The following is a 56,153-nucleotide window of genomic DNA, read 5'->3' on the forward strand; positions in this document are numbered from 1 at the left end:
GGGCGGCCCCCTTGCCTGTCCCCGTCCGCACCACGGCCTGAAGATCGGGGATCTCGCGAGCCATTGGTTCTCTCCTAATGTTCGTCCGCCATCCTCCAAGGGTGCATGGCGCGACCCGCGGCCTATAGCGGGGAATCTGCGGCAGGGAAAGCCCGAAATCCGGCTGATCCGCAGGAAAAGCAGGCAGTCCGGCCCCTGTTCCGCAAGGCCCGCGCCGTTTCGCGCGCTTTCGGTGTCGCGCGCAGGATGGACGGGCGGGGGCGCGGCGGGCAAGGTCGCGGTTCCTGAAAGACCCGGAGTCCGTGATGCCCCTTGCCCGAACCCTGATCGCCGCGCGGCCGGCGGTGGCGGCCTTCGCCGCCATGGGCGTGCTGTGGGGCACCTTCGCCGCCGTTCTGCCCGATCTGAAAACCATGCTGGGCGTTGATGAGGCGCGGCTGGGGTTCCTGCTGCTGTTCACGCCGCTGGCGGCGGTGACGGCCATGCTGCTGGCCCCCGTCATCGGGGCCGGTCTGGGCCGGATTGCGCTGCCGCTGTCCGCCGGGGCCATGGCGCTGGCCTTTGCGCTGCCGGGGCAGGTGCCCGTGGTCTGGCTGTTTCCGGTGGCCATGATGTGCTGCGGCGCAGCCACCGGGCTGACCGATGTGTTGATGAACGCCCGCACCGCCCAGATCGAGACAGAGCGCGGCCTGCACCTGATGAACCTGACCCATGCCGCCTATTCCTTCGGCTATGCCGCCGGGGCGATCGGCACCGGCTTCATGCGCGGCTGGGGCTGGGGGCCGGGCTGGGTCATGGGGGTGATGGCGGCCTTCGGGCTGGTCTGCGCGCTGCTGACATGGGAACGGGATGGCACCATCCATGGCCTGCGCAAGCCGCAGGATGGATCGGGCGGCGGGCTTGGCCTGTTGCCGGTGATCGGCGGCGGCATGGTGCTGATCGCCTTCCTGACCGAGAATGCGGCCGAGAACTGGTCGGCGCTGCATATCGAAAAGACGCTGGGCGGCAGCCCTTCCGAAGGGGCGCTTGGCCCGGCGGCGCTGGCGCTGACCATGGGGTTTGCGCGGCTGGCGGGGCAGGGCATTGCCGGCCGGATCAGCCCGACCGCACTGCTGAAGGGGGGCGCGGTCATTTCCGCGACGGGGGCGCTGATCGCGTCGCAGGCCATTTCGCCCGCCATGGCCTATGCGGGCTTCATCGTGATGGGAATCGGCTCTTCGGTGATTGCCCCAACGGCCTTTTCGCTGGTGGGCCGCCTTGGCCCGCCTGAAGCGCGGGCGCGGGCCGTCGCGCGGGCCACCCTGTTGGGCTACTTCGGCTATTTCTTCGGCCCGCCGATGCTGGGTTTCGTCGCCGGGGCCTTCGGGTTGCGGGCGGCCTTCATCTTTACCGCCTGCGCGCTGCTCTGCATCTTCCCGCTGGCCGCGCTGATGCTGCGGGCCAGCGGCCGGGTTCAGCGGGCCTGAACCTCGATCAGCCGGGGGCCGGGCGCGGGTGTCCGCAGCGCTTGGGCCAGCGCCTCCGGTTCCTGCGGGACGCGGGCATAGGGCAGGCTGCAGGCGGCCGCGAAATGCGCCATGTCAAACGGGCTGGGGCTGCAGCCGATCACCTTTGTCTGGGCGGTGATCATTGCCTCGGCGATTTCGCGATAGGCGGCATTGTTCCAGACCACGAAGGTGACGGGCAGGGTTTCATCGACCGCCACCCGAAGCTGGGCCGGGTCAAAGCCAAGGCCGCCGTCGCCGATCAGGCAGACCACCGGGGCACCCGGCGCCGCGACCGCCGCGCCGATGGCCGCGCCGGGGCCGAAGCCAAGCGCGCCATAGCCGGTGGCGGCGTTGAACCAGCCGCGCGGGCGGTCATGGTCATAGAACAGGTTGGCGGCATAGACCGGCTGGGTGCTGTCGCCCACGATCAGCGCGCCCGGCATGGCATCGCGGATGGCCTCGACCATCGCCAACTGGTCGGACATCCCCGGATGCAGCCCCGCCAGTTCGGCGCGGGCGGCGCTGCGCGCGGTTGCGGCACGGGCGGCACCGTCGCCCTGCCGGGGCGGCAGCCTTGCGGCCAGCGCGGCGGCAAAGGCGCCCGCTTCGGCCTGCACCGCCAACCGGGCCGGATGGCGGGCCAGTTGGGCGGCGCATAGATCGACCCGGATCATGGATGACAGGTCAGGCAGGCGACCGTTGACATACATGTCATAGTCGGTCGGCCCCAGTTCAGTGCCAAGCGCCAGAATTGCATCGGCGCCCCGGATCAGGTCGCGCGTCGCCTCAAGGCTGGGCGAGGCGGCAACGGCCAGCGGGTGCCCGTGCAGCAGGCCGCGGGCGTTGGCGGTCTGGATGACGGGGGCATCCAGCGTTTCGGCAAGTGATTGCAGCGCGGCTTCGGCAAAACGGGCGCCGCCGCCGGTCAGGATCACCGGGCGTCGCGCGGCCGACAGCAGGGCCGTGGCCGCCTCAAGATCTTGGGTGGTTGCCTGCGGCGGGGCCGGCAGCGCGGCGGGGGCCTCCAGTTCGGGGCAGGGCAGGCCCATCACATCGGTCGGAATCTCGATATGGGCCGGGCCCGGGCGGCCGCCCAGCATGGCGGCAAAGGCGCGGTCCAGCACGGCGCCCAGATCGGCGGGGTCGGTCAGGGTTTCTGTGGGGCACAGGGCGCGGACCATCGCCGCCTGATCGGGCAGTTCATGGAGCAGGCCCAGGCCCTTGCCCAGCGACGCGCGGCGGTTGACGCCCGAGATTACCAGCATCGGCACGGAATCGGCCTTTGCCTGCGCCATGGCCGTCAGCGTGTTGGTCAGCCCCGGCCCGGTGATGACGAAGGCCACCCCCGGCTTGCCGGTCACCCGGGCGTAGCCATCGGCCATGAAACCCGCGCCCTGTTCGTGGCGTGGCGTGACATGGCGGATCAGCCCCTGCGCAAGCCCGCGATAAAGCTCGATCGTATGCACGCCCGGGATGCCGAACACCACCTCGACCCCGCGCGCGGCCAGACCCTGAACCAGCCGTTCGCCAACCGTCGTCATGCCGCGTGTCCTTGCAGGCGGGCGGCATGGGCCGCGATGCGCCGGATCGCCTCGGCCACGCGGGCGTCGTCCTGCGTCAGCGAAATGCGCAGCCAGCCGCCCAGGCTGCTGCCGAAACTTTCGCCCGGCATGGCGGCGACCGACTGTTCTTCCAGCAGGCTGCGGGCGAAGGCTTCGCCCGACAGGCCGGTGGCCCGCACATCCAGCAGCGTGAACATGCCGGCCTCGGGGCGATGCACCCGCAGCCCGGCCACACCATCCAGCCCTTTAAAGAACATCGCGGCGCGGCGGGCAAAGCGTTCCGTCATGCCGGCCGCAACCGGAGAAGGTTCGGATACTGCAAGCGCCGTCATGTCTGCGATGAAGGGTTGCGCCCCGAAAAGCATGGTTTCTGAAAGCGGCAACATGCGCGAAATGAACTCGGACGGCCCGATGACCCAGCCCGAACGGAAGCCGGGCGCCGCGTGCGACTTGGAGATCGAGGCGGCGATCACCGTGCGTTCGGCCAGGTCCGGCAGATCCAGCGGCGAGGTGAAGGCGACCCCGGGGAAGACCAGATCCTCATAAACCTCATCGGACAGGATCCAGAGATCATGCTTGCGGGCCACCTCGCCCAAGGCGGCAATCTCTTCGCGGCGCAGCACCGCGCCGGTGGGGTTGTGCGGCGTGTTCAGGAACAGCACGCGGGTGCGCGGGGTGATCCGCGCCTCGACATCGGCGGCCTGCATTCGGAAGCCGTGTTCGGGCCGCAGCGGCACGGGCACCATGGTCGCGCCGGTCTGTGCGATCAGCCCTTCATAGGTGGCATAAAGCGGATCGCCCAACAGCACCTCGTCCCCGGTTTCGACCAGCGTCCGCAGGATGCCGTAAAGCGCCGTCTGCGTGCCGGTGATGCAGATCACCTGATCGGTGCCGATCGGCCGGCCCCGGCGGGCCGCATAGCGGCGGGCGATGGCGGCCACCGTCTCGGGTTCGCCCCGGCCGTTGGAATAGCCGGTCCGCCCGGCCTGCATCGCCCGGGTTGCCGCCTGGATCAGGCTGTCGGGCGTGGGCACGTCGGGTTCGCCGATTGTGAATTCCAGAATGTCCCGGCCCGCCGCAGCCAGCGCGCGGGCGCGGAAATGCAGATCCCATTTGGCCGAGCCAAGGTGTTTCAGCCGTTCGGTCACGCTGGCGTATTTCATGCTTGGGCCTTTCCGGGTGTCGTGTGCAGTTCGGGAATGAAGGTGGTGTGGCGGGTCAGGTCGGCGCCAAGGATGGCGCTGATCGAGCGCAGGCCGATGCGGACCAGTTCGCCGGGCTCAAATCCGCGCGGCAGGACCGAGCCTTCCAGCCACAGCCCGTCCAGCACGGCATTGCAGGCGATGGCCTCTTGCCGCAGTTGCGCCGTGGTCACGTCTGGCCGGTCCAGATCGGCGATCAGCGCCTGCAACTGATCGCGGTAGCGCAGGTAGCTGCGTTCATGCTGGGCCAGCAGGGCCGCATCCTGCTGGACCTGGTGCAGATAGCCCGCCCAAAGGCCAACCGCGCGGGCGTCCACCACCGGCGGGCGCAGCGAGGCGGCAACAAAGGCCGCAAGCCGTTCGCCGGGATCGGCGCCCACGCCGGCCAGCGCATCGGCGCCCTTGTCGGTCATCCCGTCGACCAGCGCGGTATAGGCGGCGCGGGTCAGTTCGTCCTTGGACCCGAAGTAGTGCCGGATCAGCCCCGGGGTCACCCCGGCCCGCGCCGCAATGGCGCGCACGGTTGCCGCCTGCGGCCCACCCTCGGCCACCAGTGCCTGCGTGGCGGCGATCAGCGCCTCGCGGCGGTTCTCTTCGGTGTCGCGAATGAAGCTGCGGCGTTCTGGTTGCATGGGTAATCGGACCGGGGCAGATTGTTATACATCTGCATAATCTCCGGTCGGGGCGGCCTATGCAAGCCTGTTTGCGGCATGTCGCCGGTCTTTTCAGGTGCCCGGCTGGCCGTCGCGCGCCGCAACATCCTTGTGGATGATGACATCGGTCTGCGGATAGGTGGTCAGGATCGCGCGCCGCAGGCTGGCGCCAATCGCATGGGCCTCCCGCAGGGTCTGCTCGCCGTCCAGCTCGATATGAAGGTGAACAAACACCCGGCTGCCTGCGGTGCGGGTCTTCAGATCATGATAGCCATGAACGCCCGGCCAGCCCTTGGCGATGGCGGCGATGCCGGCAATCAGGGCGGGGTCGGCGCGTCGGTCCATCAGCGCATCCCAGGCGCCGCTGCCGATCCTGATCGCGCCCAGGATCATGAAGCCTGCCGCCGCCAGCGCGATCACCGCATCCACCTGCGGCAGCGCGAACCGGGACGAGGCGATCAGCGCCACGATGGCGCCGATGTTCGGCAGCAGGTCGCCAATGTAATGCAGCCGGTCTGCCGCCACCACACGGCTGCCGGTGCGCCGCGCCACCCGGCCCTGCCACCAGACCAGCGCCAGCGTCAGCACGACGGAAACCGTCATGGCGATGATGCCGCGCCCTTCGGCCTGAAGCTGGGTCGCCTCTCCGGCCAGCAGGCGCAGCACGGCCGAAACGGCAATGATCACCGCCGATACCAGGATGAACACCGATTGCCCCAGCGCCGCCAGATCCTCGGCCGAGGTGTGGCCGAAGGCGTGGTCTTCGTCCGCCGGGCGCGCGGCGTACAGAATCGCGGCCGCCGCGGCCAGCGACATCACCAGATCCAGCGCGCTGTCGGCCAGCGAGGCGGCCACCGACAGCGCGCCCGTTTCCGAAAGCGCCCACAGCTTCAGCGCCACCAGCACGCCGGCGACGCTGACCGAGGCAAGCCCGGCGGAAAGGGTAAGGCGTGAGTCGTGGTTCGGGAGTGTCATGCGCCACCCCTAACCGGCAGAGGCGCGCCGTGCAATTAGGGGTTTATTCGATGATCTCGCCGGGCAGCACACCCCAAAGCGCGGTCTTTTCGACCCAGCCTTTTTGCCCGTCGGCGGAAATCCGGCACCAGTCGGGCTGACATTCGATGACCTTGGCGATCACGCCCATCTCGGCCTGCGCCTCGACCGGGGCGCGGAGGTCGGGCTTGCTGCGCAACTCGGCCATGTCCAGCGTGATCAGCACGGTGCGCACACCTGACAGCAGGGCATAATGCACCCATCCGCCGGCGCCGTCCTGATCTTCGACCCGGCGCCAGTGTTCGAATTCGGCGGTGATCATCAAGGGCATCCCGGGCCGGGTGAACACCCAGTCGATCCGGTGCGTCAGCCCCGGGCCCCGGCGGGCGTTGCCCTCATCGCCCTTGAGGCTGACAAAGCGCGGCAGGGGAAGGTTTGTCACGCAGCCGAAGCCCGGTTTGCAGTCCTTTCCCGTCTTGGCCCCAGCGGCATCTTCCGACGGCATCGCCGCATCGGTTTCAACCCCGGCGGTCTCTTGCGCCGCAAGGGGCAGCGCCACCGCGCCGAACATCAGGAAAACCAGGAACGCCAATCGCCCACGAAACATGTCACTTGCCCGTCTTCGCCGCCCGGCCGGGAATTCGCAGCCGCGGCGATGTTGCCTCGTCTCGGGGCTTGTGATCCGCCCCGCTTCGCCCCACTCTGCCCCAGCAAGACGCCCAAGGGAAGTGTTGAGGGAGAGACCATGCCTACGCCGCGACTGAGTGTTGTTGTCACGCGACGCCTTCCCGAGGCCGTCGAGACGCGGATGAAAGAGCTGTTCGATGTCGAATTGCGCGATCCCGATACCGCGATGAGCCGTGACGAACTGGCCGCCGCCATGCGGCGAGCCGATGTTCTGGTGCCGACCATCACCGATACGATCGACGCGGGCCTGATCGCGCAGGCGGGCGACAAGCTGAAACTGATCGCCAACTATGGCGCGGGGTTCGATCACATCGACGTGGCGACCGCCCGGCAGCGCGGGATTCTGGTGTCGAACACGCCCGGCGTGGTGACCGAGGATACCGCCGACATGGTGATGGCGCTGATCCTGGGGGTGACGCGGCGTATTCCCGAAGGTCTGGCCAAGATGCAGTCGGGCGAATGGGAAGGCTGGTCGCCCATGGCCAACCTGGGCGGGCGGCTGGCGGGGCGCCGGCTGGGAATTCTGGGCATGGGGCGCATCGGCACGGCGGTGGCGCGGCGGGCGCGGGTGTTCGGGTGTCAGGTGCATTACCACAACCGCCGCCGTCTGCGCCCCGAGGCGGAGGCCGAGGTTGAGGCGACCTGGTGGGAAAGCCTGGACCAGATGATCGCGCGGATGGACATCCTGTCGATCAACTGCCCGCACACGCCGTCCACCTTCCATCTGATCAACGCGCGCCGGCTCAAGCTGATGAAGCCGTCGGCGGTGATCGTGAACACCTCGCGCGGCGAGGTGGTGGATGAAAATGCCCTGACCCGCGCGCTGCGCGCGAACGAGATCGCCGGGGCCGGTCTGGATGTCTATGAGCGCGGCGCCGACATCAACCCGCGTCTGCGCGAACTGCCGAATGTCGTGCTGCTGCCCCATATGGGCAGCGCCACGCTGGAAGGCCGGATCGAGATGGGCGAGAAAGTCATCATCAATATCAAGACCTTCGCCGATGGCCACCGCCCGCCGGATCAGGTGGTGCCGGGGATGCTCTGAGCCCAGGGCAGCAAGGTCAGATCGGCCACCAGCGGCAGGTGGTCCGAGGCGCGGCGCGTCAGGGCGGTGTGCAGGGCGGTTGTCGATTGCGCCTGAAAGCCGGGGCTGATGGCGATGCGGTCCAGCGCGAAGAGCGGGTGGCGGCTGTGCCAGGTTGGCCCGCCCGACAGGATGTGGAACCGCGGCGACAGCCGGCCCAGACCCACCCGCAGCGATCTTTCGTTGAAATCCCCGGCGATCAGCGTGGGCATGTCCATGGCAGGCGGGATCAGATCGTTCAGCGCGCTGAGCTGCAACCGACGGCTGGCACGCAGCAGACCCAGGTGCACGCCGAGTATGCGAAAGGTATGACTGTTCGTGGCCACCACCGCCTCGATCATGCCGCGCGGTTCCAGACCGGGCAGGTCATGCAGGGCGGTGCGGACCAGATCGAGACCCGGCCGCAGCAGCAGGGCATTGCCGTGCCAGCCCAGACTTTCGCGGCCATGGTCGAAGCGCACCGCGCGCAGGCCGGTGACTTCGGCCAGTCGGTCGGCCGCCAGCACCGGCGGGCGGGGGGGAAGGCGGAAGTCGGCCTCTTGCAGCAGCATGACATCGGCGCCGATTCCGGCGATTACCCGCATCACCCGCTCGGGGTCGCGGCGGCGGTCGGTGCCAAGGGCCTTGCGGATGTTCCAGGTGGCGATGCGCAGCGGCGCGGGATCGGTGTCGGTCACAGGATCGGGGCCCCCAGACGGAAGATGCCCTCGACCAGACGCCGCGACCGGGTGGCGGGGCGCAGGCCTTCGGCGCAATCGGGGGCCAGGCCAAGGAACCAGCCTTCCAGCGCGGCCACGGTTTCGGCGTCATAGATCATCAGCGCGGTTTCAAAGTTCAGCAGCATCGAGCGCACGTCGAAATTGGCGGACCCCACCCAGCCATAGCCGTCAATCAGCCCGGCTTTGGCGTGCATCATGCCGGGCAGGTAACGCTGGATGCGCACCCCGGCGGCGGCGGCTTCGCGCAGATAGGCGCCGCGGGCCAGATCGGCGGTTGGCTGGTTCGATTTGTCGGGCAGGCACAGCCGCACATCGCGCCCGGCCCGGGCCGCGGTGGCCAGCGCCAGCGCAAGGGGTTCGGTCGGCACGAAATAGGGTGTCGCCAGCCAGACCCGGCGGTCGGCGCGCTGAATGGCGGCGACCAGCCCGTCATGCAGCACATCATGCGCCTCGTCCGGCCCGGCGGGCACCAGTTGCACCCGCGACGCGCCGGCCAGGGCGCATGGGGCCGGCAGCGGAACGGCTTGCCCGCCGGCAACGTGCCAGTCCGAGGCGAAAACCTCGGCATAGGCCAGCACAGCGGGGCCGGTCAGGGTGAAGCTGAGATCGGTCCAGCGGCCCGGGGGCGAGGCCAGATAGTCATCGCCCACATTGCGGCCACCGGCCCAGACCGAGGTGCCGTCGGCGATCACCAGCTTGCGGTGATTGCGCAGGTTCAGGTTGCCGGCCTTGCGCAGTTGCAGGATCGGCAGCAAGAGCCGCACTTCGCCCCCGGCTTCGACCAGCCGGTGCAGCGCCGCGCGAGGGCGGCACAGCGATCCCAGCCGGTCCACCCCCAGCCGGACCTTGACCCCGGCCCGCGCCCGTTCTGTCAGGTGTTCGACGAAGCGGCGGCCGCTGTCATCATCGGCCACGATGTAAAGCAGGGCGTCGATCCGGGCTGAGGCGTTGCCGACCAGCGTTTCCAGTGCCACGCGGGCCGCTTCGGGCGTGGCGTGCAGGTCAAGGCGGTTGCCCGACTGGGCCGGCGCAGCGCCCAGCCGGTGAAACAGCGTTGCCATGCCGGCCGGATCGCCGGGGTCCGCTGAAGCGGGGGCGTCGGCGGACATGCGCAGCGGCGTCTTGCCCCGGCGTTCCTTGCGGAACCCCAGCAGAAGGAACAGCGGCACCGCCACATAGGGCAGGGCGATGATGAACAGAATCCAGGCGGCCGCCGACTGGGGCGACCGCCGCGCCTGCAGGGCCAGAATCATCGACAGCGCCACAAGGAAGACGCCCAGGACGACGGCAAGATGTTCCAGCACAAGGATCATGCGGCCATGCTAGCCGCGCTTTCGCCCCGCCGCCAAGCCCGGCTCTGCGCAGAGGGGCGCTTTTCCCGAAGCGAACCTCGGGTTCATCTTGAAGAGACCAGCGTCATTCCTTACCAGTCTGCACAAAAGATATGGGAACCGGGACATCATGGAAATCTTCACCTACGATGGCTTTCTTATCCTGCTTCAGGTCATCGGGATCGACCTGGTGCTGGCGGGCGACAATGCCATCGTGATCGGGCTGGCTGCGGCCGGCCTGCCGAAAGAACAGCGCGGCAAGGCCATTCTGGTTGGCATCATTGCCGCAACGATCATGCGCATCGGATTTGCGCTGATCACCACGCAGCTTCTGGCGATCATCGGCCTTCTGCTGGTGGGCGGCCTTCTGCTGCTGTGGGTCTGCTGGAAGATGTGGCGCGAGCTGCGCGAAGGCGGCCACGAGGCGCAGCAGGATGCAACCGAGGCGCTGGCCGACGAAGACCTGAACAAGGACGGAAGCATCGCCGGGGGCGCACCGCGCAAGACCTTTGCGCAGGCGGCGACGCAGATCGTGATCGCCGACGTGTCGATGTCACTGGACAACGTTCTGGCGGTGGCTGGTGCGGCACATGCACATCCGACGGTGCTGATCATCGGTCTGGCCCTGTCGGTGGCCCTGATGGGCTTTGCCGCAACCTTCATCGCGCGGCTGTTGAACAAGCACCGCTGGATCGCCTTCATCGGCCTTGCGATCATTCTCTATGTCGCGCTGAAGATGATGTATGACGGCGCGCTGGAAATCATCCATGGCCGCAAGGAACCGCCTGCGGTCGAGCAGATCGAGGCGGCCCCGGCCACGGGGGCGCCTGCGGGCACCACCACCGCGCCTGCGCCTGCGGCGACCTCATCGCCCTGAGGGGCGCGACAGACCGCACGGAATCAGGAACCCGCCCCTCTGGCCCGAGGGGCGGGTTCTTTCGTTCCGGGGTTCAGAACCGGGCGGGGCTGACCGAGGCCAGCCGTGGATCAGCCCCCCGGCCAAGGATCAGGTCAGCCACCAGCCGGGCGGTGACGGGGGCCAGCGTGACACCCAGATGACCGTGGCCGAAGGCATGAACCACCTCGGCCCCGCCGGCAGAGGGGCCGATCACCGGCAGGCTGTCGGGCAGGCTGGGGCGGAACCCCATCCAGTCGCGGTCGGGCGTGGCGGGCAGGTCGGGGAAGATGGAACGCGCGCCTTCCACCAGTTTCGCGATGCGGTGGGGGGATGGCGGCAGCTTCAGCCCGCCCAGTTCCACGGTGCCCACGGCGCGCAGGCGGCCCTCCATCGGGCAGAGGTAGAAACCGCGCGCAGTGGGGCAGCAGGGGCGGTTCAGCCGCGGCGCGGGCATGTCCCATTCGACGTGATAGCCGCGCTCGGTATCCAGCGGAACCCGGTCGCCGGCCATGGCGGCCAGCGGGCGCGAATGGGCCCCGGCGGCCACCACCACGCGGCGGGCGTGCAGGTGCAGGCCAGGGCCGGTCAGTGTGATGCCGTCGGGCCGCCGGGCCATGGCCGCCACCGGGGCGCGGATGTGATCGGCCCGGGCGGTGACATGGGAGGCAAGGGCGCGCATCATCCGGCCGGGGTCGTTCAGGAGGATCGCCTGCGGGAAATAGGCGGCCCCCGCCATGGGCGGAAGCGCGGGTTCCAGCCGGGCCAGATCGTCGCCGGACACCAGATCGACCGTCACCCCAAGTGCACGGCGGGCGGCCATGTCGGCCTCGGCCGCCTGCCGCTGGGGGGCGGTCTGGTACAGGTACAGCGCGCCGCGCTTTTGCAGGATGTCGCCGGCGCCGATCCGGTCGGACAGATCCAGCCACAGGGGGCCTGCGCCCTGCAACAGCGCGGCGATGGCGGCGGCGTTGCGGCGGGCGGGGCCGGGCAGGGACTGGAAGGCGAAGCGCAAGAGCCAGGGCATCAGCGCGGGCAGCGCCTCGCGCCGAAGCGCCAGCGGCGAGTCGCGGTCGAACAGCAGTGCGGGCAGGCCGCGCAGCACATCGGGTGTGCCGACCGGGTTCACCGCGTAATCGGCGATGGTGCCGGCATTGCCGTAGGACGTGCCCATTCCCGGCTCGCCCGGATCGACCAGCGTCACCTCGCGGCCTTCGGCCAGCAGCCGTTCGGCAATGGCCAGACCCACGACGCCGGCGCCGAGGATCGCGATATCGGTGGTCAGGTGGTGGGTCATGGTGCTGCGGGCGGACCTGCGCACCCCGCGTCTCCCACCGCGCCTTGGGCGACGGGAAGCGGGGCGCGCAGGACGCGCGGCCCTGTCAGAGGCAGGCTTCGAACAGCGCGCGGGTGTTCTTGCGCGTCATCTTCACCGGGTTGCCGCCGCAGGACGGATCTTCCAGCGCCATCTCGGTCAGCATGTCGAGATCGGGGTTGGTCACGCCCAGTTTCGTCAGGTTTTCCGGGATGTTCAGTTCCGCGCGCAGGTCCATGATCCGCGACCGGAAGCCCTTGTAACCGCCCTTGATGCCGCAATAGGCCGCCGCCGCCGCCAGCCGGTCCTTCACGGCCTTGCGGTTGAAGTCCAGCACCATGGGCATGACCACGGCGTTGGTGGTGCCGTGATGGGTGTTGTAGACGGCGCCGATCGGGTGCGACAGCGAGTGGATCGCGCCAAGCCCCTTCTGGAAGGCGACCGCGCCCATGGCGGCGGCGCTCATCATGTGGCCGCGGGCCATCAGGTCATCGGGGTGCTTGTAGACCTTGGGCAGGTTTTCGAACACCAGCCGCATCCCTTCCAGCGCGATGCCCTGAGACATCGGATGGTAGAAGGGGCTGCAATAGGCCTCAAGGCAATGCGCCAGCGCATCCATGCCGGTGCCGGCGGTGATGAACTTGGGCATCCCCACGGTCAGCGCCGGGTCGCAGATCGTGACCTTGGGCATCAGGGCGGGGTGGAAGATGATCTTCTTCTTGTGGGTTTCGCTGTTGGTCAGCACACCGGCGCGGCCGACCTCGGACCCGGTGCCCGCCGTGGTGGGCACGGCGATGATCGGGGCGATCTTCTTTGCATCGGCGCGGGTCCACCAGTCGTCGATGTCTTCCAGTTCCCAGACCGAGAGCTTGGGTTTCTGGCCCGCCATCAGGGCGATCATCTTGCCCAGATCCAGCGCCGAGCCGCCACCGAAGCAGATCACGCCGTCATGCTTGCCTTCATTATAGACGGCGATGCCGGCGGCCATGTTCTTTTCGTTCGGGTTCGGGTCCACGTCGGAAAACACCGCGCGGCCAAGCCCGGCCTTTTCCAGCACGTCCAGCGCGGCGGCGGTGATCGGCAGGCTGGCCAGCGCCTTGTCGGTGACCAGAAGCGGCTTTTTCAGCCCGGCTTCCTTGGCGTGATCGGCCAGTTCGCCGATGCGGCCCACGCCGAACTTGATGGCGGTGGGGTAGGACCAGTTCCGGTTCGGAACGTCGTGAGACATGTCACACCTTCTTGAGATGATAGGATTTCGGGCGGGTCACCGAATGGAAACCCAGATAGGAAAGGCTGCCGCCGCGGCCGGTGTCCTTGCAGCCGGTCCAGCACAGGGCGGGGTCAAGATAGTCGGCCCGGTTCATGAAGACGGTGCCGGTCTCGATCCGGGCGCCGATGGCGGCGGCGGTGTCATAGTCCTGCGTCCAGACCGATGCCGTCAGCCCGTAGGGGCTGTCGTTCATCAGGGCGATGGCTTCCTCATCGTCCTTGACCTTCATGATGCCGACGACGGGGCCGAAGCTTTCTTCCATCATCACTCGCATCGAGTGATCGACGTTCACCAGAATCTGCGGGGCCAGATAGGCGCCGCCGTCATCGGCGGGGAAATTCGCCGGGTCGATCAGCGCCTTGGCGCCCTGTGCCACGGCTTCAGCGATCTGGTCGCGCACCACCTGGGCAAACCGCTTGTTGGCCATCGGGCCAAGGGTGCTGGAGGCGTCGAAGGGGTTGCCCAGTTTCAGCGTGTTGACCCAGGCGACGGCCTTTTCGACAAAGGCGTCATACAGGCTTTCGTGGACATAGATCCGTTCGATCCCGCAGCAGCACTGGCCGGCGTTGAACATGGCGCCGTCCATCAGCGTATCGACGGCGGCGTCCAGATTGGCATCGGCGCGGACATAGCCCGGGTCCTTGCCGCCCAGTTCCAGCCCCAGCGGCGTGAAGGTGCCGGCCGCCGCGCGTTCCATCGCGGCCCCGCCGCCGACGCTGCCGGTGAAGTTGACGAAGTTGAACGCCCGCGCCTTGATCAGCGTCTCGGTCGTGGCGTGGTCCAGCACGACGTTCTGGAACACATCCGCCGGCACGCCCGCCTCATGGAAGGCCTGCGCCAGACGTTCGCCCACCAGCATGGTCTGGCTGGCGTGTTTCAGCACCACCGTATTGCCCGCGATCAGCGCCGGAACCAGCGTGTTGATCGTGGTCAGGTAGGGATAGTTCCACGGCGCCACGATGAAGACAACGCCAAGGGCTTCGCGCGCCAGGTAGCGGCGGAAGCTGTCGCTGTCTTCGATCACCAGCGGCGCCAGCGTCTTGGCGGCGATTTCCGACATGTAGTCGGTGCGGGCATTCACGCCGCCGTATTCGCCGCCAAAGCGGGTGGGGCGGCCCATCTGCCAGGCCAGCTCCTCGACCACCACGTCCTTCATCTCGTTCAGGCGGGCGACGCCGGCCTTGACCAGCGCGATCCGGTCTTCCAGCGACCGGGCCGCCCAGCCCTTTTGCGCCGCCCTGGCGCGGGCCGCGGCCGCCTGCGCGGCCTCAAGCGTGAGCGGGGTCCGCTCAGCATAGACCCGGCCATCGACCGGGGAAATCAGTTGGATGGGTTTCATCGTCTCACCTCACAGGGCAGGGCCTTGCCCGCCGCACATCTGGTGGCCGGGGTGAACCCCGGCCGCTGTTTCGTCAAGCCCGTTCCAGCAGGCGTTGCAGTTCGAAATCCGTCACCACGCGGTCGGTCTCGGAAATCTCCCATTCGGCGGCGTGGTGGTAGTGGTCCACCACATCGTCACCGAAGGCGCGGCGCAGCATGGCGCTGCCGTGCAACGCCTCTGCCGCCGCGCGCAGGGTCTTGGGAATTTCGCGCACGCCGCCCGCGGCATACATGTCACCCTTCATCTCGGGTTCCAGTTCCAGCCGGTTCTCGATCCCGTCCAGACCGGCGGCCAGCAGGGCCGCGCAGGCGAGATAGGGGTTCACGTCGCTGCCGGGGATGCGGCATTCGACCCGGATCGCCTTGGAGTGCAGGCCGCAGATGCGGAAGCCGGCGGTGCGGTTGTCCGCGCTCCACACGGCCTTGGTGGGGGCGAAAAGGCCGATGCAGAACCGCTTGTAGCTGTTCACATAGGGCGCCAGGAAGGCGGTGATCTCGGTCGCATGGGCCAGTTGGCCGGCCAGGAAGTGCTTCATCGTGGCCGACATGCCGTGATGATCGGCCTTGTCTTCAAAGGCGGGCTTGCCGTCCAGTGTCCACAGGCTTTGGTGGATATGGGAAGACGACCCGGCCTTGCGGTGATCGTATTTCGCCATGAAGGTCACGGCCTTGCCGGCGGCGTGGGCGATTTCCTTCACCGCCTGCTTGACGATCACATGATTGTCGGCGGTGTCCAGCGCGTCGGAATACTTGTAGTTCACCTCGTGCTGGCCGGCGTCGGCCTCGCCCTTGGTGTTTTCGACCGGGATGCCCGCGCCGTAAAGCCCGTTGCGGACAGCGCGCATCAGCCCTTCTTCCTTGGTGGTCTGGAAGATGTGGTAATCCTCGTTATAGCCGCTGATCGGGCGCAGCCCGCCGAAGCCTTCGTCGCGCAGCGCCTCGTAGCTGTTCTCGAAGATGTAGAATTCCAGTTCGGTCGCCATCATGGCGTCGAAGCCCATGGCCCTGGCGCGGGCGATCTGGGCCTTCAGGATGGCGCGCGGGCTGACGCGCACCTCGGCGTGGGTGTCATGTTCCAGCAGGTCGGCCAGACACAGCGCGGTGCCCGGCAGCCAGGGCAGCGGGCGCAGGGTGGCCAGGTCGGGCTTCATCACATAGTCGCCGTAGCCCTGTTCCCAACTGCTGGTCTTGTAGCCGGGGACGGTGTTCATCTCCATGTCCACGGCCAGCAGGTAGTTGCAGCAATGGGTTTCCTTGTAGCCGCCGTTCACGAAGAAGGCGGCGTGGAAGCGCTTGCCCATCAGGCGGCCCTGCATGTCGGGGGCGGCCACCAGAACGGTGTCGATCTCGCCGCGCGCGACGGCTTCCTTCAGCTCTTCGAATGTCATGTTACCGGGCATCTCTGGCCTCATCTTGCGGGTTGTGGGGCCCCTTTCCCAAGGGGCGATCGGCGGGGGCTGACAAGGGTCAGCCGCGCCCGCCTGCGCCACCGAATTCGGGTTTTCTGGGCCAGCAGTCGCCGCCGGCGTGTCGCGTGGTCATCCTGTTCCCCCCTCGGGACAGGCCGGGCACGTCTGGCGTGCCCGGCCCGGTTTGCATCAGCCGTAGCGGTAGGGCCGGCCGGCCTTGGACATCACATCGTTGTACTTCTTGATGATCTCGACGACCTTGGCCTTCACTTCGGATTCCGCGGCGATCTCGTCCCAGAACTTGGCCGCGGCGGTTTCGACGGTGGCCCATTCCGCATCGGGGATCGAGGTCAGTTGCAGCTTGGGGCCGTTGACGCGCAGGTCGGCCTCGCCGCCCCAATACCACCATTGGCGGTAGTAGTGCGACTGCTCGAAACAGACCTGCATCAGGGTCTTCAGATGGTCGGGCACTTCGTTCCAGCGTTCGGCATTGGCGAAGAAATGGCCGATCCAGGCGCCCGAGATGTTGTTGGTGAGGAAATACTTGGTCACGTCGGCCCAGCCGACGGTGTAATCCTCGGTGATGCCGGACCAGGCGATCCCGTCCAGTTCGCCGGTCTGCAGGGCAACCTGGATGTCTTCCCACGGCAGTTGCACCGGCACCACGCCGAATTGCGCCAGGAAGCGGCCGGCGGTCGGGAAGGTGAAGACGCGCTTGCCTTGCAGATCGGCCAGCGAGTTGATCGGATCCTTGGTCGCGAAATGGCAGGGGTCCCACGACCCGGCCGAGATGTGCTGCACGCCGACCTTGGCGTATTCTTCCTTCCAGATCGCATCCAGGCCGTACTGGTTGAACAGCACCGGCACATCAAGGCTGTAGCGCAGCGCCAGCGGGAAGTAACCGCCGAACACCGTCACCTCGGTGGGCGACTGCATCGAGTCGTCATCCGACTGCACGGCGTCGATGGTGCCCGACTGCATCGCGCGGAACAGTTCCGACGTGGGGACAAGCTGGTCGGCGTAGTAAAGCTCAATCTCCATCTGACCGGCGGCGATCTTGTTGAAGGCGTCGATGGCGGGCTTCACCACATGTTCGCCAAGGGCAGCGCCGGCATAGGTCTGCATCCGCCATTTGATCGGCGCGGCCTGCGCCTTGACGGCGGGGGCGGCAAGGGCGGCGGCACCGGCCAGCGCGCCGGTGCTGAGGAATTTCCGTCTGGTCGTCGTCATCTTTACCTCCGTTGGGTTGGGCGGGGACGGTTCGGCCGCCCCTCTGGATGGGTCTCTATTGTCCGTAAACCTGATGGGGCAACCACAGGGCGATTTCGGGGAAGACCATCACGATCACCAGCGTCAGCAGCATCAGCCCGACGATGGGAACGATGGAGCGGTAGATGTCGGCCAGCGACACATGGTCAGGCGCCATGGCGCGCATCAGGAACAGGTTATAGCCGAAGGGCGGGGTGATATAGGCGATCTGGCAGGTGATCGTGTAAAGCACGCCATACCAGATCAGCACATCCTGCGGCGGCATCCCCAGATCCAGCTTGGCCACCAGCGGCACATAAAGCGGGGCCACGATCACCAGCATGGCGGTATCGTCCAGGAACATGCCCATGATCAGGAAGGACACCTGCATCAGGATCAGGATCGTCCAGGGCGACAGGCCCATGTCCTGCAGGAACAGCGTCTCGATTGCCTTCACCGCGCCCAGCCCGTCGAACACCGCGCCGAAGGCAAGGGCGGCCAGGATGATCCACATGAACATGCAGCTTACGCCAAGCGTCTGCACCATGCAGGATTCGAACACCTTTTTCGTCATGCGGCCACGGACCAGCGCCACCAGCGTGGCGATGGTCGCCCCGATGACCGAGGATTCCACAAGGCTGGCCCAGCCATAGAGGAACGGCCCCATCATCGCGGCGAAGATCGCGAAGGGCAGGATGCCCGCGCGCAGCAGCCGGTATTTCTCGGCCTGGCCGGCGGCGCGTTCCTCGCCGGTCAGCGGCGGGCCGAGGGCGGGGTTCCGGGCGCAGCGGATGATGATGTAGACAAGGAAGACGCCGGCCATCAGCAGGCCCGGGAACACGCCCGCCAGCCACAACTGACCCACGGGCTGCCGCGCGATCATCGCATACAGCACCAGAACCACCGAGGGCGGGATCAGGATGCCCAGGCTGGAACCGCCCTGGATCACCCCGGTGATCATCACCTTGTCGTAGCCGCGTTTCAGCATCTCGGGCAGGGCGATGGTGGCGCCGATGGCCAGACCCGCCACCGAAAGCCCGTTCATCGCCGAGATCAGCACCATCAGGAAGATGGTGCCGATGGCCAGCCCGCCCGGAATGGCGCCGAACCAGACATGGAACATCCGATACAGGTCGTCCGCCATGCGGGTTTCCGACATGACGTAGCCCATCCAGACGAACATCGGCAGGGTCAGCATCGGATACCAGTTCATCAGCTTGATCGTGCTGGTGAAGGGAATGGCCGATCCGCCGGTGCCCCACAGCGCCAGCGCGGCCACGGCGCCGACAAAGCCGATCACGGCAAAGACCCGCTGCCCGGTCAGCAGCATGATGACCATGCCGCCGAACATGACGATGGCGATATATTCGTTCGGCATCAGATTTCTTCTCCGCGCAGCCGCGCGATGTCGCGGATCAGGTAGGCAATGCTTTGCAGGATCATCAGAACGGTGCCGAGGCAGATGATGATCTTGATCGGCGCCAGATAGGGCCGCCAGACGGTGCGTGACCGTTCCCCGATTTCAAGCGCGTAGATCGTGCTGTCGATGCCGCCATAGAGCACGACGCCCAGAAAGAAGATCATCGCGAAGACGGTGACGGCATCGACCGCCGCCTGACGGCGCGGCGACCAGCGGCCATACAGCAGGTCCATCCGCACGTTCGCGCCCAGTTGCAGCGAATAGGCGCCGCCCAGAACGAAATAGGCGACCATGGTGAATTGCGCCATTTCCTGCGTCCAGAGCGGCGGCTGCCAGAAGGCCTTGGCCACGATAGACCACAACAGAACCCCGGCCAGCAGGAACAGCAGATACATGGCCATGCGGCCGATGCGGTAATTCATCGCCTCGACGATCCGCACGAACAGGATTGCGGCGCGTGGCATCAGCGCCGCCCCCGAAGGAAAGCGGTCGTGCAGGTTGCACCAAAGGGTGCCGCAGCGTTGCGGGCCATGGACGAGTCGACTCCCTGTTTTTTGATCAGCGTTCCCCGTCGCCCCCCGTCCTGTCAAGAATATTCCTGTCAAGAATTTTCCAGAGGACGAATCGCTGTTACAAATGTTTCTGTTTCCGGGAAGGAGCCTGCGATGGATCAGCCGCCCACCATCGAAAACCGGATGCGTGCCGCCCTGGGCGAGCTGACGCGCGCAGAACGGCAGGCGGCCACGCATATCCTGTCACATTTCCCGATGTCGGCGCTGGGGTCGATCACCACGCTGGCGCGGGCGGCGGATGTGTCTTCGCCCACGGTGATGCGGCTGGTGCAGAAGCTGGGGTTCAAGGGCTATTCCGATTATCAGGCCGCCCTGCGGGCCGAGGTCGAGCGGTTGCTGGTGGCGCCGCTGAGCCTGCCGGGCAACGGACGCGACCCGCAGCCCCATCCGTTGCAGGATTTCGCGGTGCGGGTGGTGGCGAACATCGACGCCACGCTGTCGCAGATTCCGGCCGAGGCGTTTCTGGGGGCGTCGGACCTGCTGGCCGATCCGGCGCGGCGGGTGGCGATCATGGGGGGGCGGCTGACCCATGCCCACGCAGATTATCTGGCCACGCTGTTGCGGGTGATCCGGCCCGAGGTGACCTATCTGGACGACCACCTGACCGACTGGCAGCAGGCGCTTCTGGACCTGCGGGCGGGCGATGTGGCGGTGATCTTCGACATCCGCCGCTACGAAGGCAATGCGGTGCATTTTGCGGAACTGGCCGCCGGGCAGGGGGCCGAGGTGGTGCTGATCACCGACCGCTGGCTGTCGCCCGCCGCCGCCCATGCCCGTCACACGCTGGCCTGCCATATCGAGGTGCCCGCCGCCTGGGACAGCACCGCCGCGATCCTTGTGGTGGTCGAGGCGCTTCTGGCGCAGGTGCAGGGGCGGCTGGCCGATCAGGTGCAGGCGCGGCTGAACCGGCTTGAGGATTACTTTGCCCGCACCCGCGTGTTCCGCGCACCCAGGGTGGGTGGCCGGGGATAGCGGCGCGATCAGTAGCCGCGCCGGCGATCCACCAGATGCAGGAACGGCTCGCCCGCCTCGCCCCGGCGGATGTTTTCCACGATCACCCGCGCGGCCGACCAGGGCCGGGTGTCTGCGGCGATATGCGGGGTGACGGTAACGCGCGGATGCGCCCAATAGGGGTGGTCGGGCGGCAGCGGTTCGGTGCGGAACACATCCAGCGTGGCATGGCCGACCTGGCCGGCCTCCAGCGCCGCCAGCAGCGCCGTATCGTCGATCAGCGCGCCCCGGCCGGGGTTCAGGATCGCCGCGCCGCGCGGCAGCAGCGCCAGACGGCGCGCGTCAAGCAGGTTCTCGGTCTCGGGCGTTTTCGGCAAGAGTGTCACCACGATCTGCGCCGCTTGCAGCACCCGGTCCAGCCCTTCGGGGCCGTGGTCGGTGGGCAGGCCGGCAATGGCCTTGGGGCTGCGGCTCCAGCCGGTGACGGGGAAGTTCAGCGCCTGCAGGGCGCGGGCGGCGGCCAGCCCCAGCGCGCCCAGCCCCAGCATTGCCACCGGCCGTTCGCGGGCCAGCGGCGGGCAGGTCGCGTCCCAGACATGGCCGGGGTTCACGATATGGCGGTCCATGCCCAGATGGTGGCGCAGCGTGTGGCCCACCACCCATTCCACCATGCCCTCGGTCAGCCAGGGATCGACCATCCGGCACAGCGGCTGGGTCAGCGAGGCATTGCCCACGATCCGTTCCACCCCGGCCCAAAGCGACAGCACCGCCTTTGTGCGGGTATAGGGGGCGAAATCCTGCAAGGGGGCCGAAGGGGCATAGATGATGTAATCGACCGCCGCCGGATCGGGGGCCTCGGTCACGATCCGGGCCGCGATGCCGGCTTCGGCCAGGGCCGCGGGCAGGATCGTTTCATACTCGGGCCAGACCGCGGGGGCGGCGAACAGGATCAGGGTCATCGGGGCGGCCTTTCCTTCGTCGGATCACCCCCGAGGGATAGGGGCGTGGGCGGGGCAAGTCCAGCCGCTGCGCCGGGTGCTTCAGGACCGAACGAAGCGGAAGGCGGCCGAGGCGGCCCAGCCGGCCACGGCGGCCAGCGCCAGCGCGAACAGCCCGTAAAGCAGCGGCTGTTCGCGCGACATGTTGAAGATCAGCCGTTCCAGCCCCGCCTTGCGCACGCCGATGAAGCGTTCCTGCGTGGCGACCACGCGGCCATCGCGCAGCACGAACATGCGCACCTTGTAGGTGCCTTCGGTCAGGTTGGCAGGCAGCGCCACATCGGTGCGGAACAGCGTGCCTTCGGTCAACTGCACCCGGTTTTCCAGCAGCGGATAGCTGCCTTCGGCCCGGCGCACGCGGACCAGCGCGCGCAGGAATTCGTCTGACCCGTCGGCTTCGGCCGAAATGCCGATGGCGCGGATCAGCCGGTCGATGGTGATGTTATGGCGGATGTTCTCGGTCGCGCCCAGCACGTCATGCAGGCGGCCGGTGGTGGCGACGGCATAGAAGGTGGGCGCGCTGTCCACCCGGACCGCCGCGTCGTTGATCCAGATCCCGGCCACCCGGTCCTTGCGGCGGACGGTGACCGGCGTCGGCGGGCCTTCGACGGTGACAATCACGTCCATGCGGCCTTCGGGGGCGGGGGAGTCGCGCTTGACCGCGCCGTAGATCAGGATTTCGGACCCGTCGAAATCGGCGGTGATCGACACCCGGTTCTGGCTGAGGCCGGACACGATGGTTTCCTGCGCCGCAGCGGGCAGGGCAAGGGCCAGCAGAAGAAGCAGCGCGCGGATCACGGCAAGACCCCCGGCGCCACGCTGTAAAGCTCGGCCGGGCGGATCAGCAGATCCACCCCGATGCGCAGCGCCACGCCCAGCACCAGCAGCGACAGCAGCACCCGCAACTGTTCGGCCTTGAGCCGCAGCCCGACGATGGCGCCGATCTGCGCCCCGATCACGCCGCCCAGGATCAGCACCAGCGCCAGCAGCATATCAACCGTCTGGCTGTTGACGGCGTGCATGACGGTGGTGAAGGCGGTGACGAAGATGATCTGGAAGAGCGAGGTGCCGATCACGACCTTGGTCGGCATCCCCAGCAGGTAGATCATGGCGGGCACCAGGATGAACCCGCCGCCAACCCCCATGATCGCGGCCAGAAAGCCGACGAAGGCCCCGATCAGGGCCGGGGGAATGACGCTGATGTAAAGCCCGCTGGCGCGGAACTTCATCTTCAGCGGCAGGCGGTGCACCCAGCTATGGGTATGCGCCCGCCGCACCGGCGCGCGGGCATTGGCCGACCGCAGCAGGGCCCGCAGCGATTCCTGGAACATCGCGGCGCCGATGAAGCCAAGGAAGACGACGTAGGACAGTTGCACGAACAGATCGAGCTGCCCCAGCGCCTGCATCACCGAAAACACCTTGATGCCGATGGCCGATCCCACCACGCCCGAGACAAGCAGCACAAAGCCCATGCGGAAATCCACCGCCTTGCGCTTGAGCTGGGCCAGAACGCCCGAGATCGACGAGGCGACGACCTGGTTCGCCCCGGTTGCCACCGCCACGGCGGGCGGCACGCCGATGAAGAACAGAAGCGGCGTGATCAGGAAACCGCCGCCCACGCCGAACATGCCCGACAGAAAGCCGACGATGCCGCCGATCCCGAGAAGCAGGAAGGCATCGACCGAGACCTCGGCAATGGGAAGGTAGAGCTGCATCGGGGCGGTGGGGCTGAAAGGAACGGGTTGTCCAAAGGGTTGCGCCCCTTTGGCGGCAAAGTCAAAGGCCGGATTCCCCTAGCGCAGGTTGCGCAGGAATTGCCTCAGGATGCGTTCCAGTTTTGCCGCACCTAAGGGGGCCATGGCCTTGGTGTGTTCATGGCTGATGGATTCGCTGCTCATCCCGGCGGCCATGTTGGTGATGGTCGAGATGGCCGCGACATTCAGGCCCAGAAAGCGCGCAAGGATCACCTCGGGCACGGTGGACATGCCAACGGCATCGCCGCCCAGCATCTTCAGCATACGGATTTCGGCCGGGGTTTCGAACGAAGGGCCGGAATACCAGCAGTAAACGCCTTCGGGCAGCGGCAGGCCTTCGGCCTGGGCGGCGGCGCGCAGGCCGGCACGCAGGGCGGGGGAGTGGGCTTCGGTCATCGGCACGAAGCGCGCGTCGGTCTTTTCGCCGATCAGCGGGTTCAGGCCGTTGTAGTTGATGTGGTCTGACAGCAGCATCAGGTCGCCGGGCGGAATGTCGGGGCGCAGGCTGCCGGCGGCATTGGTGGCGATCAGGTCGGTCGCGCCAAGCGCCTTGAGCGTTTCCAGCGCCGTCCGCATCGCGGCGGGGTTGCCGTTTTCGTAGTAATGTTCGCGCGCCCCGAACACGGCGACGCGGACGCCTTCCAGCAGGCCGACATGCAGGTTCGGATTGTGGCCCGACACGCCGACATGCGGAAAGCCGGTCAGATCGCCATAGGGGATGGCCGGGCCATCCACTGCCTGGGCCAGATGGCCAAGGCCGGAGCCGAGGATCAGACCCAGGCGCACCGGGGCATCGCCGGTGCGGGCGCGGATCAGGGCGGCGGCTTCGGTCATCGGTCTGGCCTTTCTGCTGTGGCAGGCCCCGGGGGCGCTTCGCCCCCCGGACCCCCCGAGGATATTTCTGGACAGATGAAGGCGGGCAGGCGGCAGGGCCTGCCCCGCGTCAGCGTTCCTTCACATAGGGCTCGCCGCCCGCGCGCGGCGGGATCGCCTTGCCGACAAAGCCGGCAAGCACGAAGACCGTCAGCACATAGGGCAGCGCTTCAAGGAAGGAGCCGGGGATGCGGAACGGCACGATGCTGCCAACCACATCCGAGCGCAGCGCCAGCGCCTGGAAGAAGCCGAACAGCAGGCAGGCCCACATGGCCGCCACCGGGCGCCATTTGGCGAAGATCAGCGCCGCCAGCGCGATATAGCCGCGACCGGCGGTCATTTCCTTGCCGAAGCCGGCTTGCAGCGCGGTGGCCATATAGGCCCCAGCCAGCCCGCAGAGGATGCCGGTGATCATCACCGCCGAGAAGCGCAGCCCCGTGACCGAGACGCCGGCCGTATCGACCGCCGCCGGGTTTTCCCCCACGGCGCGCAGCCGCAGGCCGAAGCGGGTGCGATACATCACCCACCAGGTCAGCGCGACCACGCCGAAGGCGGCATAGACCAGCACCGAATGGCCCGAGATCACCTCGTAATAAAGCGGGCCGATCAGTGGCACGTCCTTCATCGCCTCGGCCCCGGGCAGGGTGATCGGGTTGAAGCGCGCGTCGCCCGTCAGCGGCGGCGTGCGGCCACCCTGGCGGAACAGCGCCTGCGCCACCAGAACGGTCAGCCCCGAGGCAAGGAAGTTCAGCGCCACCCCGGCAATCAACTGGTTGCCGCGGAAGGTGATCGAGGTCAGCCCGTGGATCAGCGCAAAGGCCATGGAGCCAAGGATGCCCGCCCCCAGCCCGGCCCAGACCGAACCTGTGTAGAAGGCCACGGCGCCCGAACACATGGCGGCGACCAGCATCTTGCCCTCCAGACCGATGTCGAAGACGCCGGAGCGTTCCGAATAAAGCCCGGCGATGCAGGCGAACATCAACGGCGTGGCCAGCCGGATGGTGGTGTCAAGCAGTTGCAGGATCGTTGCGTAATCCATCACGCAGCCCCCACCGGCCTTGGGTTGCGGAAAAGGGCGAAGATCCGGGTCAGCATCATGCGCACCATCATGTCCAGCGCGCCGGTGAACAGGATCACCAGACCCTGCACCACGATCCGCATCTCGATGGGGATCTTGGTCCACATGCCCAGTTCCGCCCCGCCCTGAAACAGGAAGCCGAACAAGAGCGCCGCCAGCACCACCCCGATCGGGTGGTTGCGGCCCATCAGCGCCACGGCGATGCCGATGAAGCCCGCGCCGCTGGCCGAATTGCCGACCAGACGCTCGGCCTCGCCCATGACGTTGTTGATGGCCATCATCCCGGCCAGCGCGCCCGACAGCATCAGCGCGATCATGGTGATCTTGGTGGCGCTGATCCCGGCATAGCGCGCGCCCGCCTCGGACTTTCCGAAGGCGCGGATCTGGTAGCCCAGCCGTGTGTGCCACAGCAGCACCCAGACCCCCGCCGCCACCGCCAGCGCGATCAGCAGCGAGATATTGGCCGGCACCGGCTTGGTGAAGATCAGGTTGAACAGCGGCAGTTCATCCAGCGAGGGGATATGCGTGACCGCCGGGAAGTTGGCGGTCGAGGGGTCTTGCTGGCCCGGCGGGCGCAGCACATCGACCAGCATGAAGATCATCAGGCTGGAGGCGATGTAGTTGAACATGATCGTGGTGATCACGATATGGCTGCCGCGCCGGGCCTGCAGCCAGGCTGGAATGGCGATCCAGGCCGCGCCGAAGGCCGCCGCCGCCAGCGAGGCGCCGATCAGCGCCAGCGACCAGTGCGGCCAGGGAATGAACAGGCAGGCCAGCGCCACGCCCAGGCCACCCAGTTGCGCCTGCCCTTCACCGCCGATGTTGAACAGGCCGGCGTGGAAGGCGATGGTGACGCAAAGGCCGGTGAAGATGAAGCTGGTGGTGTAATACAGCGTATAGCCCCAGCCATAGGCCGACATCAGCGACCCCTGCACCATGACGGTGATGGCTTCCCACGGGTCCTGGCCGATGGCCAGAATGACAAGGGCCGAGATGATCGCGGCGAGAAGAAGCGAAATGAGCGGCACAAGGGCCAGATCGGCCCAACGCGGCAGGCGGTCCATCAGGCGGCTTCTCCCTTCTGGTCGGTGATGCCGGCCATCAAGAGGCCCAGCTCGCGTTCATTGGTGGTGGCGGGGTCGCGGTAGCCCATGATCTGGCCGTCGAACATCACGGCGATCCGGTCGGAAAGCGACATGATCTCGTCCAGCTCGACGCTGACCAGCAGCACGGCCACGCCCTTGTCGCGCAGCGCGATGATCTGCTTGTGGATGAACTCGATGGCGCCGATGTCGACGCCGCGCGTGGGCTGGCCGACCAGCAGCAGCACCGGGTCTTGTTCGAATTCCCGCGCGACGACGATCTTCTGCTGGTTCCCGCCCGAGAAATTCTTGGCCGCCAGCGCCGGGATCGGCGGGCGCACGTCATAGGTTTCCATCTTGCGCGCCGTGTCGGCCTTCAGCGCGGCGTTGTCCATGATCAGGGCGTTCTTCTGGTAATCGGGATCGTTGTGATAACCGAAGGCGATGTTTTCCCAGGCGGCGAAATCAAGGATCAGGCCGTAATGCTGGCGGTCTTCGGGCACATGGGCGATGCCGGCGCGGCGGCGGCTTTGCCCGTCTGACCCGGCGCCCGACAGCGGCAGCGCAGCGCCTTTCAGCGTGGCGCGGCCGGTGGCGCGCATCATGCCGCCAAGGGCGGCCAGCAGTTCCGACTGGCCGTTGCCCGCGACGCCGGCAATGCCCAGAATCTCGCCCGCGCGGATTTCCAGGCTGATGCCTTTCAGGCGTTCGACGCCGTGTTCATCCCGGATGCGCAGGTCTTCCAGTTTCAGCACCGTCTCGCCGGGGGTGGCGGGGCCTTTTTCCACTTCCAGCAGCACCTTGCGGCCCACCATCAGCTCGGCCAGTGCCTCGGGGCTGGTTTCGGCGGTTTTCACCGTGGCAACCATGGTGCCGCGCCGCATGACGCTGACATTGTCGGTTGATTCCATGATCTCGCGCAGCTTGTGGGTGATCAGGATGATGGTCTTGCCCTGCTCCTTCAGCCCTTTCAGGATGCGGAACAGGTGGTCGGCCTCGGCCGGGGTCAGCACGCCGGTGGGTTCGTCAAGGATCAGGATGTCGGCCTGACGATACAGTGCCTTGAGGATTTCCACCCGCTGCTGGTGGCCGACCGAAAGATCCTCGATCAGCGCATCCGGGTCGACATCCAGTTCGTAATCATCGGCCAGTTGCTTCAACGTCTTGCGCGCCCGGGCCAGCGAGGTGTTGAGCATCGCCCCTTCTTCGGCGCCAAGGATGATGTTTTCCAGCACGGTGAAATTCTGCACCAGCTTGAAATGCTGGAACACCATGCCGATGCCGGCGCGGATGGCGCTTTGGCTGTCGGGGATGGGGGTCGGCTTGCCGCTGATGAAGATCTGGCCGGAATCGGCCTTGTAGAAGCCGTAAAGGATCGACATCAGCGTCGACTTCCCGGCGCCGTTTTCGCCGATGATGCCGTGGATCGTGCCCTTGGGCACCGCGATGTTGATGTCCTTGTTGGCCTGGACCGGACCGAAGGCCTTGGAAATGCCCTTCAGCTCGATCGCAAAGGAAGTGTCGCTCATCCCCTGTCCCTTCCCCGGTGGCATCTGGCGGTTGTGGCCCGCCTTGTCTGCCGTGCAGCCGGGCCTGCGCGCCGCGCGGCCCTTCTGCGACAAGGGCCGCGCCAGATGTGGCGCGGCCCCGGTTCAAACTGGCCTGGGCCCGATCAGAACGTCGCCGCCGGGCAGGTGTTGTCGGTGCGGTAGTCGTGCACCTTCAGCTCGCCCGAGATGATCTTGGCGGCGGCCGCGTCCACCGCGGCCTTCATTTCCGGCGTGATCAGCGCGGCGTTGTTGTCGTCCAGCGCATAGCCGACGCCATCTTCCTTGAGACCCAGCGTCTGCGGCTTGGTGTCCAGCGCCTCACCGGCGGTGAAGGCGTTGAACACGGCCACATCGACGCGCTTCATCATCGAGGTCAGAACCTTGCCGGGGTGCAGGTGGTTCTGGTTGCTGTCCACGCCGATCGACAGGATGCCTTCGTCGGCGGCGGCTTGCAGCACGCCGATGCCGGTGCCGCCGGCGGCGGCATAGATCACGTCGGCGCCCTGCGCCTTTTGCGCCTTGGCCAGCTCGGCGCCCTTCACCGGGTCATTCCAGGCGGCCGGGGTGGTGCCGGTCATGGCCGAGATGAACTTGATGTCGGGGTTCACCGCCTTGGCGCCCTGGGCATAGCCGCAGGCGAAGTTGCGGATCAGCGGAATGTCCATGCCGCCGATGAAGCCCACGGTGCCGGTCTTGGAGGCCTGCGCCGCCAGCATCCCGACCAGATACGACCCTTCATGTTCCGAGAAGCCGATCGACAGCACGTTCGGGTTGGTCGCCGGATCGACCCAGCCGTCGATGGTGACGAACTTGGTGTTCGGGAAGTCGGGGGCGACCTTGGTGATCGGGTCCGACATGGCGAAGCCGGTGGTCACGATGGGGTTGGCGCCCGACTCGGCCAGACGACGCAGCGCCTGTTCGCGCTGGGCCTCGTCCTGCATTTCCAGTTCCTTGTAGGTGCCGCCGGTTTCCTTGGCCCATTTCTCGGCTCCGCCGAAGGCGGCTTCGTTGAAGGATTTGTCGAACTTGCCGCCAAGGTCAAAGATGACCGCCGGCTCGGCGGTGGCGACGCCGGCCATGAGGGCCAGGGCGGCGGTTGCCCCCGCAAGGGATTTCATCAGGGTCATGGGTGCTCTCCCGGTTGATAGACCACAACGCCGCCCTGTCCGCCGGAGACCCGGTCGCTGGCAGCTTACGGCGCAGATTAGGCGGGAGTCGCCCTTGGGGGTCAAGTCGGATTCGCGTGAACGGCGGCGGGAACCTGACCCTTTGGTCAGGCTATGCGGGATGACCTCGCGTCTGGCGCGGGTGTCAGGGGTTACAGGTCGCGCGCAAGGACCAGTGCGTCGATCCGGCGACCGTCCGCATCGTGGTAGTAACCGCGCCGCCGGCCGGCCTGGGCGAAGCCTGCCGAATCGTAAAGCGCGATGGCGGCGGCGTTTTCGGCGCTGACCTCAAGGAAGGCGCGCGTCGCGCCGCGCAGCCGGGCCTGATAGACGAAGCGTTCCACCAGCCGCCGCCCCAGCCCGCGCCGGCGGGCCTGTGGCGACACCGCCAGCGTCAGCAGTTCGGCTTCGCCGGCCACGGCGCGCCCGGTCAGGAAGCCAGCATCGCCTTCGACCAGGGTGAAGGCCAGCGGATCGCTGTCGAACAGGGCGAACTCGGCCTCGGACCAGGGGCGGGGCGTGCGGAAGCACAGGCGGTGCAGGGCGGCGCGGTCGGCCGGGGTCACGGCAGGATCACCGGGGGCGGATCGGCGGGCGGGGCGGCATCGGCCGCGCGCAGGTAGAACGGGGCGGGGCGCGGGGTGCCATCTCGGGTGGCGGCGATGCGGGCAATCGCCTCGGCCAGCGGCAGGGCAGGGGGCAGGGCATGGGGGCCGGCGGCGCTGCCGGTGACAGGTCTTCCGGGGGCGGCGGGCAGATCGGCCAGCGCCACCAGATGCGCCGCGCCCTCGGGGAAATCCTGCACATAGGCCAGCCCTTGCCGCGCATCCTCGACCACGCGCAGGGGGCGGGGCAGGGCATGGGCCAGCGCCTCAAGCGTTGTCACCCCGACCGCCGGGATGCCCAGCCCCAGCGCCAGCCCGCGCGCGGCGGCCACCGCAATGCGGACGCCGGTGAAATTGCCCGGGCCGGTGCCGACGCCGATCCGCGTCAGATCGGCCCAGCCGATGCCGCCTTCGGCCAGCAGTCCCTCAAGCAGCGGGATCAGCCGTTCGGCCTGGCCCTTCTGCATGGCTTCCTGCCGCAGCAGGCAGCGGCCATCGGGCAAAAGCAAAGCGGCGGCGCAATGCGCCGCCGATGTGTCGAAGGCCAGAACCGTTTCAGGCGGCGACAGGGCGCACCTCAAGCACTTCGGGAATGTAGTGCCGCAGCAGGTTTTCGATGCCCATCTTCAGCGTCAGCGTGCTGGAGGGGCAGCCCGCGCAGGCGCCCTGCATGTGCAGATAGACCACGCCGCGGTCAAAACCGTGGAAGGTGATGTCGCCCCCGTCCTGCGCCACGGCGGGGCGGACGCGGGTATCCAGCAGTTCCTTGATCTGACGCACGATGTCGGCATCGGCGCCGCTGTGTTCGGCATGGCCGCCGGCCGCCTTGGCCTCGCCCTCCATCACAGCCGCGCCCGACTGGAAATGCTCCATGATCGCGCCCAGGATCTGCGGCTTGATATGCTGCCATTCCACATCGTCGGCCTTGGTGACCGTCACGAAGTCTGACCCGAAGAAGACGCCGGTCACGCCGCCGGCCGCGAAGATGCGCCGGGCCAAGGGCGATTTCTCCGCCGCCGCCGCATCGGGGAAATCGGCCGTGCCGATTTCAAGCACCGTCTGCCCCGGCAGGAACTTCAGCGTGGCGGGGTTCGGGGTGGATTCCGTCTGGATGAACATGGGGTATCTCCAACCATTCCAGTCGGGATATGCGCCCCGCTGGGGCAATAGTCAACCTGCCCGGGCCGGAATGGCCCCGGGCGCAGTTGTCGCACAGGGGCCTCAGGCCCGGTCCGAGCCCCAGTAGGCGTACATTTCATCCAGCGCGGACAACGACTGCAGTTGAACGGCCCGCAGCAACGCGCGTTCCTCGGCGTGATAGGCCACGGCAGCATTCACTGCGGGCTTGCCCGAACGCGGGGCGGATTTGACAGCCGACATCATACACTTCCTTTGCAAACACTCTTCCCCGGGCAGGAATGTAGGCCGTGCTGCGGTGCAGCGCCACGCCCGATGCGGTATGGCAGCGATGCGCTTGCGGCATGGCTTGGCGCGCGGCGGCAAAGGGCGCGCGCGCCGTTCTGTCAGGCCAGGATCACCCACAGAAGATAGGCGCCGATGGCGGTTATCGTCATCGCCACGGCCAGCGATCCCAGATCCTTGGCCTCCTTGGCGAAGCGTGCCCATTCCTTGGGCGCCAGATGATCGACCACCACCTCGATCGCGGTGTTCAGTGCCTCGACCGCGATCAGCAGGCAGAGCAGGGCGAAGAAGCCCAGCATTTCCCCGACCGAGGCGCCCAGAACCGCCATGGCCAGCAGGATGGCAAGGCCCGCCAGCGCCTCTTGCCGGAAGGCGCTTTCCTGCGCCAGCCGTTTCAGCCCGGCCGCGGAATAGCTGGCCGCCGCCGCGAAATGGGCAAGCCCAGTCTTGCGCGGCGGAATCCCGTCGCCGGTCATCTCAGCTCTCCTGCCCCTTGCAGCCTGCGGTCAGATCCAGCGCATCGTCGCGCACCTCGGTCTTGATGTCCATCAGGCCAAGGATGGTGGCGAACATGTTGTCATGGCTGGCAGGCTGGTCCTTGCGCGCCCCGATGCAGGCCTGATCCAGACCCATCGCATTGCGGAAAGCCGGCGGTGTCCAGATCACCATGGGCACATGCGTCTGGAAATCGGGCGCCATGAACCAGGGGGCACCGTGCAGATAAAGCCCCCCTTCGCCCAGCGATTCCCCGTGGTCCGAGACATAGAACATGGCCGGGATCACCCGATCCTGCCCGGCAAGCATGTCGATCACCTGCGACAGGAAGCGGTCGGTGTAGCGGATGGTGTTGTCATAGGCGTTGACGATTTCCTCGGGCGCGCAGGTGGCAAGCTCCGGCGAATGGCAAGCGGGTTTGAACACCTCCTGATCCTTGGGATAGCGCAGCCAGTAGCTGGGGCCGTGGCTGCCGATCTGGTGCAGCACGATCACGGTGTCTTCGGTCATCGTTTCGGCCACCTTGGCCAGCCGGGGCAGGAACACGGCGTCGATGCACTCGCCTTCCGCGCAGGCGGCGGCGTCATCCTCTTTCGTCATCATGTGGCTGGTGACGCGGTTGGCGATGTCCTTGTCGCCGGTGTTGTTGTCCCACCATTCGACATGCACCCCGGCATGGGACAGCACGTCCAGCAGGTTTTCATACGAAAGGCCGGCCTCATAGCTGTAGTCTTCCCGCGTCAGGTGCGAAAACATGCAGGGAAGCGAGGTGGCGGTGGCCGTTCCACAGCTTGTGACATTCGAAAAATACAGGATGTCGCGCTTGGCAAGTTCGGGGTTGGTGTCGCGGCCATAGCCGCCCAGGGCCCAGTTCTGCGCGCGCCCCGTCTCGCCGGCAACGATGACCATCAGCACCGGCTTGCCGGCCGCCGCCAGACGCGGGCCCTTGGTGGCGTCACGGCCGAAGGGCTGGGTCACGATCTTGGCCGATTTCTGCAACATGCGGGCATAGCGGATGGCGCCGCCCAGCGGGGCCAGCGGCTGCGTGCTGCCGATCAGATCCTTGCGCCCGCGCAGCGAGGTGGAAAATCCCTTGAGGTCGGTGAACAGCAGCCCCACCACCATGGCCGCGGCCGCGCTGCAGGTCAGCACCCAGGCCAGCGTGCCGCGCAGGAAGCTGCGCCGCCGCACCCGCGGCCAGAACACCAGAACCAGCCCCGGCACCGCCCGCAGCAGCACATGCAGCAGGAAGTTCGGGGTGATCAGGTGCTTGCCTTCGTTGACCGTGGTGGTCAGCGCGTTCTGGATCATCTCGCGGTCGATGATCACGCCCAGCTTGTCCTGATAGAACGAGGTGACGGCGGCCAGAACGACCAGAAAGGCCAGCATCGGCTTTTGCAGCCAGCCCACGGCCAGCAGCGAAACCACCAGCATGAACAGCGCCCAGACAGCCAGCGCCAGCGTGACCATGGCAACCGGCCGGTCGCCGAAGATTTCCACCAGCTTGCCCCAGTAGGTGGCATTGCAGGTGGCCAGCAGATAGGTGGCGATCAGAAGGTTCAGCAGTTGGGCGGAAAATTCCGGGCGACGCAGGCCAAACCAGCCTGTCCGCGCACCGTGATCGGGGGCGGCTGTAACTTGCATGATGGGTCCGAATTCTGTTTGCGCGGATAAGCTGCGCAACTCGGCACTTCGTCAACGGCCGCACTGTCAGCACCCGCTTATGCGGCCTGACCGGCAATCGGCTTAGTCGGATCGCCCCGACAGGGGCGATACCGGCTTATTGATAGCAATGCAGCGGGATCACCGCTTTCGCAACGCCGTCGGGCACTTCACCCGACATTTCGGCGCCGGTGCCGTCGCCTTGGGGGCGGCTGATCCGGTTTTGCGCAAGGAAGGTCAGCAGCGGCCCCGAGGGCACCGCGAAGTTCATGTTCTGCGGCAGGCTGCCGGTTTCTTCCAGCACCGCCAGATCGTCGATCCGGCTGACCACCACGCCGATCACCGCGCCCTTCTTGTTCAGAAGCGGCCCGCCCGAATTGCCGGGCTGCACCGGGGCCGTGATCATGACGCGGTTGGAAGACCCGTCCGCCCCGCGCAGCGCGCTGACATTGCCGCTGGTGACGGTCAGGCCCTGATCGAGGCTGGTGTAATAGGGGTATCCCAGGGCTGTCACCGCCTCGCCCAGCTTGGGCACCTCAAGCGCCGACAGCTTCAGCCAGACACCCGCATCGGCAGCCCCGGACAACACGGCAATATCCAGCGAACTGTCCGAGGCCATGATGTCCAGCGGGGTGCCGTCGATCATGGCCACCGCGCCGCAGCCTTCGATCACATGCGCGGCCGTTACCAGCATGGTGGGCGCGATGTAGAACCCGGTGCCCGAGCTTTTCAGCGTGCCGGTCACCTTGGCCTTGGGCGGTTCGGGTTCGGGGGCGGGCGTGCCCAGGGCGGGCAGCGACGGGGCCGCGCCGGTGCCGGGGGCCATCACCGGGGCCGGGCCGGGATTGCCCACGCCAATGACCGAAGGCGACGGGCCGGGGGTGCCGCCAGGCGTGGGGGTGGGGATCGGGGTCGCGCCGCCGGGGGCGGGCGTTCCAAGGGCCGGGGGCTTGGGCGTGGGGTCAACCGGGCTGGCGCCGGCCACATCCACCGTTGCCGGCCCCGGATCGGGCGTCGCGGCGGGGGGGGATGCCTCTACGCCGGGCGGCATCGGGCGCAGCACCTGATCCTTGGGGTCGTTCGAGGCGATCCGGGGCGTCGGATCGGGGGCCGCGCCGCCCCCGCCGCCGTTGATCAACTGGTCGATCACCCCGCCCTTGGTCCAGATCAGCGAGGCCGGGCTGCCGCCCACCGTCATGCTGGCCGCCATCAGGTTCAGTTGCGGGAAGTAGGACGGCGTCAGCACGATGGAAATGGTTGACCAGTTGCTGCCGTTCCGGTCGGACCGCACATAGGCGATGTAATCGCCCTCGATCGTGGTCGAGGTGATCGAAAGGTTGTCGTCGGCAAACTGGTAGGGGTCGGCGGATTTCAGCGATTTCGACATGAACCAGTCATGGATGTCCTTCATCCCCGGCTGATCGGTGAAGCGGACATACATGCTGAACCCTTCATCCGCGGACAGGAATTCCACGGCATCGGGGTTGTCCACCTCTTTCAGCATCTCGAACGGATGCAGGTAAGAGGTGTTGGTGCTTTCGGAATAGAACAACTGCCAGCCGTTCTTCATCCGCTCTTCTTCCAGCGCCATGACCGGCTTTTCGATATGGCGGAACAGCGGGCGGCCGCCGCCATCTTCACGTTTCACATAGGCTTCCAGCGCCGCCTGCGCGTCATTGTTCCAGACGCCATCGGTGAAACCGAAGTAATCGCCGGAAAAGGCCAGCGCGGCCTGCAGCGTTGCCACATCCTCGCGGCTCATGCCCGAGGCGTCGAAGGGCTGGTCGGCCCAGCCTTGCGCGCGGGCGGCGGAGAGCGGTGCCAGGATCAGCATCAGGCAGACAAGAAACAGCTTCCCAAGGCGCATGCCGGAAATCCCCGAAAGAATGCAAAGGCGGTTGCCGCCATGCTGCCGCCAATCGGGCGGCTTGAAAAGGGAATCTTGCATCTTCGCAGGTCGGGGATTCCGTCCTGCGCGCCGGGGCGATGCTCAGGTGATGCTTTCCAGCCGTTCCTTCGACATGTCACCCGGCACGATGGTGACCGGAATCGGCAGGTTGCCGGAATTGCGGGTCATGGCGGTGACCAGCGGGCCGGGGCCGGCCTTTTCGGTGCCCGCGCCCAGAACCAGCACGCCGATTTCCGGGTCTTCCTTCACCTGGGCCAAAATCTCGGCCACCGGGTCGCCTTCGCGGATCACCAGTTCGGGGTTGATGCCCTGCTTGTCGCGCATCCACTTGGCGAAAACCTCGAAATGCGCCTCGATCCGTTCGCGCGCCTCGGCGCGCATCAGGTCGGCCACGCCCATCCAGTGCTGGAATTCCTCGGGCGGAATGATCGACAGGATGGTGACGCCGGCCCCGGTATGGGCGGCGCGCAATGCCGCGAACCGCATCGCATTCAGGCATTCCCGACTGTCGTCGAGCACGACCAGAAACTTCCGCATGATCTTCCCCAGGCTTTCGCGGGGGCAATCATGGCCAGCGCGCGGGGCGAAGGCAAGCCTTACGCGGCGGCGGCCTTGGCTTCGGCCTCGGGCGCGCGCAGGTGCATGGCCACCGACCGCGCCCCGTTCAGCACCATCAGCGCGGCCCAAAGCCCGTGGTTGCCGAGCGTGGGCACCAGCACCAGCAGGGCGACGGCATAGATGCCGACGCACAGGATCATCAACTGCCGCATGGCGCGTGTCAGCGTGGCGCCGATATAGATGCCGTCATAGGTCCAGGCGGCGCTGCCGATCAGCGGCGCGGCGACGACCCAGAACAGATAGTGCCGTGCCTCGGCCCGCACTTCGGGCGCGGTGGCCATCAGGTCAATGATCCCCGGCCCGAACAGCGCGAAGACCGCCGCCAGCAGCCCCGCCCCGATGAACCCCCATTGCATGGCCAGCCGCGACGCCCGCCGCACCGCCGGGGCCGACCGTGCCCCCACCGCCTGACCGACCAGCGTTTCGGCGGCAAAGGCAAAACCGTCCAGCGCATAGGCGGTGATTTCAAGGAATTGCAGCAGCACCTGATTGGCCGCCAGCGTCACGTCGCCTTCGCGGGCGCCCAGGAAGATGAAGGTGGTGAAGCTGACCTGCAACAGCACGGACCGGATCATGATGTCGCGGTTCACATCCAGCATCACCCGCAGCGCCGCGCGGTCGGCGATCCGCGCCCGCGCTTCGGCAAAGACCGGACCAAAGGCTTCGCGGCACAGCCACAGGCCCAGGGCAAGGCCGGTCCATTCCGCGATCAGGGTGGCCACCGCCACGCCCGGCACGCCCCAGCCAAGGCCCAGCACGAACCACAGGTCCAGCACGACGTTCACGCCGTTGATCCAGATCTGCAAGGCGACCATGCCCCGTGACCGTTCGACCGCGATCAGCCAGCCCATCAGCGCATAAAGCCCGATGGTTGCCGGCGCGCCCCAGATGCGGATCGCCAGATATTGCCGGGCCAGGGTTTCCACCTCGGGGCTGGCCGGCGCGATCAGGAAGGCGCCGTGGATCAGCAGCCCCTGCGCCGCGATCAGCACCAGCCCCGCCGCCCCGGCGATCAGAAGCGCGCGATACAGGATCGCGGCCCGTTCCGCCCGGTCGCCCGCACCATGCGCCTGCGCCGTCAGCCCGCTGGTGCCCATGCGCAGAAAGCCGAAGATCCAGTACAGCGTGGCCAGGATCACCGCGCCCAGCCCCACCGCGCCAATCGGCGCCGCCGCCCCCATCTGGCCCACCACGCCGGTATCCACCGCGCCCAGCAGGGGCACGGTGGCATTCGACAGCACGATCGGCCCGGCAATCCGCCAGATCCGCCGATGGGTCAGGGGTATGTCTTCGGCCAATCCGGCCTCCGCTGTGGCGCTGGTTCCGTTCTAGCCTGCCGCCGTGGCCCCCGCCACTGTGCGCGCGCGCCCTTAGCCAGACTGGCCGGATTTCAGGAAGACATGCCGCGTTCTTGCGCACCAGTCCTGCCCGGGGCGCAGGATGCAGGGCGGAAAGCCGGGGCGGTTCGGGGCATCGGGCCAGCCCTGGGTTTCCAGCGCGACGCCCGCATGGGGGCCGTAAACCCGCCCGTCCAGCCCCGGAACGCCCGCGAAATGCCGCCCGTCATAAAGCTGCAGGCCCGGTTCGGTGGTTTCCACCCGCATCTGAACGCCGTCCTGCCCTTCCAGCCAGGCCACCGGGCGCAGCGGCCCGCGCGCCGGCGAGAGGCAGAAGTTGTGGTCATAGCCCGCATCGCCGATGGGCCGTGCGGTGCGAAAGTCGAAATCTGTGCCCGCGACGGGGGCGATCTCTCCCATGGGGATCAGCGCGTCATCCACCGGCAGGTAATGATCGGCCGCCAGCCGCAGACGGTGGCCCCGACTGTCGCCGTGCCCGTCCAGCGTGAAATAGCCGTGATGGGCCAGGCTGAGCGGGGTCGGGGCGTCAGCCTCGGCCCGAAGCTCGATCTCCAGCGCGTCGCCCGGCACCGAGAGGGTGGCCGCGATCCGCAATTCGCCCGGAAAGCCCATGTGACCATCGGGCAGGGTGGCGGTCAGCGTCACGCTGTCTTCGCGCAGCGTCACCACCTGCCACAGCCTTGCGTGCAGCCCGTCCGCCCCGCCATGCAGCAGGTTGCGCCCTTCGTTGGCCTCCAGCCGGTGTTCGATGCCGTCCAGCGTGAACCGCGCCCCGCCGATCCGGTTGGCAAAACGGCCGACGATGGCGCCGCTGTAAAGGCCCGCGCCCAGATAGGCGGCGGCCGTGGGAAACCCCAGCACCAGCGGATGGGCAACGCCGTCCAGTCGCAGATCCTGCACCGTGGCGCCCAGCGTCAGCACGGTGGCCGCAAGCCGTGGCCCGCGCAGGCGGATCGCCTGAACCGCGCGCCCGTCGGGCAGATGGTCGAAGACGTCGATCCCGCCTGTCACTGTGCCTCTCTCTCTGCCCTCAGGCATCGCGCGCTGCCAGCCGGGTTTCCGACAGGTGCAGCAACCCTTTTTGCAGCAGGATGAAGACCAGCAGCAACAGCCCGATCACGATCTTGGTCCACCACGAAGACAGCGTGCCGTCGAAGACGATGTAGGTCTGGATCAGCCCCATCGTCAGCACGCCCACCAGCGTGCCGAAGACATAGCCCGCGCCGCCGCTCAGCAGGGTGCCGCCGATGACCACCGCCGCGATGGCCGTCAGCTCGGTGCCCACGGTGGCCAGCGAATAGCCCGACCCGGTGTAGATGGAAAAGACAATGCCCGACAGCCCCGCCATCAGCCCGGAAAAGGCATAGACCAGCACCGTTGTCCGGCCCTGCCGCACGCCCATCAGTCGCGCCGTCTGTTCGCCGCCGCCCAAGGCATAGACCGAGGTGCCGAAGCGCGTTCTGTGCGCCACGATCATGCCAAGGACGAAGGTCAGCAGCATCAGCACCCCGATCAGCGTCAGCCGTCCCTTGCCCGGCATCAGCCAATAGGCGTTCTGCAGCGTCTGATAGAACGGATGCGCGATCGGAACCGAATCGATTGACAGCAGATAGGCCGCCCCGCGCGCCAGGAACATGCCCGCCAGCGTCACGATGAAGGCCGGCATCGCCAGCCGGTCGATCAGCCAGCCCATGCAGGCGCCATAGGCCGTGGTCAGCCCCAGCAGCAGCGCAAAGACCGGCAGCGGATGCAGGCCGGTGTCGCGCAGCATCACCGCGATGAAGACGCCCGAAAAGGCGATGACGGACCCGACCGAAAGGTCGATGCCCCCCGACAGGATGACAAGGGTCATCCCGACCGCGACAATGCCCAGATAGGCGTTGTCGGTCAGCAGGTTGCCCAGAACCCGGGTTGACGCCATGTTGGGGAACTGCACCCAGCAGATCAGGCAGCCGGCCAGAAAGATCCCGATGGTCACGAACAGCGGCAATGTGCGGGTGTTCATGGCGTGCCTTTCCCTTCGGCTTCGCGCTTGCGGCGGGCCTCGTCGCGCCAGTAGCGCCATTCGGCCGCGATGCGCGGGGATTGCAGGACAAGGATCACCACCACCAGCACGGCCTTGATGACAAGGTTGTATTCCGACGGGAACCCGGCCAGCCGGATGCCGATGGTGATGGTTTGGATGATCAGCGCCCCGATCACCGAGGCCGCGATCGAGAACCGCCCGCCCAGCAGGGAATTGCCGCCGATCACCACCGCCAGAATGGCATCCAGTTCCAGCCACAGACCGGCATTGTTGGCATCCGCGCCCCGGATGTCGGCGGTGACCACCAGCCCCGCCAGCGCCGCGCAGAAGCCCATCGCCATGTAGACGGCGATCAGCAGCACCACCGCGTTCACGCCCGCCAGCGCACTGGCGCGGCGATTGATGCCGATGGATTCGACCAGCATCCCCAGCGCGGTGCGGCGCATGACCAGCGCGGTCAGCACCGCCAGCGCCAGCCACAGCCAGGCCGGGAAGGGCAGGCCCCAAAGCGTGCCCGAGCCGACAAAGGCAAAGGCCGGGTCGGTGAAGGTCAGGATGCGCCCTTCGGTGATCAGTTGCGCGATGCCGCGCCCGGCCGTCATCAGGATCAGCGTGGCGACGAAGGGCTGCACGCCCACAAGCGCCACCAGAACACCGTTCCACAGGCCCGCCAGCAAGCCCGCGCCGATGGCCAGCGCCAGCGCCACCGGCAGCCCGGTGCCGGCGCTGACGGCATAGGCCGCCACCGCGCCGCAGATCGCCATGGTGGCGCCGACCGACAGGTCGATGCCGCGCGTGGCGATGACCAGCGTCATGCCCACGGCCAGAATGGCCACCGGCGCGCTGCGTTTCAGCACGTCGATGGCCGGCCCCACCAGACGCCCGTCATTGACCGAAACCGACAGGAACCCCGGATAGAACAGCGAGACCAGCCCCACCAGCGCGGCCAGTGCCAGCAGTTGCGGCGCGATGCGTTTCAGTGCCGTGCCCGTCATGCCGGTGCCCCTTCGGTGGCGGCAATCGCCCGCATGATGCCTTCGCCCGAAATCGCGGCCCCGGTCAGTTCGGCGACATGGCGGCGGTCGCGCAGCACGATCACCCGGTTCGACACCGCCAGCAGTTCGTCCAGTTCGGATGAGATCACCAGGATCGACAGGCCCTGATCCACCAGGTCGTGAATCAGGTGCAGAATCTCGGCATGGGCGCCCACGTCGATGCCGCGCGTCGGTTCGTCCAGGATCAGGAAGCGCGGGTTCATCGCCAGCCAGCGCGCCAGCACCGCCTTTTGCTGGTTGCCGCCCGACAGTTCACCGATGGGCTTTTCCTTGCCCGAGGTGCGGATGTCCAGCCGGCGGATATAGTCATCGGCCAGCCGGTTCTGTTCGGCCCGCGGAATGGGCCGCATCCAGCCGCGCCGCGCCTGAAGGCCAAGGAGGATGTTCTCGCGCAGCGACAGGTCGGCGACGATGCCGTCGGTCTTGCGGTCCTCGGGGGCAAAGCCGAAGCCGTGCCCGATGGCCGCGCGCGGACCCGGCAGGTCCAGCTTGCCGCTTTCATCGCGCGCCTCGCCCGTTTGTGCCGGGCGCAGGCCGAACAGCAGTTCGGCGCTTTCCGTCCGCCCCGAACCCAGAAGCCCGGCCAGACCGACCACCTCGCCCTTGCCGATGGTCAGGTCGAACGGTTCCACCACGCCCCGGCGGCCGATGCCGGTGAAACGCAGCATCTCTGGCCTTGGCCCCCGGTCGGGCGGCGGGTTGTGCAGCACCTCGTCGCGCAGGGTGCGGCCCAGCATGTGTTCGATCAGCGCCATCCGGTCCAGCGCGTCGGTCTCGGTCGTCACGACATGCCGGCCGTTGCGCAGCACCGTCACGCGGTCGCACAGGTCAAAGACCTGATCCAGAAAATGCGACACGAAGATGATGCCAAGGCCGCGGTCACGCAGCCCGCGCACCACCTTGAACAGCATCTGCACCTCGCGCGCGTCCAGGCTGGCGGTCGGTTCGTCCAGGATCAGCACCTTGCCCGACAGCGCCACCGCGCGGGCAATCGCCACGATCTGGCGCACCGCCACCGAATAGCTGCCCAGATCGCGGTCAACGTCGATGTCCAGCCCGTATTCGGCCAGAAGGCGCCGCGCCTCGGCCCGCAGGCTGCGATGGTCGATCAGCCCGAAGCGGCGCGGTTCACGGCCGAACATCAGGTTCTGCGCCACGGTCAGGTTGGGCAGAAGGTTCACCTCCTGATAGACCGTGCCGATGCCCAGATCCTGCGCCTCGACCGTGGACGTGGGGGCGATCTCGGCGCCATCCAGCCGCACGGTGCCGGCGCTGCGCTGATAGGCGCCGGTCAGGCATTTGATCAGCGTGGACTTGCCCGCGCCGTTTTCGCCCAGAAGGGCGTGCACCTCACCGGCGCGCAGATCGAAATCCACACCGTCCAGCGCCCGGGTTCCCGGGAAGATCTTGGTCAGGGACCGGATCGAGAGCACCATGCAACACCTCCTTCTTCGGCGCCCCGGGGGGCGTCGGGTCCGGGCGGCCTGTGCCGCCCGGACCCCGTTGCCGGTGTCGGATCAGTAGCCCAGATCCTTGCGCGCCTCGTATTGCCCGGCCGGATCGTCGGCCTGGGTATACAGCTTCGATTCGGTCTGGATGAACTTCGGCGGTTCGGTGCCGTTCGCCCAGAACGCCTCAAGCGCGTCGAAGGCCGGGCCGGCCATGTTCGGCGTCAGTTCGACCGTGGCATTCGCCTCGCCATCGGCCATGGCCTTGAAGATGTCGGGCACCGCGTCGATCGAGACGACAAGAATATCCTGGCCCGGCTTCAGCCCGGCTTCCTTGATCGCCTGGATCGCGCCGACCGCCATGTCGTCGTTATGGGCGTAAAGCGCGCAGATATCCTTGCCGCCGTTTTCGGCCTGAAGGAAGCTTTCCATCACTTCCTTGCCCAGACTGCGGGTGAAGTCGCCGGTCTGGCTTTGCACGATCTTCAGGTTGTCATGCCCGGCGATGCCCTTTTCAAAGCCGGTCTTGCGGTCGATGGCGGGCGAAGATCCGGTCGTGCCCTGCAGTTCCACGATGCGGCAATCCTTGTCGCCCACCGTGGCCGCCAGCCACTGGCCGGCCACCTCGCCTTCATGCACAAGGTTCGATCCGACGGCGGTCAGATACAGCGACGGGTCGCTGTCCACCATCCGGTCCAGCAGAACGACCGGAATCTCGGCCTCCTTCGCCTCTTGCAGCACGGCATCCCAGCCGGTTGCCACCACCGGCGCGATCAGGATCGCATCCACACCCTGCGCGATGAAGGACCGCATCGCCGCGATCTGGTTTTCCTGCTTCTGCTGCGCATCCGAGAACTGAAGCTGGTAGCCGCGCTCCTCGGCCTGCTTCTTGGTCAGCGTGGTTTCCGCCGCCCGCCAGCCGGATTCCGATCCGATCTGCGAAAAGCCGATCACCTTGCCGTCGGCAAGGGCCATTCCGGCCGAAACGGCAAAGGCCGCCGTGGTCAACATCAAGGTCTTGAACATCATCGTCTCCTCCCTCGGGTGAAAATGCCGGCTCCTCCTGCCGGGGGTCGTGACCGGGGCGAACGGTGCCCCGGCGGTGGTTTCTGCAACCGGCGGTTCCTGTTCAGGTCCGCAGGTCGTCGGGCAACAGCGCGTCGGGCAGGTTCTGGTAGCAGACCGGGCGCAGGAAGCGCCGGATCGCCAGGGTTCCCACACTGGTCGCACCGAAATTCGTGCTGGCCGGGAAGGGGCCGCCATGCACCATGGCATCGGCCACCTCGACCCCGGTCGGCCAGCCGTTCGCCAGCAGACGGCCCGCCTTGCGTTCCAGCACCGGAGCCAGACGCGCGGCCAGCGCCATATCGCCGCCGTCCAGATGCAGCGTTGCCGTCAACTGTCCCTCCAGCGCGCGGGCAAGGGCCAGCATCTCATCGCCATCGCGCGCGGTCACGATCAGGCCCACCGGCCCGAACACCTCATGCGCCAGCGCGGGTTTGGCCAGGAACTCGGCCGCCGTTACCCGCAGCAGCGCCGCCCGCGCCTTGCGCCCCGCCGTGCCGCCGGCCACCAGAACACCGGCCCCTTCTCCGGCCATGACCTTGGCCCCGCGCGCATAGGCGGCAGCGATGCCGTCGGTCAGCATGGTCTGTTCGGCCACGGCTTCCGCCGCCGCCTGCGCGGCGGTGACGAAGGTTTCGGCGTCCGGCCCTTCGGTCAGGATCAGCAATCCGGGGTTGGTGCAGAACTGCCCCGCGCCCAGGGTCAGGCTGCCCACCCAGCCCTGCGCCAGCGCCGCCCCGCGCGCCGCCAGCGCGGCGGGCAGCAGGAAGGTCGGGTTGATCGACCCCAGCTCGCCAAAGAAGGGAATCGGCTCTGGCCGCGCGGCGCACAGGTCGAACAGCGCCTTGCCGCCGTGATAGCTGCCGGTAAAGCCCACCGCGCGGATCAGCGGATGCGTCACCAGCGCCGTGCCGGTCTCGTTCGTGTTGCCGTGGATCATCGAGAACACGCCCGCCGGCATGTCGCAGCGGGTGATCGCGGCCAGCACCGCCTCGGCCACCACCTCGGATGTGCCGGGATGCGCGGGATGGCCCTTGACCACGACCGGACAGCCCGCCGCCAGCGCCGAGGCCGTGTCGCCACCCGCCACCGAAAAGGCCAGCGGGAAGTTCGACGCGCCGAACACCGCCACCGGCCCGACCGGGCGCTGCATCATCCGCAGGTCGGGGCGGGGCAGGGGGGCGCGGTCGGGCAGCGCCGGATCATGGCGGCGGTCCAGATAATCGCCCTTGCGGATATGCGCCGCGAACAGCCGCAACTGCCCTGTGGTGCGCCCGCGTTCGCCTTGCAGCCGCGCTTCGGGCAGGCTGCTTTCCTGCATGGCAATCTCGGTCAGCACGGCCCCGCGCGCCTCGATCTCATCGGCGATGGCCTCAAGGAAGGCCGCCCGTTCCTTGCGCGCGGTCCAGCCATAGGCCCAGAACGCCGCTTCCGCCGCCGCGCAGGCGCGGTCCACCAGACCGGCATCGCCCGCGCTGAAGGAATGGCTGTCGCCAAAGGCGGGGGACGAGGCGAAGCGCGCCTCGGTGGCGATCCAGTCGCCCGCGATCAGATGCTTGCCGTGGGGGGTAAAGGTCATGGCCAGCTCTCAGAAGTCAAAGGGATCGGTCAGGATGCGGCGGCCCAGCGTCAGCGCGTCGGCCACATGCACCATCGGCGCAAGGTCCACCTCGCGGGCCCCGGCCTGCACCAGTTCGGTCATGCGGGCATAAAGGGCGGGGTATTCGCCCATGATGCTGGCCTGCCCGGCAGCGGGTTGCCCGTCGATTTCCAGCACATTGCCGCCCATCCGCAGCGCCAGGACGCCCCGGTCGGTTTCCACCTCGATGTCCCAGGTCTGCGGCCCGGTCTGGCGCCAGTCGAAATCGGCGGTGACATTGCCCGAAAACGCCAGCCGCGCCGCGATGGGGGTTTGCCGGTTGGCGGGAAACTCCAGCTCGGCCCCGGTCAGATGCACCGGCTGCGGCAGGATATGGGTCAGGATCGACAGCGCGTTGATGCCGGGATCGAACACCCCCATCCCGCCGGGTTCAAACACCCAGTCCTGGCCGGGGTGCCATTTCCGCACATCCTCGCGCCAGGTGATATGGGCGCGGCGGATCACCTTGTCGGTCAGCCAGTCGCGCGCCGGCTGCACCGCATGGGCCATGCGGCTGTGCCAGGTGGTGTACAGCGTCAGCCCACGGGCCGCCGCCAGCCGTTCCAGCTCCTGCACCTCGGCCAGCGTGGCGCCGGGCGGCTTTTCCAGCATCACATGCCGGCCCTGCAACAGCGCCGTCTCGGCATAGGCAAAACGCGGCACCGGCGGCAGGCACAGCGAGACGACCGGCACGTCGGGGCGTTCGGCCAGAAAGGCCGCGAAATCTGTATAGGCCGGCACGCCGTCCACCGCGCCCTTGCGGCTGATCGTGGCGGCCAGCGTCCAGTCCGGGCTGGCGGCAATGGCCGGAACGTGCTGGTCCAGCGCGATCTTGCCAATGCCCACAAGGGCGATGTTGCGCGCGGCCATCAGTGGGAATCCCGGCCCACCGGCGCACCACGGCACCCCTTCAGGAAATCAAGGTCGGCCCCGGTATCGGCGCCCTGCACATGCTTCTGGTGCAACCAGGCGTAGCCGCTTTCGTATTGTTCGTGCAGCGGTTTCCAGGCCGCCAGCCGCGCGGCCAGCTCCGCCTCGGGAATGTCCAGGTGCAGGCGGCGGTTCGGCACGTCCAGCTCGATCATGTCGCCATCGCGCACCACCGCCAGCGGGCCGCCCGCCGCGGCCTCGGGGCTAGTGTGCAGCACCACCGTGCCATAGGCGGTGCCCGACATGCGCGCGTCAGAGATGCGCACCATATCGGTGATGCCCTTGCGCAGAACCTTGGGCGGCAGGCCCATGTTGCCCACCTCGGCCATGCCGGGATAGCCCTTCGGGCCGCAGTTCTTCATAACCATCACGCAGGTCTCGTCGATGTCGAGCGCCTCGTCGTTGATCCTGGCCTTGTAGTCGTCGATGTCCTCGAACACGACCGCGCGGCCGCGATGCACCAGCAGATGCGGGCTGGCCGCCGAAGGTTTCAGCACCGCGCCCTTCGGGGCCAGATTGCCCTTGACCACCACGATGCCGCCCGATTGCGCCAGCGCCTTTTCGGCGGGCAGGATCACGTCTTCATTGTGGTTGGTCACATCCTTGACCTGATCCCACATCGACTGCCCCGAGACGGTCAGCGCGTCCTTGTGCAGAAGGCCCGCCTCGCCCAGCCGCTTGATCACCACCGGCAGGCCGCCGGCATAGAAGAACTCTTCCATCAGGTATTTGCCCGAGGGCATCAGGTTCACCACGGTGGGCACGTCGCGGCCGCAGCGGTCCCAGTCGTCCAGCGTCAGGTCCACGCCGACGCGGCCGGCGATGGCCAGCAGGTGAATCACCGCATTGGTGCTGCCGCCGATGGCCGCATTGGTACGGATGGCGTTTTCGAACGCCGCCTTCACCATCACGTCCGAGGGTTTCAGATCGTCCTTCACCATCTGCACGATACGGCGGCCCGACATCTGGGCCATCACGCGGCGGCGGCTGTCCACCGCCGGAATGGCGGCATTGCCCGACAGCGCCATTCCCAGCGCCTCGGCCATGCTGGCCATGGTGCTGGCGGTGCCCATGGTGTTGCACGACCCCGCGCTGCGGCTCATGCTCGCCTCGGCCTCGGCGAATTCCTCCTGCGTCATCTCGCCGGCCTTCACCGCCTCGCTGAATTTCCACAGATGCGTGCCGGAGCCGACCCGTTCGCCCTTGAAATAGCCGTTCAGCATCGGGCCGCCGGTCACCACGATCGACGGCAGGTCGGTTGATCCGGCGGCCATCAGCAGGCTGGGCGTGGTCTTGTCGCAGCCCACCAGCAGCACGCAGCCATCCATCGGCTGGCCGCGCATCTGTTCTTCCACCGACATGGCCGCCAGGTTGCGGAACATCATCGCGGTGGGGCGGAAGGCGCTTTCGCTGGTGGAAAACGCCGGCACTTCCACCGGGAAGCCGCCCGCCTCATACACGCCGCGCTTCACGAATTCGGCCAGCACGTTCAGATGCGCGTTGCAGGGCGTCAGTTCCGACCAGGTGTTCAGGATGCCGATCACCGGCCGCCCGTCGAACATGTCATGCGGAAAGCCCTGATTCTTCATCCAGCCGCGGTGATAGATCTGGTCGCGGCCATTGCCGCCGAACCATTCCTGAGAACGCAGACGGCGGGGCCAGGGGGCGGGCGTGAAGGTCATGGCGTCCTCTAGAGAATGGCTACGGTGACGGGTTTCGCGTCGCCCGGCTGCTGGTCAAGCGGGTTCGACAGGGGCAGGCCCAGGGCCGGGCAATCCAGTTGGAACACGTCGCCCGGTTCGGCCCGGATGCCATCGGCGAAGGACAGGGTGGCGGTGCCGAAGAAATGCACATGCACATCGCCCGGACGGCGGAACAGGTCATACTTGAAGTGGTGATGTTCCAGATTGGCCAGGCTGTGCGACATGTTCGCCTCGCCCGACAGGAACGGTTTTTCCCAGATCACGGCGCCGTTGCGCAGGATGCGGCTTTTGCCTTCCACATGGTCGGGCAGGGGCCCCACCCGCAGCTCGGGGCCATAGCTGGCCGGGCGCAGCTTGGAATGGGCCAGCCACAGGTAATTGCCGCGCTCGGTCACATGGTCGGAAAATTCGTTGCCCACGGCAAAGCCCAGCCGGTGCGGCCGGCCATCCGGGCCAACCAGATACAGGCCTGCCACCTCGGGCTCTTCGCCCGCGTCCAGCGCGAAACCGGGCGAGGCCAGCGCCGCCCCCGGTGCCACGGCGTTGAAGCCGTTGCCCTTGTAGAACCATTCGGGCTGCACGCCCACCGCCCCCGCCGCAGGCTTGCCGCCCTCGATCCCCATGCGGAACATCTTCATGCTGTCGGTCAGGGTTTCCGGGTCGGCCTTGGCGTGCATCGAATTGCGCGTGGCGGCCGATCCCAGATGCGTCAGCCCCGTGCCGGTCAGGTGCAGATGCGCCGGATCGGGGTGGTCCAGCGGCAGCAGAACCCGCCCTTCGTCCAGCGCGGCCTGCAGGTCAACCGTGTTGCCTGCGCCGCGCGCCGCCACTTCGGCCGTCAGGTCGCGGCCCGCCGCAATGGCCGCCAGCGCCAGATCGCGCGTGCTGGCCACGCCGGGCACGATCCGCGCCGGCTGCCCGTCATGGCGCGCGACCACGGCGCGGCTTCCGTCCGCCTGAACAATCTGTGACAGAAACATGCGCAGCCCTCGCCCTGGTCTTTTCCACATCCCGGGCCGGGGAACGGGCGCGGTCCCCTGTCCGGTTCCCGCCGCCTGACCATGCACGCCATCCGCCTGCGCGGATGTTCAAAAGGTCGGACAGATGTCATCCCCCCGAAAGGACAAGCCCGGCCCTCTGTGCCGCGCCTCTCCTGCAACATGCCGTTCCTCCCCGGCATTTGTAGCCTAGCGCGCGAGTAAGATGCTGGTAAAATTACATCTGACACGTTCTCCATATTAAAAATGGTATAGCCATGCCCGCCGCCCGCCAGATGCTGAAGCCCGCGCAACTGCGTCTGTTGCAGGCCATTGCCGAACACGGGCAGGTGCAGCTTGCCGCCGAAATCGTCGGCATGTCGCAACCCGCCGCCTCGCGGATGCTGGCCGAGACGGAGCGACAGTTGGGCGCCTCGCTGTTCCTGCGCCAGCCGCGCGGCATGGTGCCCACCGAATTCGGTCTGGCCGTGCTGCGCCGCGCCAGCGTCATCCTGCGCGAGATGGCCGGCATGGTCGTCGATCTGGAAAACCTGCGCGAAGGTCTGGGCGGGTCGGTCCGCGTCGGTTCGGTCACGGGGCCGGCGGTCAACTACCTGGTCTCCGCCATCCGCGAGGTCAAGGAAGTTGCCCCCAACGCCGAAATCACCGTGGACGTGATGCCCTCGCGCGATCTGATGACCCAGCTTGTTGCCGGCGAGATGGATTTCGTGCTGGCCCGCATCCTGCCCGAATTCGACAGCACCGATTTCAGCATCCATCCGATGCGCGACGAAAAGGTTGCCTTCCTTGTCCGGCAGGGGCATCCGCTGATGCGCGCGCCCATCGTCACCCTGACCGAGCTTCTGGGCTATGAATGGATCATGCAGCAGCGCGGCGCCCCCATCCGCGAGGCCACGCTGTCGGCCTTTGCCGGGCTTGGCCTGTCGGAACCGCAGAATGTGGTCAACAGCCCGTCAACCCTGCTGACGCTGGCCTATCTGGCGCAGACCGATGCCATCGCGCCCCTGTCGGCCGAGGTGACAGAGCTGCTGATCCGCCCGCCGATCAGCGCGCAGTTCTGCGTGCTGCCCGTGGCGCATGACCTGCGGGTGTCACCCTATTACCTGTTGCACCTGAAGCGGCGGCACCTTTCGGCGCTGGCGCTGCGGCTGCGCGAAGGCGTCATCGCGCAGCTTGCCCGCGATCAGGGCGGCTGATCGCGCCCCGGCTTACTTGTTCTTGTTGTAAACGTCGAAGGCCACGGCGGCCAGCAGCACCAGCCCCTTGATCACCTGCTGATAGTCGATGCCGATCCCCAGGATGGACATGCCGTTGTTCATCACGCCCATGATCAGCGCGCCGACCACCACGCCGACGATCCGCCCGGTGCCGCCCGCCATGGACGCGCCGCCGATGAAGACCGCCGCGATCACGTCCAGCTCAAACCCGACGCCGGCCTTGGGTGTGGCGCTGTTCAGCCGTGCGGTGACGATCATCCCCGCCAGCGCCGCCAGCGCCCCCATGTTGACAAAGCACCAGAACACCAGCCGGTTGGTGCGGATCCCCGACAGCTTGGCCGCCTTTTCATTGCCGCCGGTGGCATAGATCCGGCGCCCCGCCGTCGTGTTCTCGGTGAAGAAGGCGTACAGCACCGTCAGCACCACCAGGATGACCAGCACGTTCGGCAGGCCCCGGAACTGTGCCAGCTTCCAGCCGACAAAGATCAGCGCGGCCGAAACCACCAGATTGCGCGCCCAGAACAGCGCCGGCGGTTCGGGGGCAATGCCGAATTCCACATCGCGTTTCTGCGCCCGCAGGCCCAGCCAGATCAGCACCGCCGCCGCGATCACCACCACCAGAACGGCCGTGCCGTTCAGCCGGTCCATGCCCAGCAGCGCCTGATCCCAGTCGCCGAACAGGTCGGGGACAAAGCCGTTGGACATCGACTGGAACGCCTTGGGGAAGGGGCCGATGTTCTGGCCGCCCAGCAGCCACAGCGTCAGGCCGCGGAATACCAGCATCCCCGCCAGCGTCACGATGAAGGACGGGATGCGCCAGAACGCCACCCAATAACCCTGCGCCGCGCCGATGGCCGCCCCGGCCAGCAGCGTGACCGGGATCACCACCCAGACCGGCAGCCCGGCCTTGACCGTCAGCGCCGCCGCGATGGCCCCGGTAAAGGCCGCGACCGACCCGACCGACAGGTCGATATGCCCCGACACGATCACCAGCAGCATCCCCAGCGCCATGATGATGACATAGCTGTTCTGCAGGAACAGGTTGGTGATGTTCTGCGCCGACAGGAAATCCACGTCGATCATCACCCGCACGATGACGGTGAAGAAGAACACGATGGCGACCAGCGCCACCAGCATCCCGTTTTCGCGCAGGTGCCCGCCCAGATGGGCGCCCAGTCCCTTTTCCGCCATCACGCAGCCTTTCCTGTCGTCCCGAGGATCATTCCCATGATCCGTTCCTGGCTTGCCTCGGCGCGGGTCAGTTCCCCCACCAGGCGGCCCTCATTCATCACATAGATCCGGTCGCACATGCCCAGAAGCTCGGGCATTTCCGACGAGATCATCACCACGCCGCGCCCTTGCGCGACCAGATCGTTCATCAACTGGTAGATCTCGAACTTGGCGCCCACGTCGATGCCGCGGGTGGGTTCGTCCAGGATCAGCACCTGCGGATCGGTGAACAGCCATTTCGACAGCACCACCTTCTGCTGGTTGCCGCCCGACAGGTTCACCACCTTCTGCAACACGCCCGGCGTGCGGATCGCCAGCGCGCGGCGGTAATCCTCGGCCACCTGTGCCTCGCGCCGCTTGTCCAGCACGCCGCGCAGCGCCACGCCGGCCAGGTTGGCCAGGCTGATGTTGCGCAGGATGGGTTCTTCCAGGATCAGGCCCAGAACCTTGCGGTCCTCGGTCACATAGGACAGGCCCGCCGCGATGGCCTTCTGCACGGTCGAGACATCGACCGGCTGCCCGTTCATCCGCACCGTGCCCGTCTGGCCGCGTCCGTAGCTGCGGCCGAACAGGCTCATCGCCAGTTCGGTGCGCCCCGCGCCCATCAGCCCGGCGATGCCGACGATCTCGCCCCGCCGCACGGTCAGCGCGGCGTCGTGGATCACCTGCCGCTCACGCTGCTCGGGGTGCCAGACCGACCAGCCCTCCACCTCCATCAGCACCGCGCCGACATTCGGCACCCGTTCGGGATAGCGGTGCGCCATGTCGCGGCCCACCATGTCGCGGATGATGCGGTCCTCGGAAATCTCGTCGCGGTCCATGGTTGAAACTGACCGCCCGTCGCGCAGCACCGTGATGCGGTCGGCCACGCGGGAAATCTCGTTCAGCTTGTGGCTGATGATGATCTGCGTCACCCCTTGCGCCTTCAGCTCCAGCATCAGGTCCAGCAGCTTTTCGCTGTCATTTTCCTGCAGGGCCGCTGTCGGCTCGTCCAGGATCAGCAGGCGCACGTCCTTGGCCAGCGCCTTGGCGATCTCGATCAACTGCTGCTTGCCCACGCCCAGCTTGCCGACCGGGGTGGCTGGCGGTTCGTTCAGCCCCACCTTGGCCAGCCAGCCCTCGGTCTTCTGGAACGCCTCGGGCCAGTTGATCACGCCGCGCCGCGCCACCTCGTTGCCCAGAAACAGGTTCTCGGCAATCGACAGCAGCGGCACCAGCGCCAGTTCCTGATGGATGATGATGATGCCCTTCGCCTCGCTGTCGCGGATACCGCGCAGGGCAAGCGTCTCGCCGTCATAGACGATCTCGCCTTCATAGCTGCCCTGCGGGTAAACGCCGGACAGGATTTTCATCAGCGTTGACTTGCCGGCGCCATTCTCGCCGCAGATGGCGTGAATCTCGCCCGCCTCGACCGAAAGGTTCACATGGTCCAGCGCGCGCACACCGGGAAAGGCCTTGCCGATCCCGCGCATTTCCAGAAGAGCCGTCATCCTTCCCCCCCACAAGGAAGCAGGCCCGCCCCGGAGATCCGGGGCGGGCCAAACCGCAACAAACGCTTATTTCAACTGGTCGGCGGTGTAGTAGCCGGACTCGACCAGCACCTTCTCGATGTCGCCGACGCCCAGCGACATCGGTTCCAGCAGGTAGGACGGCACGACCTTGACGCCGTTGTCATAGGTGGTGGTGTCGTTGATCTCGGGCTCGCTGCCCTTCAATACCGCATCGACCATCTTCACGGTCACGGCGGCCAGCGCGCGGGTGTCCTTGAACACGGTCGAATACTGCTCACCCGCCATCATCGACTTGACGCTGGGAACCTCGGCGTCCTGGCCGGTGACGCAGGGCATCTTCAGATCGCCCGAGCCATAGCCCACGCCCTTGACCGACGACAGGATGCCGATCGACAGCCCGTCATAGGGCGACAGCGCGCCGTTCAGCACCTTGTCGCCATAGTTGGCCGACAGAAGGTTATCCATGCGCGACTGCGCCACCGCGCCATCCCAGCGCAGCGTGCCCACGACATCCATCCCCATCTGCCCCGAAGGCACGGCGATCTCGCCCGCGTCGATCATCGGTTGCAGCACCGACATCGCGCCGTTGTAGAAGAAGAAGGCGTTGTTGTCGTCGGGGCTGCCGCCGAACAGTTCCACATTGAACGGCTTCTGGTCGGGGAAGCGTTCCTTCAGGCACTGCACCAGGCTGTTGGCCTGCAGCACGCCGACCTTGAAGTTGTCGAAGGTGGCGTAATAGTCCACCGCGCCGCTTTCGCGGATCAGCCGGTCATAGGCGATGACCTTGATCCCCGCCGCCTGCGCGTTTTCCAGCGCGTTCGACAGGGTGGTGCCGTCGATGGCGGCAATCACCAGAACATCGACGCCCTTGGTGATCATGTTCTCGATCTGCGCCAACTGGTTCGGAATGTCGTCTTCGGCGTATTGCAGATCGGTGTCGTAGCCGGCGGCCTTGAACTGCTCGACCATCGAATTGCCGTCCGAAATCCAGCGCGACGACGATTTCGTCGGCATCGCGATGCCGACCGTGGGCTTGTCCTGTGCCATGGCCGGCACGGTGGCGATGGTGGCGCTGGTGACCAGTGCGCTGGCCAGGGCCAGGGCGGCCCGTCTTGAGAGCTTCATGCTTTCCTCCCTAAAAAGCAGTTCTGCAATTCTTTCATTCAGCACGACGCCAAGGCGTCATCCTGTCGCACAATGACTCTTGCGGGCAAAACCCATTACCGTCAAATTTGGATTCCCGAGTTACGCATACCGAAAATGGTATGATGCCGGCATGGAATGACTGCCGGCGGCCCCGTGGCCTGCGGTCAGGGCATCAGGAAATGGCCGTTGCCTTGCGCAAACAGGCGGGCGGGATCGTCCTGCCAGGCCTCGACCTGCACGCTGGCATAGCGCCGGCCCGAGCGGTTGATGCGGGCGCGGGCGAAGGAATCCTTCGGCTGGCCCGCACGCAGATAATCGACCGTCAGATCAATGGTCTTGGGCAGCGCCGAAACCTGCACGCCTTCGCCAAGCCCGGCCCAGACCAGCCCGACAATCGCCGTCACCTCAAGAAAGGCCGCCGTCACCCCGCCATGCAGCGCCGGGATCACCGGATTGCCGATCAGATGCGGGGTAAAGGGCAGCACGGCGGTCAGTTCGTCGCCCGACCGTTCGAACCGCATCCCGAGGAATTGCAGATAGGGAATCCCCCCGGTCAGCCCGCGCAGGGTTTCCTCGCGTGCATCTGTCATCGGGGCCGGTCCACCGTAAAGGCGCCGTGACCCATGGCCACCGGGCGCGTTTCATCGTCATCCGTCGCCACCACGCTGACAAAGGCGACCGAGCGCGTCACATGATGGCAATGCGCGCGGGCGCGGATGGTCTGGCCGGGCGTGGCCGGGCGCATGTAGTCGATCCGCAGGTCCAGCGTCGCGGTCGAGGCGGGGCCCGCCGGATGCGACATGACCGCCGCCCCGGACGCGGTATCCATCACCGCGCTGACCGCGCCGCCATGGATCACCCCCGAGGCCGGATCGCCGATCAGCCGTGGGTCATAGGGCATGGCGATCACCGCCCGCCCGTCCCCGATCTCCTCCAGCCGCAGCCCCAGCGCCGCCGCATGGGGCAGGGCTTCGATGAACTGGCGGGCGATGCGTGTGATTTCCGTCATGCCGCCATGAAACCCAGCCCTCCGCGAAGTGCAAGCCCGCGCACGGCAACCGTTGCGTCACGCCTGCCGTTGGCCCTAGGCTGTATGCAGGAGGATCACCATGACCGACGCGACACGTCTCAGCTTCAAGGAAATGTGCGCGAAGTTCGACGTTACTCCCCGCACCTTGCGTTATTACGAGTATATCGAGCTTCTGTTCCCCGAAAAGGAGGGCCGCTCCCGCTTCTACGGCCCCCGCGAAATTGCCCGCATGAAACTGATCCTGCGCGGCCGCCGCTTCGGTTTTTCGCTGGAGGAAATCCGCCAGTGGCTGCTGATCTACGGCAAGAAGGGCGAACGCCCGCAGCTTGAGGCCTGGCTGCAACTGGCCGACCGGCAACTGGGCGAACTGGATCGCCAGCGCGCCGAACTGGACACCACCATCGCCGATCTCAAGGCGCTGCGGGCCACCGCGGTGGACGAGATGGATCGCCTGCCGAAGGGCGGGGCAGGGGCCTGACGCGCCCCGCCCCGGCTGACCGAACGTCAGCGTCCGGCGTGACGTGACGTTACGCTGACGTTAACGTCAACCGCCCTGTTAGACAGTCTCGACGGCGCCCATCCTGTTTGGGAGATGCGCCTTTGCCAGCGAGATTGAGATGACCGCCCGCACCGACGATCACATGACGATCCGCCAGATGTGTGACGCCTTCGAAGTCACGCCGCGGACCCTGCGTTTCTATGAGGCGAAAGAGCTGATTTCGCCGCTGCGCGAAGGGGCCCGGCGGCTTTACACCCGCCGCGACCGCGCCCGGCTCAAGCTGATCCTGCGCGGCAAGCGCTTCGGCTTCAGCCTGGAAGACATTCGCCAGACGCTGGACCTGTATGACCGGCAGGGCACCAACCTGCCGCAGATGGAGCATACCTTCGCCCTGGCCTGTGAACGGCTGGCCATCATGGAGGCGCAGCGCGCCGAACTGGACGAGGCGATTGCCGAACTGAAAACCGAACTTGCGGCCGGCGCCACGCTGATTGCCGAAGTGAAACGCGGTGGCACCGCCGCCGCCTGACGCCGCTGCCACCAGGACTTTGAGGGAGAGAGAGACAATGCCCGGTTATACCGCCCCCGTGAAGGACATGCAGTTCCTGCTGCACGACGTGCTAAAGGTTACCGATTCGGGGATTCCCGGCTATGCCGACCTTGATGAAGGCTTCACCGCCGCCGTTCTGGAAGAGGCGGGCAAGGTGGCATCCGACCTGCTGGCCCCGCTGAACGCCGTGGGCGACCAGCAGGGCTGCGTGCTGGAAAACGGCGTGGTGCGCACGCCGGACGGGTTCCGCGCGGCCTTCGCCTCGATGCGCGAAGGCGGCTGGACGGCGCTGGACGGCCCCGAGGAATTCGGGGGTCAGGGCCTGCCCTACATCATGAACACCGCCGTCAACGAAGGCTTCGTGTCGGCCAACATGGCGTTCAACATGTATCAGGGCCTGACCCACGGCGCCTGTTCGGCCATTCTGGTGCATGGCAGCGCCGAACAGAAGGCCACCTATGCGCCGAAGCTGATCTCGTGCGAATGGACCGGCACGATGAACCTGACCGAGCCGCATTGCGGCACCGACCTTGGCCTGATGCGCACCCGCGCCGAGCCGCAGGCCGATGGCAGCTACCGCATCACCGGGCAGAAGATCTTCATCTCCGCCGGCGAACATGACCTGGCCGAGAACATCATCCACCTGGTGCTGGCCAAGGCCCCGGGCGGCGGCGAAGGCACCAAGGGCATCTCGCTCTTCATCGTGCCCAAGTTCCTGGTGAACGCCGACGGCAGCCTTGGCGCCCGCAATGCGCTGCGCGCCGAGCGGCTGGAACACAAGATGGGCATCAACGGCAGCGCCACCTGCGTGATGGGCTTCGAAGGCGCCACCGGCTATCTTCTGGGCGACCTGCACAAGGGGATGCGGGCGATGTTCACCATGATGAACGAAGCCCGCCTCGGCGTCGGCCTGCAAGGCTATGCCGTGGCCGAAAGCGCCTATCAGGCCGCCGTCGCCTATGCCCGCGAACGCCTGCAGGGCCGCGCGGTGACCGGCACCAAGAACCCCGACGGCCCGGCCGACCCGCTGATCGTGCACCCCGACATCCGCCGCAGCCTGATGGACCAGAAGAGCTTTGTCGAAGGCGCCCGCGCCCTGACCTACTGGGGCGCCAGCCTGATCGACCGCGCCCACCGGCTGAACGATGCCGATGCCGACGGCCTGATCGGCCTGCTGACCCCGGTCATCAAGGGCTTCCAGACCGACAAGGGCTTTGACGCTGCGGTGCAGGCCCAGCAGGTGTTCGGTGGCCATGGCTACATCGAGGATACCGGCGTCTCGCAATTCGTCCGCGATGCCCGCATCGCCATGATCTACGAAGGCGCCAACGGCGTGCAGGCGCTGGATCTGGTCGGCC

At 67.1% G+C, this 56,153-nt stretch carries 54 protein-coding genes (2 of these 54 cut by a window edge); 8 read left to right on the plus strand and 46 right to left on the minus strand.

Translation table 11 applies throughout. The features are described 5' to 3' along the window. Positions 1-64 carry the start of a 50S ribosomal protein L25/general stress protein Ctc gene (locus C5F44_RS04300; protein ID WP_107672275.1) on the minus strand. 533 nt of this gene lie to the left of the window's left edge, so 64 of the gene's 597 nt are visible here — the first part of the coding sequence; it begins with the start codon at positions 62-64; its stop codon lies beyond the left edge, outside the window. Positions 65-305: 241 nt separating this feature from the next. Between C5F44_RS04300 and C5F44_RS04305 the strand changes: the two genes are divergently transcribed. Then, positions 306-1,466, plus strand: coding sequence for an MFS transporter (locus C5F44_RS04305; RefSeq protein ID WP_107672276.1), 1,161 nt, complete (start codon positions 306-308; stop codon positions 1,464-1,466). Here the strand turns inward: C5F44_RS04305 and C5F44_RS04310 are convergent. The 5 genes from C5F44_RS04310 to C5F44_RS04330 form a co-directional block, all read right to left on the minus strand. Then, on the minus strand, positions 1,454-3,028 hold the full coding sequence (locus C5F44_RS04310; protein WP_107672277.1) for a 5-guanidino-2-oxopentanoate decarboxylase: 1,575 nt from the start codon (positions 3,026-3,028) through the stop codon (positions 1,454-1,456). The two genes, C5F44_RS04305 and C5F44_RS04310, sit on opposite strands and share 13 nt — an antisense overlap. Then, on the minus strand, positions 3,025-4,212 hold the full coding sequence (locus C5F44_RS04315) for a pyridoxal phosphate-dependent aminotransferase (RefSeq protein WP_107672278.1): 1,188 nt from the start codon (positions 4,210-4,212) through the stop codon (positions 3,025-3,027). The genes C5F44_RS04310 and C5F44_RS04315 overlap by 4 nt, the downstream gene beginning before the upstream one ends. Then, complete coding sequence (locus tag C5F44_RS04320) at positions 4,209-4,883, minus strand: TetR/AcrR family transcriptional regulator (RefSeq protein WP_107672279.1); 675 nt, start codon at positions 4,881-4,883, stop codon at positions 4,209-4,211. Before C5F44_RS04320 ends, C5F44_RS04315 begins: the two co-directional genes overlap by 4 nt. A gap of 93 nt (positions 4,884-4,976) precedes the next feature. Next, on the minus strand, positions 4,977-5,879 hold the full coding sequence (locus C5F44_RS04325) for a cation diffusion facilitator family transporter (RefSeq protein WP_107672280.1): 903 nt from the start codon (positions 5,877-5,879) through the stop codon (positions 4,977-4,979). 43 nt (positions 5,880-5,922) lie between these two features. Then, positions 5,923-6,504, minus strand: a complete 582-nt coding sequence (locus tag C5F44_RS04330) for an SH3 domain-containing protein (protein ID WP_412917525.1) — start codon at positions 6,502-6,504, stop codon at positions 5,923-5,925. A gap of 138 nt (positions 6,505-6,642) precedes the next feature. Here C5F44_RS04330 and C5F44_RS04335 point away from each other — a divergent pair, with 138 nt between their 5' ends. After that, the gene (locus tag C5F44_RS04335; protein ID WP_107672281.1) at positions 6,643-7,629 is read left to right on the plus strand and encodes a 2-hydroxyacid dehydrogenase; all 987 of its coding nucleotides are present in this window, start codon (positions 6,643-6,645) and stop codon (positions 7,627-7,629) included. Here the strand turns inward: C5F44_RS04335 and C5F44_RS04340 are convergent. After that, positions 7,605-8,345 (minus strand): endonuclease/exonuclease/phosphatase family protein, encoded by a 741-nt coding sequence (locus tag C5F44_RS04340; RefSeq protein WP_107672282.1) that lies wholly within the window; start codon positions 8,343-8,345, stop codon positions 7,605-7,607. The two genes, C5F44_RS04335 and C5F44_RS04340, sit on opposite strands and share 25 nt — an antisense overlap. Then, a complete protein-coding gene (locus C5F44_RS04345; protein WP_107672283.1) occupies positions 8,342-9,700 on the minus strand; it encodes a phospholipase D-like domain-containing protein in 1,359 nt (452 codons plus the stop codon). The genes C5F44_RS04340 and C5F44_RS04345 overlap by 4 nt, the downstream gene beginning before the upstream one ends. 148 nt (positions 9,701-9,848) lie before the next feature. Here C5F44_RS04345 and C5F44_RS04350 point away from each other — a divergent pair, with 148 nt between their 5' ends. Next, a complete protein-coding gene (locus C5F44_RS04350) occupies positions 9,849-10,595 on the plus strand; it encodes a TerC family protein (protein ID WP_107672284.1) in 747 nt (248 codons plus the stop codon). 73 nt (positions 10,596-10,668) lie between these two features. Here the strand turns inward: C5F44_RS04350 and C5F44_RS04355 are convergent, their stop codons facing one another. The 7 genes from C5F44_RS04355 to C5F44_RS04385 all read right to left on the minus strand — a co-directional run bounded on the left by C5F44_RS04355 (position 10,669) and on the right by C5F44_RS04385 (position 19,119). After that, positions 10,669-11,934 carry an NAD(P)/FAD-dependent oxidoreductase gene (locus tag C5F44_RS04355; RefSeq protein WP_235822503.1) on the minus strand — a complete coding sequence of 422 codons (1,266 nt, stop codon included), beginning with the start codon at positions 11,932-11,934 and terminating at the stop codon, positions 10,669-10,671. Between the two features lie 61 nt (positions 11,935-11,995). Beyond that, positions 11,996-13,156 carry an iron-containing alcohol dehydrogenase gene (locus C5F44_RS04360; protein WP_107672285.1) on the minus strand — a complete coding sequence of 387 codons (1,161 nt, stop codon included), beginning with the start codon at positions 13,154-13,156 and terminating at the stop codon, positions 11,996-11,998. Position 13,157: 1 nt separating this feature from the next. Continuing rightward, a complete protein-coding gene (locus tag C5F44_RS04365; RefSeq protein ID WP_107672286.1) occupies positions 13,158-14,537 on the minus strand; it encodes an aldehyde dehydrogenase family protein in 1,380 nt (459 codons plus the stop codon). Positions 14,538-14,610: 73 nt separating this feature from the next. After that, positions 14,611-15,978: a glutamine synthetase family protein gene (locus C5F44_RS04370; protein WP_107672287.1), complete on the minus strand. Its 1,368-nt coding sequence runs from the start codon at positions 15,976-15,978 to the stop codon at positions 14,611-14,613. A gap of 198 nt (positions 15,979-16,176) precedes the next feature. Further along, the gene (locus tag C5F44_RS04375) at positions 16,177-17,217 is read right to left on the minus strand and encodes a TRAP transporter substrate-binding protein (RefSeq protein WP_107672288.1); all 1,041 of its coding nucleotides are present in this window, start codon (positions 17,215-17,217) and stop codon (positions 16,177-16,179) included. Between the two features lie 55 nt (positions 17,218-17,272). Then, a complete protein-coding gene (locus tag C5F44_RS04380) occupies positions 17,273-18,613 on the minus strand; it encodes a TRAP transporter large permease (protein WP_107672289.1) in 1,341 nt (446 codons plus the stop codon). Next, positions 18,613-19,119, minus strand: coding sequence for a TRAP transporter small permease subunit (locus C5F44_RS04385; RefSeq protein WP_107672290.1), 507 nt, complete (start codon positions 19,117-19,119; stop codon positions 18,613-18,615). The genes C5F44_RS04380 and C5F44_RS04385 overlap by 1 nt, the downstream gene beginning before the upstream one ends. Before the next feature lie 201 nt (positions 19,120-19,320). Here C5F44_RS04385 and C5F44_RS04390 point away from each other — a divergent pair, with 201 nt between their 5' ends. Further along, positions 19,321-20,199 carry a MurR/RpiR family transcriptional regulator gene (locus C5F44_RS04390; protein WP_107672291.1) on the plus strand — a complete coding sequence of 293 codons (879 nt, stop codon included), beginning with the start codon at positions 19,321-19,323 and terminating at the stop codon, positions 20,197-20,199. 8 nt (positions 20,200-20,207) lie between these two features. Here the strand turns inward: C5F44_RS04390 and C5F44_RS04395 are convergent, their stop codons facing one another. The 26 genes from C5F44_RS04395 to araD1 all read right to left on the minus strand — a co-directional run bounded on the left by C5F44_RS04395 (position 20,208) and on the right by araD1 (position 47,594). Continuing rightward, a complete protein-coding gene (locus C5F44_RS04395) occupies positions 20,208-21,137 on the minus strand; it encodes an NAD(P)-dependent oxidoreductase (protein WP_107672292.1) in 930 nt (309 codons plus the stop codon). Between the two features lie 81 nt (positions 21,138-21,218). Continuing rightward, complete coding sequence (locus C5F44_RS04400; RefSeq protein WP_107672293.1) at positions 21,219-21,974, minus strand: TIGR02186 family protein; 756 nt, start codon at positions 21,972-21,974, stop codon at positions 21,219-21,221. Then, entirely contained in the window at positions 21,971-22,891 is a 921-nt protein-coding gene (locus tag C5F44_RS04405) for a sulfite exporter TauE/SafE family protein (RefSeq protein WP_107672294.1), read from the minus strand. Before C5F44_RS04405 ends, C5F44_RS04400 begins: the two co-directional genes overlap by 4 nt. A gap of 78 nt (positions 22,892-22,969) precedes the next feature. After that, positions 22,970-23,764: a purine-nucleoside phosphorylase gene (locus C5F44_RS04410; protein WP_107672295.1), complete on the minus strand. Its 795-nt coding sequence runs from the start codon at positions 23,762-23,764 to the stop codon at positions 22,970-22,972. A gap of 109 nt (positions 23,765-23,873) precedes the next feature. Then, entirely contained in the window at positions 23,874-24,842 is a 969-nt protein-coding gene (locus C5F44_RS04415) for an ABC transporter permease (RefSeq protein WP_107672296.1), read from the minus strand. After that, on the minus strand, positions 24,842-25,945 hold the full coding sequence (locus C5F44_RS04420) for an ABC transporter permease (protein WP_107672297.1): 1,104 nt from the start codon (positions 25,943-25,945) through the stop codon (positions 24,842-24,844). Before C5F44_RS04420 ends, C5F44_RS04415 begins: the two co-directional genes overlap by 1 nt. Then, positions 25,945-27,492, minus strand: a complete 1,548-nt coding sequence (locus C5F44_RS04425; RefSeq protein ID WP_181318181.1) for an ABC transporter ATP-binding protein — start codon at positions 27,490-27,492, stop codon at positions 25,945-25,947. The genes C5F44_RS04420 and C5F44_RS04425 overlap by 1 nt, the downstream gene beginning before the upstream one ends. Positions 27,493-27,635: 143 nt before the next feature. After that, complete coding sequence (locus C5F44_RS04430) at positions 27,636-28,640, minus strand: BMP family lipoprotein (protein WP_107672298.1); 1,005 nt, start codon at positions 28,638-28,640, stop codon at positions 27,636-27,638. Positions 28,641-28,831: 191 nt separating this feature from the next. Next, complete coding sequence (locus C5F44_RS04435) at positions 28,832-29,245, minus strand: GNAT family N-acetyltransferase (RefSeq protein WP_107672299.1); 414 nt, start codon at positions 29,243-29,245, stop codon at positions 28,832-28,834. After that, positions 29,242-29,853: a tRNA (adenosine(37)-N6)-threonylcarbamoyltransferase complex dimerization subunit type 1 TsaB gene (tsaB, locus tag C5F44_RS04440; protein WP_107672442.1), complete on the minus strand. Its 612-nt coding sequence runs from the start codon at positions 29,851-29,853 to the stop codon at positions 29,242-29,244. The genes C5F44_RS04435 and tsaB overlap by 4 nt, the downstream gene beginning before the upstream one ends. Then, positions 29,840-30,403 carry a NifU family protein gene (locus C5F44_RS04445; protein WP_107672300.1) on the minus strand — a complete coding sequence of 188 codons (564 nt, stop codon included), beginning with the start codon at positions 30,401-30,403 and terminating at the stop codon, positions 29,840-29,842. The genes tsaB and C5F44_RS04445 overlap by 14 nt, the downstream gene beginning before the upstream one ends. A gap of 102 nt (positions 30,404-30,505) precedes the next feature. After that, positions 30,506-30,667, minus strand: coding sequence for a hypothetical protein (locus C5F44_RS17935; protein WP_181318182.1), 162 nt, complete (start codon positions 30,665-30,667; stop codon positions 30,506-30,508). A gap of 140 nt (positions 30,668-30,807) precedes the next feature. Continuing rightward, positions 30,808-31,182 (minus strand): diacylglycerol kinase, encoded by a 375-nt coding sequence (locus C5F44_RS04450; protein ID WP_107672301.1) that lies wholly within the window; start codon positions 31,180-31,182, stop codon positions 30,808-30,810. Between the two features lies 1 nt (position 31,183). After that, complete coding sequence (locus C5F44_RS04455) at positions 31,184-32,845, minus strand: phosphoethanolamine transferase (protein ID WP_107672302.1); 1,662 nt, start codon at positions 32,843-32,845, stop codon at positions 31,184-31,186. A 136-nt stretch (positions 32,846-32,981) separates the two neighbouring features. Further along, positions 32,982-34,730 (minus strand): S1C family serine protease, encoded by a 1,749-nt coding sequence (locus C5F44_RS04460; protein ID WP_146161904.1) that lies wholly within the window; start codon positions 34,728-34,730, stop codon positions 32,982-32,984. 123 nt (positions 34,731-34,853) lie between these two features. Next, a complete protein-coding gene (locus C5F44_RS04465; RefSeq protein WP_107672304.1) occupies positions 34,854-35,309 on the minus strand; it encodes a universal stress protein in 456 nt (151 codons plus the stop codon). Positions 35,310-35,368: 59 nt separating this feature from the next. Continuing rightward, a complete protein-coding gene (locus tag C5F44_RS04470) occupies positions 35,369-36,688 on the minus strand; it encodes an MATE family efflux transporter (RefSeq protein WP_107672305.1) in 1,320 nt (439 codons plus the stop codon). 72 nt (positions 36,689-36,760) lie between these two features. Further along, the gene (locus C5F44_RS04475) at positions 36,761-37,759 is read right to left on the minus strand and encodes an aldose epimerase family protein (protein WP_235822505.1); all 999 of its coding nucleotides are present in this window, start codon (positions 37,757-37,759) and stop codon (positions 36,761-36,763) included. A gap of 19 nt (positions 37,760-37,778) precedes the next feature. After that, a complete protein-coding gene (gene yjfF / locus C5F44_RS04480) occupies positions 37,779-38,753 on the minus strand; it encodes a galactofuranose ABC transporter, permease protein YjfF (RefSeq protein WP_107672307.1) in 975 nt (324 codons plus the stop codon). Next, complete coding sequence (locus C5F44_RS04485) at positions 38,750-39,769, minus strand: ABC transporter permease (protein WP_107672308.1); 1,020 nt, start codon at positions 39,767-39,769, stop codon at positions 38,750-38,752. Before C5F44_RS04485 ends, yjfF begins: the two co-directional genes overlap by 4 nt. Next, entirely contained in the window at positions 39,766-41,265 is a 1,500-nt protein-coding gene (locus C5F44_RS04490; protein WP_107672309.1) for a sugar ABC transporter ATP-binding protein, read from the minus strand. The genes C5F44_RS04485 and C5F44_RS04490 overlap by 4 nt, the downstream gene beginning before the upstream one ends. Positions 41,266-41,346: 81 nt before the next feature. Continuing rightward, positions 41,347-42,303, minus strand: a complete 957-nt coding sequence (gene ytfQ / locus C5F44_RS04495) for a galactofuranose ABC transporter, galactofuranose-binding protein YtfQ (protein ID WP_107672443.1) — start codon at positions 42,301-42,303, stop codon at positions 41,347-41,349. Positions 42,304-42,406: 103 nt separating this feature from the next. Next, a complete protein-coding gene (locus C5F44_RS04500; RefSeq protein WP_107672310.1) occupies positions 42,407-43,921 on the minus strand; it encodes an aldehyde dehydrogenase (NADP(+)) in 1,515 nt (504 codons plus the stop codon). Between the two features lie 9 nt (positions 43,922-43,930). Next, a complete protein-coding gene (locus C5F44_RS04505) occupies positions 43,931-44,851 on the minus strand; it encodes a Gfo/Idh/MocA family protein (RefSeq protein ID WP_107672311.1) in 921 nt (306 codons plus the stop codon). Further along, complete coding sequence (gene araD, locus C5F44_RS04510; RefSeq protein ID WP_107672312.1) at positions 44,851-46,593, minus strand: L-arabinonate dehydratase; 1,743 nt, start codon at positions 46,591-46,593, stop codon at positions 44,851-44,853. The genes C5F44_RS04505 and araD overlap by 1 nt, the downstream gene beginning before the upstream one ends. 8 nt (positions 46,594-46,601) lie before the next feature. Next, entirely contained in the window at positions 46,602-47,594 is a 993-nt protein-coding gene (araD1, locus tag C5F44_RS04515) for an AraD1 family protein (RefSeq protein WP_107672313.1), read from the minus strand. Between the two features lie 275 nt (positions 47,595-47,869). Between araD1 and C5F44_RS04520 the strand changes: the two genes are divergently transcribed. Continuing rightward, positions 47,870-48,808 (plus strand): LysR family transcriptional regulator, encoded by a 939-nt coding sequence (locus C5F44_RS04520; RefSeq protein ID WP_228156828.1) that lies wholly within the window; start codon positions 47,870-47,872, stop codon positions 48,806-48,808. 12 nt (positions 48,809-48,820) lie between these two features. Here the strand turns inward: C5F44_RS04520 and mmsB are convergent, their stop codons facing one another. The 5 genes from mmsB to C5F44_RS04545 form a co-directional block, all read right to left on the minus strand. Beyond that, positions 48,821-50,020, minus strand: a complete 1,200-nt coding sequence (gene mmsB / locus C5F44_RS04525; protein ID WP_107672315.1) for a multiple monosaccharide ABC transporter permease — start codon at positions 50,018-50,020, stop codon at positions 48,821-48,823. Further along, positions 50,020-51,549, minus strand: a complete 1,530-nt coding sequence (mmsA, locus tag C5F44_RS04530; RefSeq protein WP_107672316.1) for a multiple monosaccharide ABC transporter ATP-binding protein — start codon at positions 51,547-51,549, stop codon at positions 50,020-50,022. Before mmsA ends, mmsB begins: the two co-directional genes overlap by 1 nt. A 66-nt stretch (positions 51,550-51,615) precedes the next feature. Further along, positions 51,616-52,695 (minus strand): multiple monosaccharide ABC transporter substrate-binding protein, encoded by a 1,080-nt coding sequence (chvE, locus tag C5F44_RS04535; protein WP_107672317.1) that lies wholly within the window; start codon positions 52,693-52,695, stop codon positions 51,616-51,618. A 185-nt stretch (positions 52,696-52,880) separates the two neighbouring features. Continuing rightward, positions 52,881-53,306: a PaaI family thioesterase gene (locus C5F44_RS04540; RefSeq protein ID WP_107672318.1), complete on the minus strand. Its 426-nt coding sequence runs from the start codon at positions 53,304-53,306 to the stop codon at positions 52,881-52,883. Beyond that, positions 53,303-53,725, minus strand: coding sequence for a PaaI family thioesterase (locus tag C5F44_RS04545; RefSeq protein WP_107672319.1), 423 nt, complete (start codon positions 53,723-53,725; stop codon positions 53,303-53,305). Before C5F44_RS04545 ends, C5F44_RS04540 begins: the two co-directional genes overlap by 4 nt. A gap of 100 nt (positions 53,726-53,825) precedes the next feature. Here C5F44_RS04545 and C5F44_RS04550 point away from each other — a divergent pair, with 100 nt between their 5' ends. The 3 genes from C5F44_RS04550 to C5F44_RS04560 form a co-directional block, all read left to right on the plus strand. Further along, entirely contained in the window at positions 53,826-54,224 is a 399-nt protein-coding gene (locus tag C5F44_RS04550; protein WP_107672320.1) for a MerR family transcriptional regulator, read from the plus strand. A 139-nt stretch (positions 54,225-54,363) separates the two neighbouring features. Further along, complete coding sequence (locus tag C5F44_RS04555; protein ID WP_107672321.1) at positions 54,364-54,774, plus strand: MerR family transcriptional regulator; 411 nt, start codon at positions 54,364-54,366, stop codon at positions 54,772-54,774. A gap of 37 nt (positions 54,775-54,811) precedes the next feature. Continuing rightward, on the plus strand, positions 54,812-56,153 hold the 5' portion of the coding sequence (locus tag C5F44_RS04560; RefSeq protein ID WP_107672322.1) for an acyl-CoA dehydrogenase C-terminal domain-containing protein. 434 nt of this gene lie beyond the right edge of the window; only the first 1,342 of its 1,776 coding nucleotides appear in the window; the start codon lies at positions 54,812-54,814; its stop codon lies off the right edge, out of view.

Origin of the sequence: Fuscovulum blasticum DSM 2131 (assembly GCF_003034965.1) — a bacterium.
Taxonomy (GTDB): Bacteria; Pseudomonadota; Alphaproteobacteria; order Rhodobacterales; family Rhodobacteraceae; genus Pseudogemmobacter; species Pseudogemmobacter blasticus.

What these genes read in the sequence shown, in the direction of transcription:
- yjfF (WP_107672307.1), bottom strand. Translation starts at nt 38,753, where the DNA reads ATGAACACCCGCACATTGCCGCTGTTCGTGACCATCGGGATCTTTCTG.
- C5F44_RS04330 (WP_412917525.1), bottom strand. Translation starts at nt 6,504, where the DNA reads ATGTTTCGTGGGCGATTGGCGTTCCTGGTTTTCCTGATGTTCGGCGCG.
- C5F44_RS04545 (WP_107672319.1), bottom strand. Translation starts at nt 53,725, where the DNA reads ATGACGGAAATCACACGCATCGCCCGCCAGTTCATCGAAGCCCTGCCC.
- araD (WP_107672312.1), bottom strand. Translation starts at nt 46,593, where the DNA reads ATGACCTTCACGCCCGCCCCCTGGCCCCGCCGTCTGCGTTCTCAGGAA.
- C5F44_RS04375 (WP_107672288.1), bottom strand. Translation starts at nt 17,217, where the DNA reads ATGACGACGACCAGACGGAAATTCCTCAGCACCGGCGCGCTGGCCGGT.
- C5F44_RS04395 (WP_107672292.1), bottom strand. Translation starts at nt 21,137, where the DNA reads ATGACCCTGATCCTGTTCGCCGCCCCCGCGGTCTGGCCCGAGTATGAA.
- C5F44_RS04555 (WP_107672321.1), top strand. Translation starts at nt 54,364, where the DNA reads ATGACCGCCCGCACCGACGATCACATGACGATCCGCCAGATGTGTGAC.
- chvE (WP_107672317.1), bottom strand. Translation starts at nt 52,695, where the DNA reads ATGAAGCTCTCAAGACGGGCCGCCCTGGCCCTGGCCAGCGCACTGGTC.
- C5F44_RS17935 (WP_181318182.1), bottom strand. Translation starts at nt 30,667, where the DNA reads ATGATGTCGGCTGTCAAATCCGCCCCGCGTTCGGGCAAGCCCGCAGTG.
- C5F44_RS04310 (WP_107672277.1), bottom strand. Translation starts at nt 3,028, where the DNA reads ATGACGACGGTTGGCGAACGGCTGGTTCAGGGTCTGGCCGCGCGCGGG.
- C5F44_RS04415 (WP_107672296.1), bottom strand. Translation starts at nt 24,842, where the DNA reads ATGGATTACGCAACGATCCTGCAACTGCTTGACACCACCATCCGGCTG.
- C5F44_RS04410 (WP_107672295.1), bottom strand. Translation starts at nt 23,764, where the DNA reads ATGACCGAAGCCGCCGCCCTGATCCGCGCCCGCACCGGCGATGCCCCG.
- C5F44_RS04365 (WP_107672286.1), bottom strand. Translation starts at nt 14,537, where the DNA reads ATGAAACCCATCCAACTGATTTCCCCGGTCGATGGCCGGGTCTATGCT.
- C5F44_RS04345 (WP_107672283.1), bottom strand. Translation starts at nt 9,700, where the DNA reads ATGATCCTTGTGCTGGAACATCTTGCCGTCGTCCTGGGCGTCTTCCTT.
- C5F44_RS04325 (WP_107672280.1), bottom strand. Translation starts at nt 5,879, where the DNA reads ATGACACTCCCGAACCACGACTCACGCCTTACCCTTTCCGCCGGGCTT.
- C5F44_RS04520 (WP_228156828.1), top strand. Translation starts at nt 47,870, where the DNA reads ATGCCCGCCGCCCGCCAGATGCTGAAGCCCGCGCAACTGCGTCTGTTG.
- C5F44_RS04445 (WP_107672300.1), bottom strand. Translation starts at nt 30,403, where the DNA reads ATGTTCATCCAGACGGAATCCACCCCGAACCCCGCCACGCTGAAGTTC.
- C5F44_RS04420 (WP_107672297.1), bottom strand. Translation starts at nt 25,945, where the DNA reads ATGGACCGCCTGCCGCGTTGGGCCGATCTGGCCCTTGTGCCGCTCATT.
- ytfQ (WP_107672443.1), bottom strand. Translation starts at nt 42,303, where the DNA reads ATGTTCAAGACCTTGATGTTGACCACGGCGGCCTTTGCCGTTTCGGCC.
- C5F44_RS04370 (WP_107672287.1), bottom strand. Translation starts at nt 15,978, where the DNA reads ATGCCCGGTAACATGACATTCGAAGAGCTGAAGGAAGCCGTCGCGCGC.
- C5F44_RS04455 (WP_107672302.1), bottom strand. Translation starts at nt 32,845, where the DNA reads ATGCAAGTTACAGCCGCCCCCGATCACGGTGCGCGGACAGGCTGGTTT.
- C5F44_RS04320 (WP_107672279.1), bottom strand. Translation starts at nt 4,883, where the DNA reads ATGCAACCAGAACGCCGCAGCTTCATTCGCGACACCGAAGAGAACCGC.
- C5F44_RS04360 (WP_107672285.1), bottom strand. Translation starts at nt 13,156, where the DNA reads ATGTCTCACGACGTTCCGAACCGGAACTGGTCCTACCCCACCGCCATC.
- C5F44_RS04550 (WP_107672320.1), top strand. Translation starts at nt 53,826, where the DNA reads ATGACCGACGCGACACGTCTCAGCTTCAAGGAAATGTGCGCGAAGTTC.
- C5F44_RS04485 (WP_107672308.1), bottom strand. Translation starts at nt 39,769, where the DNA reads ATGACGGGCACGGCACTGAAACGCATCGCGCCGCAACTGCTGGCACTG.
- C5F44_RS04540 (WP_107672318.1), bottom strand. Translation starts at nt 53,306, where the DNA reads ATGACAGATGCACGCGAGGAAACCCTGCGCGGGCTGACCGGGGGGATT.
- C5F44_RS04305 (WP_107672276.1), top strand. Translation starts at nt 306, where the DNA reads ATGCCCCTTGCCCGAACCCTGATCGCCGCGCGGCCGGCGGTGGCGGCC.
- C5F44_RS04460 (WP_146161904.1), bottom strand. Translation starts at nt 34,730, where the DNA reads ATGCGCCTTGGGAAGCTGTTTCTTGTCTGCCTGATGCTGATCCTGGCA.
- mmsA (WP_107672316.1), bottom strand. Translation starts at nt 51,549, where the DNA reads ATGACGGCTCTTCTGGAAATGCGCGGGATCGGCAAGGCCTTTCCCGGT.
- araD1 (WP_107672313.1), bottom strand. Translation starts at nt 47,594, where the DNA reads ATGTTTCTGTCACAGATTGTTCAGGCGGACGGAAGCCGCGCCGTGGTC.
- C5F44_RS04425 (WP_181318181.1), bottom strand. Translation starts at nt 27,492, where the DNA reads ATGAGCGACACTTCCTTTGCGATCGAGCTGAAGGGCATTTCCAAGGCC.
- C5F44_RS04430 (WP_107672298.1), bottom strand. Translation starts at nt 28,640, where the DNA reads ATGACCCTGATGAAATCCCTTGCGGGGGCAACCGCCGCCCTGGCCCTC.
- C5F44_RS04490 (WP_107672309.1), bottom strand. Translation starts at nt 41,265, where the DNA reads ATGGTGCTCTCGATCCGGTCCCTGACCAAGATCTTCCCGGGAACCCGG.
- C5F44_RS04450 (WP_107672301.1), bottom strand. Translation starts at nt 31,182, where the DNA reads ATGACCGGCGACGGGATTCCGCCGCGCAAGACTGGGCTTGCCCATTTC.
- C5F44_RS04380 (WP_107672289.1), bottom strand. Translation starts at nt 18,613, where the DNA reads ATGCCGAACGAATATATCGCCATCGTCATGTTCGGCGGCATGGTCATC.
- C5F44_RS04315 (WP_107672278.1), bottom strand. Translation starts at nt 4,212, where the DNA reads ATGAAATACGCCAGCGTGACCGAACGGCTGAAACACCTTGGCTCGGCC.
- C5F44_RS04500 (WP_107672310.1), bottom strand. Translation starts at nt 43,921, where the DNA reads ATGACCTTTACCCCCCACGGCAAGCATCTGATCGCGGGCGACTGGATC.
- C5F44_RS04465 (WP_107672304.1), bottom strand. Translation starts at nt 35,309, where the DNA reads ATGCGGAAGTTTCTGGTCGTGCTCGACGACAGTCGGGAATGCCTGAAT.
- C5F44_RS04405 (WP_107672294.1), bottom strand. Translation starts at nt 22,891, where the DNA reads ATGCAGCTCTACCTTCCCATTGCCGAGGTCTCGGTCGATGCCTTCCTG.
- mmsB (WP_107672315.1), bottom strand. Translation starts at nt 50,020, where the DNA reads ATGGCGGAAAAGGGACTGGGCGCCCATCTGGGCGGGCACCTGCGCGAA.
- C5F44_RS04505 (WP_107672311.1), bottom strand. Translation starts at nt 44,851, where the DNA reads ATGGCCGCGCGCAACATCGCCCTTGTGGGCATTGGCAAGATCGCGCTG.
- C5F44_RS04350 (WP_107672284.1), top strand. Translation starts at nt 9,849, where the DNA reads ATGGAAATCTTCACCTACGATGGCTTTCTTATCCTGCTTCAGGTCATC.
- C5F44_RS04385 (WP_107672290.1), bottom strand. Translation starts at nt 19,119, where the DNA reads ATGCCACGCGCCGCAATCCTGTTCGTGCGGATCGTCGAGGCGATGAAT.
- C5F44_RS04390 (WP_107672291.1), top strand. Translation starts at nt 19,321, where the DNA reads ATGGATCAGCCGCCCACCATCGAAAACCGGATGCGTGCCGCCCTGGGC.
- C5F44_RS04335 (WP_107672281.1), top strand. Translation starts at nt 6,643, where the DNA reads ATGCCTACGCCGCGACTGAGTGTTGTTGTCACGCGACGCCTTCCCGAG.